Annotated in this window: 57 protein-coding genes and 1 riboswitch (2 of these 58 running past the window's edge); of the genes, 7 read left to right on the top strand and 50 right to left on the bottom strand. The window is 44.5% G+C overall.

Annotated elements, in window-relative coordinates; translation table 11 throughout:
- The 9 genes from NUV40_01770 to NUV40_01730 form a co-directional block, all read right to left on the bottom strand.
- On the bottom strand, positions 1–602 hold the beginning of the coding sequence (locus NUV40_01770; protein ID MCR4342616.1) for a hypothetical protein. The gene continues 655 nt to the left of window position 1, outside the view; only the first 602 of its 1,257 coding nucleotides appear in the window; its start codon is at positions 600–602; its stop codon lies beyond the left edge, outside the window.
- A gap of 1 nt (position 603) precedes the next feature.
- Positions 604–1,047, bottom strand: a complete 444-nt coding sequence (locus NUV40_01765) for an RpiB/LacA/LacB family sugar-phosphate isomerase (protein MCR4342615.1) — start codon at positions 1,045–1,047, stop codon at positions 604–606.
- A 9-nt stretch (positions 1,048–1,056) separates the two neighbouring features.
- Positions 1,057–2,085 carry a type I glyceraldehyde-3-phosphate dehydrogenase gene (gene gap, locus NUV40_01760; protein MCR4342614.1) on the bottom strand — a complete coding sequence of 343 codons (1,029 nt, stop codon included), beginning with the start codon at positions 2,083–2,085 and terminating at the stop codon, positions 1,057–1,059.
- 114 nt (positions 2,086–2,199) lie between these two features.
- Positions 2,200–3,702 carry an Asp-tRNA(Asn)/Glu-tRNA(Gln) amidotransferase subunit GatB gene (gatB, locus tag NUV40_01755; protein ID MCR4342613.1) on the bottom strand — a complete coding sequence of 501 codons (1,503 nt, stop codon included), beginning with the start codon at positions 3,700–3,702 and terminating at the stop codon, positions 2,200–2,202.
- Positions 3,703–3,723: 21 nt separating this feature from the next.
- Entirely contained in the window at positions 3,724–4,176 is a 453-nt protein-coding gene (locus NUV40_01750) for an NUDIX domain-containing protein (protein MCR4342612.1), read from the bottom strand.
- Positions 4,177–4,363: 187 nt separating this feature from the next.
- On the bottom strand, positions 4,364–5,875 hold the full coding sequence (pilM, locus tag NUV40_01745; protein MCR4342611.1) for a type IV pilus assembly protein PilM: 1,512 nt from the start codon (positions 5,873–5,875) through the stop codon (positions 4,364–4,366).
- A gap of 103 nt (positions 5,876–5,978) precedes the next feature.
- Complete coding sequence (locus tag NUV40_01740) at positions 5,979–6,197, bottom strand: DUF1653 domain-containing protein (protein MCR4342610.1); 219 nt, start codon at positions 6,195–6,197, stop codon at positions 5,979–5,981.
- 337 nt (positions 6,198–6,534) lie between these two features.
- Positions 6,535–7,191, bottom strand: a complete 657-nt coding sequence (locus NUV40_01735) for a transposase (protein MCR4342609.1) — start codon at positions 7,189–7,191, stop codon at positions 6,535–6,537.
- Positions 7,192–7,540: 349 nt separating this feature from the next.
- Entirely contained in the window at positions 7,541–8,560 is a 1,020-nt protein-coding gene (locus NUV40_01730; GenBank protein MCR4342608.1) for a site-specific integrase, read from the bottom strand.
- Positions 8,561–9,067: 507 nt separating this feature from the next.
- Between NUV40_01730 and NUV40_01725 the strand changes: the two genes are divergently transcribed.
- Entirely contained in the window at positions 9,068–9,376 is a 309-nt protein-coding gene (locus tag NUV40_01725; protein MCR4342607.1) for a hypothetical protein, read from the top strand.
- Here the strand turns inward: NUV40_01725 and NUV40_01720 are convergent, their stop codons facing one another.
- The 11 genes from NUV40_01720 to NUV40_01670 all read right to left on the bottom strand — a co-directional run bounded on the left by NUV40_01720 (position 9,377) and on the right by NUV40_01670 (position 21,973).
- Entirely contained in the window at positions 9,377–10,456 is a 1,080-nt protein-coding gene (locus NUV40_01720; GenBank protein ID MCR4342606.1) for an ATP-binding protein, read from the bottom strand.
- Positions 10,457–10,461: 5 nt separating this feature from the next.
- Positions 10,462–11,073, bottom strand: coding sequence for a hypothetical protein (locus NUV40_01715; protein MCR4342605.1), 612 nt, complete (start codon positions 11,071–11,073; stop codon positions 10,462–10,464).
- Positions 11,070–11,768 carry a YIP1 family protein gene (locus NUV40_01710; protein ID MCR4342604.1) on the bottom strand — a complete coding sequence of 233 codons (699 nt, stop codon included), beginning with the start codon at positions 11,766–11,768 and terminating at the stop codon, positions 11,070–11,072. Before NUV40_01710 ends, NUV40_01715 begins: the two co-directional genes overlap by 4 nt.
- 4 nt (positions 11,769–11,772) lie before the next feature.
- A complete protein-coding gene (locus NUV40_01705; protein MCR4342603.1) occupies positions 11,773–13,407 on the bottom strand; it encodes a hypothetical protein in 1,635 nt (544 codons plus the stop codon).
- A gap of 1 nt (position 13,408) precedes the next feature.
- A complete protein-coding gene (locus tag NUV40_01700) occupies positions 13,409–15,925 on the bottom strand; it encodes an Hsp70 family protein (GenBank protein MCR4342602.1) in 2,517 nt (838 codons plus the stop codon).
- Between the two features lie 4 nt (positions 15,926–15,929).
- Positions 15,930–16,460, bottom strand: coding sequence for a hypothetical protein (locus tag NUV40_01695; protein ID MCR4342601.1), 531 nt, complete (start codon positions 16,458–16,460; stop codon positions 15,930–15,932).
- 4 nt (positions 16,461–16,464) lie between these two features.
- Complete coding sequence (locus NUV40_01690) at positions 16,465–16,674, bottom strand: helix-turn-helix domain-containing protein (protein MCR4342600.1); 210 nt, start codon at positions 16,672–16,674, stop codon at positions 16,465–16,467.
- Positions 16,675–16,853: 179 nt separating this feature from the next.
- Positions 16,854–17,084, bottom strand: coding sequence for a hypothetical protein (locus NUV40_01685; protein ID MCR4342599.1), 231 nt, complete (start codon positions 17,082–17,084; stop codon positions 16,854–16,856).
- A 31-nt stretch (positions 17,085–17,115) separates the two neighbouring features.
- Positions 17,116–19,662 carry a DEAD/DEAH box helicase family protein gene (locus tag NUV40_01680; protein ID MCR4342598.1) on the bottom strand — a complete coding sequence of 849 codons (2,547 nt, stop codon included), beginning with the start codon at positions 19,660–19,662 and terminating at the stop codon, positions 17,116–17,118.
- A 5-nt stretch (positions 19,663–19,667) separates the two neighbouring features.
- Positions 19,668–21,788: a site-specific DNA-methyltransferase gene (locus NUV40_01675; GenBank protein MCR4342597.1), complete on the bottom strand. Its 2,121-nt coding sequence runs from the start codon at positions 21,786–21,788 to the stop codon at positions 19,668–19,670.
- A 2-nt stretch (positions 21,789–21,790) separates the two neighbouring features.
- Entirely contained in the window at positions 21,791–21,973 is a 183-nt protein-coding gene (locus NUV40_01670) for a helix-turn-helix domain-containing protein (GenBank protein ID MCR4342596.1), read from the bottom strand.
- A 150-nt stretch (positions 21,974–22,123) separates the two neighbouring features.
- Between NUV40_01670 and NUV40_01665 the strand changes: the two genes are divergently transcribed.
- The 5 genes from NUV40_01665 (at position 22,124) to NUV40_01645 (ending at position 26,709) form a co-directional block, all read left to right on the top strand.
- Positions 22,124–23,845, top strand: a complete 1,722-nt coding sequence (locus NUV40_01665) for a DUF262 domain-containing protein (GenBank protein MCR4342595.1) — start codon at positions 22,124–22,126, stop codon at positions 23,843–23,845.
- Positions 23,846–23,903: 58 nt separating this feature from the next.
- Positions 23,904–25,409 (top strand): restriction endonuclease, encoded by a 1,506-nt coding sequence (locus tag NUV40_01660; GenBank protein MCR4342594.1) that lies wholly within the window; start codon positions 23,904–23,906, stop codon positions 25,407–25,409.
- Between the two features lie 3 nt (positions 25,410–25,412).
- On the top strand, positions 25,413–25,628 hold the full coding sequence (locus NUV40_01655) for a hypothetical protein (protein MCR4342593.1): 216 nt from the start codon (positions 25,413–25,415) through the stop codon (positions 25,626–25,628).
- Positions 25,629–25,805: 177 nt separating this feature from the next.
- The gene (locus NUV40_01650; protein ID MCR4342592.1) at positions 25,806–26,063 is read left to right on the top strand and encodes a hypothetical protein; all 258 of its coding nucleotides are present in this window, start codon (positions 25,806–25,808) and stop codon (positions 26,061–26,063) included.
- Positions 26,064–26,115: 52 nt separating this feature from the next.
- A riboswitch (SAM riboswitch) is annotated at positions 26,116–26,229 on the top strand.
- 54 nt (positions 26,230–26,283) lie between these two features.
- Complete coding sequence (locus NUV40_01645) at positions 26,284–26,709, top strand: hypothetical protein (protein MCR4342591.1); 426 nt, start codon at positions 26,284–26,286, stop codon at positions 26,707–26,709.
- Here the strand turns inward: NUV40_01645 and NUV40_01640 are convergent.
- From NUV40_01640 to NUV40_01625, 4 genes are all read right to left on the bottom strand, one after another.
- Positions 26,706–27,035 (bottom strand): hypothetical protein, encoded by a 330-nt coding sequence (locus NUV40_01640; protein ID MCR4342590.1) that lies wholly within the window; start codon positions 27,033–27,035, stop codon positions 26,706–26,708. The genes NUV40_01645 and NUV40_01640 overlap by 4 nt on opposite strands.
- 187 nt (positions 27,036–27,222) lie before the next feature.
- Complete coding sequence (locus tag NUV40_01635) at positions 27,223–27,429, bottom strand: hypothetical protein (GenBank protein ID MCR4342589.1); 207 nt, start codon at positions 27,427–27,429, stop codon at positions 27,223–27,225.
- The gene (locus tag NUV40_01630) at positions 27,426–28,559 is read right to left on the bottom strand and encodes a peptidoglycan-binding protein (protein ID MCR4342588.1); all 1,134 of its coding nucleotides are present in this window, start codon (positions 28,557–28,559) and stop codon (positions 27,426–27,428) included. Before NUV40_01630 ends, NUV40_01635 begins: the two co-directional genes overlap by 4 nt.
- A gap of 4 nt (positions 28,560–28,563) precedes the next feature.
- Complete coding sequence (locus NUV40_01625; GenBank protein ID MCR4342587.1) at positions 28,564–28,785, bottom strand: amiloride-sensitive sodium channel family protein; 222 nt, start codon at positions 28,783–28,785, stop codon at positions 28,564–28,566.
- 53 nt (positions 28,786–28,838) lie between these two features.
- Here NUV40_01625 and NUV40_01620 point away from each other — a divergent pair, with 53 nt between their 5' ends.
- On the top strand, positions 28,839–28,991 hold the full coding sequence (locus tag NUV40_01620) for a hypothetical protein (GenBank protein MCR4342586.1): 153 nt from the start codon (positions 28,839–28,841) through the stop codon (positions 28,989–28,991).
- Here NUV40_01620 and NUV40_01615 read toward each other — a convergent pair.
- The 26 genes from NUV40_01615 to NUV40_01490 all read right to left on the bottom strand — a co-directional run.
- Entirely contained in the window at positions 28,985–34,711 is a 5,727-nt protein-coding gene (locus NUV40_01615; GenBank protein ID MCR4342585.1) for a hypothetical protein, read from the bottom strand. The genes NUV40_01620 and NUV40_01615 overlap by 7 nt on opposite strands.
- 5 nt (positions 34,712–34,716) lie before the next feature.
- Positions 34,717–35,706 (bottom strand): hypothetical protein, encoded by a 990-nt coding sequence (locus NUV40_01610; GenBank protein MCR4342584.1) that lies wholly within the window; start codon positions 35,704–35,706, stop codon positions 34,717–34,719.
- Positions 35,707–36,300: 594 nt separating this feature from the next.
- Positions 36,301–36,489: a hypothetical protein gene (locus NUV40_01605; GenBank protein ID MCR4342583.1), complete on the bottom strand. Its 189-nt coding sequence runs from the start codon at positions 36,487–36,489 to the stop codon at positions 36,301–36,303.
- A 5-nt stretch (positions 36,490–36,494) separates the two neighbouring features.
- The gene (locus NUV40_01600; protein ID MCR4342582.1) at positions 36,495–38,225 is read right to left on the bottom strand and encodes a hypothetical protein; all 1,731 of its coding nucleotides are present in this window, start codon (positions 38,223–38,225) and stop codon (positions 36,495–36,497) included.
- A gap of 4 nt (positions 38,226–38,229) precedes the next feature.
- The gene (locus NUV40_01595) at positions 38,230–38,862 is read right to left on the bottom strand and encodes a hypothetical protein (protein MCR4342581.1); all 633 of its coding nucleotides are present in this window, start codon (positions 38,860–38,862) and stop codon (positions 38,230–38,232) included.
- Between the two features lie 4 nt (positions 38,863–38,866).
- Entirely contained in the window at positions 38,867–39,184 is a 318-nt protein-coding gene (locus tag NUV40_01590; protein ID MCR4342580.1) for a phage baseplate upper protein, read from the bottom strand.
- Between the two features lie 3 nt (positions 39,185–39,187).
- Positions 39,188–45,514, bottom strand: coding sequence for a hypothetical protein (locus NUV40_01585; GenBank protein MCR4342579.1), 6,327 nt, complete (start codon positions 45,512–45,514; stop codon positions 39,188–39,190).
- 1 nt (position 45,515) lies between these two features.
- Complete coding sequence (locus NUV40_01580) at positions 45,516–45,902, bottom strand: hypothetical protein (protein MCR4342578.1); 387 nt, start codon at positions 45,900–45,902, stop codon at positions 45,516–45,518.
- 89 nt (positions 45,903–45,991) lie between these two features.
- The gene (locus tag NUV40_01575; GenBank protein MCR4342577.1) at positions 45,992–46,564 is read right to left on the bottom strand and encodes a hypothetical protein; all 573 of its coding nucleotides are present in this window, start codon (positions 46,562–46,564) and stop codon (positions 45,992–45,994) included.
- 29 nt (positions 46,565–46,593) lie between these two features.
- Positions 46,594–46,863, bottom strand: a complete 270-nt coding sequence (locus tag NUV40_01570) for a hypothetical protein (protein ID MCR4342576.1) — start codon at positions 46,861–46,863, stop codon at positions 46,594–46,596.
- Between the two features lie 5 nt (positions 46,864–46,868).
- Positions 46,869–47,231: a hypothetical protein gene (locus NUV40_01565; protein MCR4342575.1), complete on the bottom strand. Its 363-nt coding sequence runs from the start codon at positions 47,229–47,231 to the stop codon at positions 46,869–46,871.
- A gap of 19 nt (positions 47,232–47,250) precedes the next feature.
- A complete protein-coding gene (locus NUV40_01560) occupies positions 47,251–47,667 on the bottom strand; it encodes a hypothetical protein (protein ID MCR4342574.1) in 417 nt (138 codons plus the stop codon).
- 140 nt (positions 47,668–47,807) lie between these two features.
- Complete coding sequence (locus NUV40_01555; protein ID MCR4342573.1) at positions 47,808–49,028, bottom strand: DUF5309 domain-containing protein; 1,221 nt, start codon at positions 49,026–49,028, stop codon at positions 47,808–47,810.
- 55 nt (positions 49,029–49,083) lie between these two features.
- Positions 49,084–49,983 (bottom strand): hypothetical protein, encoded by a 900-nt coding sequence (locus NUV40_01550; GenBank protein MCR4342572.1) that lies wholly within the window; start codon positions 49,981–49,983, stop codon positions 49,084–49,086.
- A gap of 130 nt (positions 49,984–50,113) precedes the next feature.
- Complete coding sequence (locus NUV40_01545; GenBank protein MCR4342571.1) at positions 50,114–50,275, bottom strand: hypothetical protein; 162 nt, start codon at positions 50,273–50,275, stop codon at positions 50,114–50,116.
- A gap of 1 nt (position 50,276) precedes the next feature.
- On the bottom strand, positions 50,277–50,531 hold the full coding sequence (locus NUV40_01540) for a hypothetical protein (protein ID MCR4342570.1): 255 nt from the start codon (positions 50,529–50,531) through the stop codon (positions 50,277–50,279).
- Between the two features lie 4 nt (positions 50,532–50,535).
- Positions 50,536–50,850, bottom strand: coding sequence for a hypothetical protein (locus NUV40_01535; protein MCR4342569.1), 315 nt, complete (start codon positions 50,848–50,850; stop codon positions 50,536–50,538).
- 46 nt (positions 50,851–50,896) lie between these two features.
- Entirely contained in the window at positions 50,897–52,849 is a 1,953-nt protein-coding gene (locus NUV40_01530; GenBank protein MCR4342568.1) for a hypothetical protein, read from the bottom strand.
- Positions 52,828–53,088 (bottom strand): hypothetical protein, encoded by a 261-nt coding sequence (locus NUV40_01525; GenBank protein ID MCR4342567.1) that lies wholly within the window; start codon positions 53,086–53,088, stop codon positions 52,828–52,830. The genes NUV40_01530 and NUV40_01525 overlap by 22 nt, the downstream gene beginning before the upstream one ends.
- Entirely contained in the window at positions 53,085–54,113 is a 1,029-nt protein-coding gene (locus NUV40_01520; GenBank protein ID MCR4342566.1) for a DNA adenine methylase, read from the bottom strand. The genes NUV40_01525 and NUV40_01520 overlap by 4 nt, the downstream gene beginning before the upstream one ends.
- Positions 54,114–54,382: 269 nt before the next feature.
- Positions 54,383–54,595 carry a hypothetical protein gene (locus NUV40_01515; GenBank protein MCR4342565.1) on the bottom strand — a complete coding sequence of 71 codons (213 nt, stop codon included), beginning with the start codon at positions 54,593–54,595 and terminating at the stop codon, positions 54,383–54,385.
- Between the two features lie 57 nt (positions 54,596–54,652).
- The gene (locus NUV40_01510) at positions 54,653–54,787 is read right to left on the bottom strand and encodes a hypothetical protein (protein ID MCR4342564.1); all 135 of its coding nucleotides are present in this window, start codon (positions 54,785–54,787) and stop codon (positions 54,653–54,655) included.
- A gap of 18 nt (positions 54,788–54,805) precedes the next feature.
- Positions 54,806–55,279, bottom strand: coding sequence for a hypothetical protein (locus NUV40_01505; GenBank protein ID MCR4342563.1), 474 nt, complete (start codon positions 55,277–55,279; stop codon positions 54,806–54,808).
- Position 55,280: 1 nt separating this feature from the next.
- The gene (locus NUV40_01500; protein MCR4342562.1) at positions 55,281–56,888 is read right to left on the bottom strand and encodes a hypothetical protein; all 1,608 of its coding nucleotides are present in this window, start codon (positions 56,886–56,888) and stop codon (positions 55,281–55,283) included.
- Positions 56,854–57,315, bottom strand: a complete 462-nt coding sequence (locus tag NUV40_01495) for a hypothetical protein (protein ID MCR4342561.1) — start codon at positions 57,313–57,315, stop codon at positions 56,854–56,856. The genes NUV40_01500 and NUV40_01495 overlap by 35 nt, the downstream gene beginning before the upstream one ends.
- A 30-nt stretch (positions 57,316–57,345) precedes the next feature.
- Positions 57,346–57,671 carry the 3' end of a ParB N-terminal domain-containing protein gene (locus tag NUV40_01490; protein MCR4342560.1) on the bottom strand. Its footprint extends 445 nt past the window's final position, so only the last 326 of its 771 coding nucleotides appear in the window; its start codon lies off the right edge, out of view; the stop codon is at positions 57,346–57,348.

The raw sequence follows: 57,671 nt of genomic DNA, 5'->3' as shown, positions 1-57,671 counted from the left end.
AGGTAATTATCATTTGCCTCAATAATTTTGGCCTCCATTCTCCCTGCAATGTCAAACACTTTTTCGCCACCTGCCACTTTTTTAATAATCTCGTCGGGAAAAAGATCCGGACTTCCCTTAATTTTATCATTAAGATAACTATTAAAATCACTTGAGAGTCTGTCAAAAGTTTCCAATTCAAAATTCACCCGTTCAGCTACCGCTTCCCTATCCTCTCTATCTTGGATACTCGCCAAATCTTCCACCCTGATTCTTTTGGGAGACTCCGAACTTTCACTTTCTATAATTTCTGAGACAGCAGTGGTGTTATTCGCTCCAAGCGCCACTTTATCTATTTCATTTTCTGAGGCATTTACCGTCCCCGCTTGCAATATACAGGCAGTGATAGAAGCGTATAAAATAGAGCTCCTTAAAGATTTATCTTTGAAAAATTTTTCCGGCCAACTTCCAATAGAATCCTTAAATGATGAGAACCAATTTAAAAAACCTTTTGGATTTTCTTTAATACTTTCATCAACTGATTTTTCTGAAAATACCTCTTGAATATTTTCCTCTTTTCCCGCTTTATCTACAACGGTTTTTTCAAATTGATTTTCAAACATATTAAATTTTATCTATCTTCTCAATCCTTCTTTTGTGTCTTTCTCCATCGGAAAACGAGGTTTCAAGCCACATCCTTACCGCCTCTTTAGCTTCATTTTCAAAAATAAATCTGGCGCCAAGCGACAATATGTTAGCATCATTATGTTCACGAGATAGTTTAATAATATCAAGCGGTCCGCCATAGAAAACAGCCGCCCTCACCCCTTTAATACGGTTAGCGGCTATTGCCTCGCCTTGTCCTGAACCGCCCAAAATTATCGCCCTGTTATTCTCAGGGTCTTCGGCTACTTTTTTTGCCGCAGGAAAAATAAAATCCGGATAATCATCTCCTTCTTCATGATTATGATTCCCGATATCTTCAACTTCAAAACCAAGCTCGCTAAGAAAAGTCTGCAACTTTTCTTTTAATTCAAATCCGGCGTGGTCAGAGGCTAAATAAATCATAAATTATTATTAAACTAATTTCCCGGCTTCAATAACGTGTTTTACCAAACTGTTCGTATACCCCATTTCATTGTCATACCACGAAAGAATCTTCACCAAATCACCGTCTACCACTTTTATAAATTCAAGGTCTACAATAGAAGCATGCGGCAAACCGATAATATCTGATGAGACCAAACCTTCATCGCTGACAGCAAAGATCCCTTTCCATCTCTCATCTTGCGCCGCTTTCTTAAAGATATCTCTTATCTCTTCCGCTGAAGTTTTTCTCTTAGCAAGAAAAGTGAAGTCCGCCACTGAGCCGGACACAACAGGCACGCGCATAGCCATACCGTCAAATTTTCCATCAAGTTCTGTAATGGCTTTTGTCACAGAGATAGCGGCACCGGTAGTAGAAGGAACTATATTCACCGCCGCCGCTCTTCCTCTTCGCCAATCTTTCGCGTCCGGACTATCAACTAGCTTCTGAGTAGAAGTGTAGCCATGAACTGTATTTAAAAATGCTTTTTCCACACCTATCGTCTCGTGCATAATCTGAGCCACAGGAGAAACAGAGTTTGTGGTACAAGATGCATTTGAAGAAACAACGCATGTCTTCAATCCTTCTTCATTTATACCCATAAGGATTGTGTTGCCGTCTACTCCTTCTTCTCCTTTTGCCGGAGCAGATATTACAACCCTCTTAGCACCCGCTTCAATATGCGCTTTAGCTTTGTTGTATTCGGTAAAGAAACCGGTAGATTCCACTACTACATCAATACCAAGTTCTCCCCACGGCAAGACAGACGGATCCTTCTCGCTGAAAAAACCAATCCTTTTCCCGTCTACTATAAGAGCCGGACTTCCCTCTCCTTTTAAAGTAGAGATATCATGTTTAAATTTACCTTGCGCTGAATCATATTTTAAAAGATAAGCAAGATTATCAACATCTCCCAAGTCATTAATAGCCACCACTTCAATCTCTGGAGTAGTACTTGCTAATCTCAAAACTTGCCGACCTATACGGCCAAACCCATTAATTGCCACTTTTATTGCCATATCTTTGATTAAATAAATTAAATAATAATACTGATATTATAACATAATCTCTGATAAACCTTATCCACATAACACTAACTGTCCAACACCGAGTGTTGGACATGAGGGAGCCGTTTACTCTAAAAGTTTTTTAAAAACATCTTCGAGGACTTTCGGATTGGCACTGCCGCGAGTCTTGGCCATCCCCTGACCTATGAAGAACTTCAAGGCATTTTCCTTACCCGCTTTATAATCCGCCACGGCGTTGGGGTTCGACTCTATTATCTCTTTGGCAACTTCCTCTAAAGCGCTTTCGTCACTCGTCTGCGTCAGCCCCTTCTCCTTAATGATAGCCTCTGGGTCTTCCCCGCTTTCAAGCGTTAGCGCTAGCACATCTTTGCCGGCGCGCGAATTAATACTCCCTTCTTTAATAACTCTGATAAGTTTCGCAAAATTCTCAGGAGTGATTTTTATATCAGCAAAACTATACCCTTTGTCTTTCATCAAGCCCAGCAAATCAGTCGTAATATAATTCACAGCAAGCTTCACAGAAGAATCTTCTTTTAAAATGACTGCTGTCTTCTCAAGAAAATCAGCAATACTCTTTTCTTGTATAAAAATATTTAGAATCTTTTCGTCGGCTAAACCATAATCTTTTTTAAATCTTTCTCTTTTTTCCCATGGCAATTCCGGTAAAGGCATATCGCCAAAATCAAGCTCGCTTATTTTAAGCGGAGGCAAATCCGGCTCGGGGAAATATCTATAATCATGCGCGAGCTCTTTTTCCCTCTGCGAATAAGTAATTCCTTTCACTTCGTCAAACCCGCGCGTCTCGTGAACAATTTTCTCTCCTTTATCTAAAATCTCCGACTGCCTCTTTGCTTCATACTCTATGGCGCGCAAAACGGAGCGAAATGAATTTAAATTCTTAACTTCCACTTTGGTACCTAAAACAGATTTACTTTGCAAATCTGTTCGGTCGACCAATCTTTCAGATTGGTTTAGACCAAGCTCTCCGCCTCTGTCCACCATTAAAGGCGCTAAAGAAATATTCGCCTCCACGCGCATCAAGCCCTTCTCCATATCAGCATCTGACACATCAAGATAACGCAAGAGAAGTTGTAGCTCTTGAGCGAATTCACTGGCTTGCTTAGCCGATGTTATGCAAGGCTCTGTCACAAGCTCCATAAGAGGAATCCCGGCTCTGTTATAATCCACATGACTTGAACTCGGATCATCGTCATGCAAAAGCTTGCCCGTATCCTCCTCTAAGTGGATACGAGTAATCTCTACCCCATTTAAAGTGCCGCCTGAGACAAGCGGATATTTATACTGACTTATCTGATAACCTTTAGGAATATCCGGGTAGAAATAATTTTTCCTATCAAATTGAGAATAGTCAGCTAATTTGCCGCCCAAAGCCTTGCCGACAAATAACACCTTTTTCACCGCCTCCTTGTTAGCAACCGGCAAAGTGCCTGGATGTCCCATACAGACAGGACATACGTTAACATTTGGCCGTTTCTCTAAGGGGTCATTCAAAGAATCGCAAAACATTTTAGTCTGCGTCTTTAGCTCTGCATGTATCTCAAGTCCGACAGTGAGCGTATATTTATCCATAATTATATTTTCTTCCATTCCACCTTCTCGCCTCTAAGCTTATGTTCTGTCATTAATAGCTCTCCATATATCCCTTCTATTAAATCGTATTTTTTTTGATTCTTCCAGAGTCACCCATTTAAACTCATCACATTCTTCTTCTTGAAGTTTTACTTCGCCTCCTACGTAATCAGCTGCGCAAGAGATTATTAAAGAAGGCACATCATCTTTACCTATAAGAGCAAGGCTCGTCACATACCAGATATTATCAATCTCAAGACCTGTCTCTTCTTTAACCTCTCTCCTTAGTGTCTTTTCTAATACATTATACCAATGATGATTAGTGTCTTTAGGAAGTTTAAGATAATCGCTTTTCTCCATTCTCCCGCCCGGCACAGTCCACATTCCTGGAAATTTCTTCTTGTCGGGCGCGCGCCTGGTGATAAGATACTTCCCATCTTTTATAATGATGGCGGTGATTGCCACCTCATGAAGATATTCGTTATTTTCCATTATCACATCATTCTACCTTGATCAATAAAAAAAATCAAAAAGCTCTACGGACGTACGACGTCCGTAGGTAGAGCGACGGATGTAAGTCCTACGGACGTCGTACGTCCGTAGAGCCGACGTCCGTAGAGCTACCATCTATATATAGCTATATATAGCTATATATAGCTATATATAGCTCTTGAGCATTTTAATTGCTCTTTATTGTTGCGTAGTCAGAGATGACCCACCCTTCAGTTTTTTCATCTATTGTTATCTTATACCAATCGTCTTTCTCTTCTATCAATGAGTAGGTTTCTTTTGGATAGACTTTAGTTATTTGAGCATAACTAGTCCCAGGGCCACTTCTTACATTAAGCCAGCCTGTGGGTGTGTTTGTTATAATTACTTCTTCTTTTATAATCTCTTCCTCTATTTGTATTGACATACCATCAATCTCATCACTTATCATATCAGTGCTCGTAGCTGAAATAAGAGAATTTTCTACAAGTGGAACAACGTCTTGATTTTGCGATTTTGTACGATGAGAATAAAAAGTATACCCCAAAGACGCTAAAATTAAGATACCAACGAGCAAACTAAGTAAATATTTTAAAATCACTTCTCTTTTGATACTGCTTCCTGATACTTTAGGCAATAAATTTATCCCCCTCCAAGAATCATCAAGACCCCTTAGAGCCAATCCTATGACGTTGGAAAAAAGAACTGACTGTTTTTCTCTATTATTTAAGATCTGCCCATTTTTTAACTTTTCAATAGGATTGCCTATCTTAACTTTTACACCAAGACTCTTTTCTAAATATTCATCTAAACCGGGTAAAGAAGATGACCCTCCCGCTAAAATAATCTCCTCCACTTTTCCATTAACATTATTTTGATAATAATTAATGGCTTTTTTTATTTTATCCAAAACCTCTTCAAAAGAATTTTTCAATATAACAGAAATTTGATGCCCTTCTCCATTATCGTTAAAACCAAAAGTTCTTTTTAATTCTTCGGATTCCTCGCGACTTTTGGCTAATTTATCCATTACAGCTTGAGTTAACTGACTTCCGGCAACGGGCGCTGAAACAGAAAGATGAAGCAATCCATCACGACCAAAGATACTTATGTCGCTTGTCCTTGTGCCAATGTCCACCACCATAGAATTCGCTTTCAAAAATAAGGGTTTCAAAAGAGCGCGCCCAAGAGAAGACGCTTCAACATCTATTATTATAACTTCAAGACCGGCAAGTTCAGCCACTTCTTTGTATTCATCTACTAGATATTTAGGCACAGCGACAAATAATATATGATGAGATTTTTTGGTAGAGACCAAAACGTAATCCCAATAAACAGTATCCAATCCGGATGGGGCGATCTTATTTATCTCACTCATTATCTCTTGTTTCAAATCATCATTCTTCAGATCAATGGGTAACTCAAAATTACGGACAAAAACCTTAGATTCGGGCAAGCTTATAACAACCTTTATCTTTTTTGACGAAGATACGACGTCTCTACCGCCAGCTTTTTCTAAAACTTCCTTTAAACTTAAGACAAGCTTTTCTTTATCTATTATTTTGCCATTCTCAACTATGCCTTCAGGTAAAATAATTCTAGCGTGATTAACAATCTCTCTCTTCCCATTGAGTCTTAAGACTTCAACAGAAGAGTCGCTTATGTCCACGCCTATTGGTAATTTTTTTCTAAAATTAAACATACATATATTTTAAAAATTTTATATCCTCTTATCATATACATAAGACGATATTATTTCAATTTAATAACAAGAAAAACCCTTATTGATTAAACAATAAGGGTTTTTACTCTCCAACATATTTAAATCTCGGGAGTTTCTGACCATCAATTTCCACCTCTTCTAAAAACATTTCAAGTGGCCTTATCCAGATACCACCCTCTCCATAGAGCGCTTTATAGACAACCATCTCCTCTAGAGTTTCAGAGTGCTTTCCCACACCTAAAACTTCGTACCTTTTTCCGCTTTTACTATGTTCATATATTCCAAGTTTTATTTTATCCATAAATTACCTCCTTAATTTTCTTCAATAAGTATAATAAGTATAATACAAATATGCTCTATGTTCAATATTTTTATTTTCAACTTACGGCTATACTTACGGCTATGCTTACGGCTATGCGATAGCCGAGTTCCTAGACAATAATATATTCTTTTTCTATACTGTATTCGGCTCAATAATGTAGTACGCGTGGGGGGGGGCAAAATGCGGCCATAAGTTATTGGATGATTTTGTAAGATCACGACTTGCAGAAAAATCTGATGAAACGAACCTAATGCCCCCAGTAAGGGGATCGAGACCATTGGCCTTAATCACCTTTATTTATTTTCCATGGCACTTTTTATTTCTGGCTATCGCATAGCCAGGTTATAAAATCTTTTCTAAACTGCTCCTTATTAGTATCAAAGATTTCAAAAAACAGATCTCTGTCACCTACGAAAGGATAGTCCTTATTATTTGTCACAATTGAATAATTTGACCACTTATAGCTTTCTAAGAATTCAACTGCTTTTTCCGCGTTATCCAAACCATAATCTTTCCAATTCTTTTTTATTAGTTTAATGGGATTAGAAAAAATGTAATAAGGGATAAATAGAAGATGCTCATCATTTTCTATTTGAATAATTTTTGACCGACCTTGAAACAAAACTCCCGATCTCTTATATTTTAAATTAAAAGATTGAGTATATCCGCTGCTTATTTTTTTAGAAAACATACTGACCCCCTTATCTATTTTTTCCTGAACAAGTATATGGTAATGATTTGGCATAAGGCACCAACACAATATATCCACTAATTCATTGTCTAATTTTGTATTTAACCGTCTCTCAAGCAACGACTGTTCATATTTTCGCCTATCATGATATGAAGCTGTAACTAGATCACTACAATTAAAATCCTTTAAATTATGAATGAAACGTAAATAATCTTCATCTGTTAAAAAGATTTTTCTTTTTTCCACTCCCCTGTTTATAATATGAAAAATATCACCTTTCATCTTTTTTTTTAACTTCTGGCTATCGCATAGCCGGATTATTAATTTTTACCTCCCATGACACTTTTTATATTTCATCCACTGGGCTAATTGTCATGCGGGTCTTTGGGTAGTCCCAAAACCTTTTGTCTTACGAGTGTTTATTTTACTCCCCAGATGGCCCGTCGGTAGGTTGCCGTCGGATCATCTGGGAGTAAAAGTCGGGTTGTCAAAGGTCTGTCTTTTCTCTTTCAAGGACAACCCTATGCTAAGTTCTCAAAGTCATCAAGTTGAGTTGCCCACAGCTGTCTTTTCGTATATTCATTATAACTTATCGGGGTATTCTATCAAGCTGATAGATGCCCACAGTTGGTTAATCTGGCAACGGGACGACGGGTCTCGCAAATTTCTCTACGGAGTTTTCGACTCTCGCAACTCTTTCTGCTCTCTCTATCCTCTCTGCTCTTTCTTTTGTCGGAGTATCGTTCATGAATCCTCGATATCTCTTTTCCAATTCGTGATCAGTCATCATCGTGTAAATTGTCGAGCTCTGGACCGACGAGTGGCCAAGTATATTCATCACATCGGCGCTTGATCCGCCGCTCTTTATAATGTGGTGACCCATATGGTGTCGAAAACTATGAGCGTTCAAGTAGGGCAACTTAGCTCTGTTTGAATAACGCCTCAACATTTCACCGACTCCTCGGATAGTGAATCGTCTGCCTGTCGTATCGTGCTGGCCGGCGCATATCGAGAGAAAGAGAGCATCTGGTTCCTTGAACGCCATTGTCTTTTTTAGGTGTTCTCTTTTTTTCAACCAAGCCCATATACTGTCGTTGGTTGATTGTGTCCAGAATAATTCCCGAAACGGCCGCCTTCCTTTTGATTTCTCAGTATTGATAACCGCTCGGCGTCTCTCCATGTCCAGATCATCTACATCTAATGCAAGCACCTCTCCGTTTCTCGCGCCGGTGTCCCATAACAAATTCACGATGGCTAAGTTTCGGATATGACGAGGATCGGTGGTCTTTACGGGTATGGCGGCAATCAGTTGCCTATAATCCGCCTCTTTTGCAACCCTTGGAAGTTTATGTTCTTTGCTGGGTATCGGAATCAGGTTCTCATCGAGAACTGCATAGTTCTGAAGTCGATAAAATTCAAAGAACTTGCGCAGAGCCATGCACTTCCCGACAAAGCTATTTTGGTCCCATCCCAGTTCTTTCATGCCATTCAAATAGTCCATGACATGATGGATTGATATGTCCTCGATCTGGGGGTTTCGAAGGTAGAGGCAGAATTGTCTCAGTGTCTGATCGTAACCTTTTACGGTCTGAACTTTGACCTTAAACCTGCGCCAGTTAGAAAATTGATCGATTGCTTCTTTAAATTGCATATTTTTTTAAGTTGTAAGGTGCATAAAACAAAACCACCCAGAGTTGGAGCTCACGGGTGGCCTTGTACCTAACCTTGCGGCAGGATTTCCATGCCGCCCTTTTGCAAAAGGGCATGGCATGATTATGATACTACAAAAATCGGTTTAATGGAAGCCTTCGCCCACATTAAGCAACTTCAGTAGCTAGCCAACTCCGTGCTCCAACTCATTTCCGCTTTCGCGGAATTGATTCCCTTTCGGGAAACGGATTTGTTATATGCAGTTGTAAGTTTGCTGTGAAGGCTCGACTTTGGCCTTCAACACAACCCCTATGCTAATCGTCCAGATGAGTCAACCGAGCAATAGTGGATAACTATTCTGGGCTTCTGGGGTTAGCAATATACTACACCATTTCTTCATGGTGGTCAACGATGGGCTTTATTTTTTCTTTATCTTTATTTTAGATTCTTTTAATCTTTTTTTGGCCTTTTATTGGTGAAAAGGGACGAATCTTGTTAAGATGCTCGTATGATAACCGCCGAACAGACACACTATAAAAACTTATTCTCCAAACTATCGGCCGTAGCGCTGTTGATCGCGATGATTCCAATCTGGCCGTATTTTTTTTATCAGCTCTTGAAATTTTTGATTTTCGGCACTGCGGCTTACTCTGCGTATACCTTTCATTTAGATAAAAATAAAAAATGGATGTGGGTCATGATAGTTGTCGCAATTATCTTTAACCCAATCAATCCATTTTACTTTGGTCACTTCCTTTGGTCGGTTGTTGATTTGGTAGTGGCGGCGGTATTTTTCAAATCGCTCAAAAAGGTTTAACTACGAACGCTCAAGATTTCTGAACTGCTCGTAATATTCAACCTGCTCCTCTGTCACAGAGGGAGTGAATCTTTCTATAATTGTGCGGATTAGTTTTTCATCAATGAGAGCCATGTTCCCGGCTACAGCGGCACGAGCCGCTTCCGTAACAATCAACTCTACATCGGAACTTACAAAGTTTTCTGTTAGCTTGGCCAACTTTTCGAAGTCGATATTTTTATCATACGGCCGGCCGGACAAAGAAATTTTGAATAATTCATTGCGCGCCTCAAAATCTGGCGGCGGCACATAGATTCGCTTGTCCATTCTCCCTGATCGCAAGATTGCGGTGTCGATCATATGAGGACGATTTGTCGCTCCGACAACCAAAATCTTGTTATTGCCGGCATCATTCAACTCCATTAAGAATTGATTGATCTCCTCTTTCTTAATGTCCGCGCTGGAGCTCAATTCTTCTCTCTTGGGAAGCAATCCCTCGATCTCATCTATAAAAATAATTGAGGGTGCTTTTAACTTCGCCATTTCGAAAACCTTGGCAATATTCGAAACGGCGCCATGCACATAAGGCGTAGCCACATCAGAGGGTTTTAGCTCAATAAAATTGTAACTCATTTCTTCCGCGAGTTTTCTAACAATAAAAGTTTTGCCACAGCCGGGCGGTCCGAAGAGCAAAATTCCGTTCGGAATCGATAATTTAAACTTCTTGAATTTTTCAGGGTGCAAAAGTGGGCTGATTACATCATTGATTAGAAGGGCTTTCAATTCCTTCATGCCGGCAACACAATCAAAACCTCGCATAACCGTCAGATCCTCAATAATCTGAGTGACCTTTTCGTGAGAATGTTCTTTGGTAATAATACCGACATATTCGTTGCCGCCATGCTGTACTTTTATAAGTTCGTATTTTTTACCTCTGTCTACAATCTCATTCGGCTTAATGTTCAAAAGTAAGTAAAAGTAGCTGTCATCTGACAACTGATATACTTCGGTAAAGAATACCTTCTCTACACGATTTTTAATCGTGAGTCCTTCTTTAATCTTGAAGCTGTTGTATAAAATTGGTTTGGTTGGTGCTGACATATTTTTTATCTTGGTGTGCAATTTTGAGTGAGATAATTATTGTGGACCGCTACTTGAGCATTAAACCTATCGATGCGAGAGTCAAGTGCAGTGGCATCTCGTTTGTAAGAAGTGAGTTTGTAATTATATGTATTTACTTTTTCGTTGTAGTCATCGATTTCCCATTGTGACGAATAATCGTTGACATCACTGTACTCGATTTCTCTTTGCAATCGCTCCAATTCGCTGGCTCGAGTATCCATAGAAAATTGTGCGCTATTTAAGGTTTGCTCGCTTTCGCTCGGAGACAGCGCAACAGCTTTATCATAATGGTATCGCGAGCATCTATATTCTCCGTATTCAACACTATCGTCATCGGCAGATATGTTTCTGACTTGATTAGTGCTCGGCGGCGTATAAGTTGATGTTGGCGTAGTGCTATCTTCCGAAGAAGCGATCCAAATTATCACTATGATTACGCCGGCAATTATCGATATTGTTTTCCAATTCCAGTTAATTGAGCTGGCGGTCTCTGATTGTGGTTTTGCGCGATCCTTTCGAATCGCTTGTTTCGGTTTAGGCGATTCCTCGTCCAGAAACCTCAGATCAAAATCTAACTTTTTATCTTTATCGCTCATAGTTTATTAAAAATTGCGGCCGAAAATATCAAAACATAGAAAATTGCCGGCAATACGACAAACCAAATCATGGCTCTGGTTTTCTCTGTTTGCTGAATAAACATGACTCCTTTGTAGCTTAATCGAATGGAGTATGCTATCGCGGTGACTATTACAAAGAAGAACAGTATATCCAAAGAATTGCCCTCGCCGGATTTAAAGTAATCATTCCCATAAACAATTGTATTCAGAAGTAAGGAGCCAATGCTGGCGATCGCAACTGGTATCCCAGAAAACATATTGATGTTTCTGGATGCATCATAATTGTCGCCGCCTTTCGACCACTTGACCCGCAAGTGATAAATTGCGCCACCGATCCAATATTGCAAATACCCCGCTACGAGTCCACCGATTAAAACGATAGCCCAAACTTCGAGCCAAGTACTGCCCCCGTAGTCGCTCATTCGATCAATAGCAGTTGCCACTCCAACAGCCCAGATAATAAAGAACAGATAGGGCGGATTTTTTACCCGAAGATATTTATTGCAAAATGCCGGGAAGTCCTTAAAAATCGCTTTTATGTATTCGATAAGGGGTAACTTCTCGCCGGTCGTCTCGGCCGGTTTGTGAACCTCTGCCGGCTTTGCATCGGCAGGTTTTTCCTGTTCTTTCTCTAAAAAATCAAGATCAAATTTTAATCGTTCTTTGTCAGACATAAATTTATGTATTTCGATTTTTGTAAACCCAGCCGGCTATGAAGAAAATCAGGCCGATCCCATAAAACCAGACAGTTATCCATCCGAGGGTATATAAAATATTGGCCACATTGTTCTTTTGCCGCGCCCCTTTCATGAATCCAGTTAAGCCGCCATAGATGTGAGCGTCGATCAGCACGATAAAGGCTCCCTGCTCAAGCTGGCCCTCAAATTTTTCTTTCGCAAGATTGATGTAAGAATTTCTGTATTCGTCAAATTGACTCAAGTTATTGAGATTCACTTTTGCCATGTTGGATTTAATCTCCTCAACCATCTCGTCAATAACTTTATTATTAAAGTTGAAGAGATTAATGTTGTCATGAATCAGCTTGCCCGCTTCATCAAATAACGGCTTTGCTTTATCTTCTTGCTGTTTATCAAAATAATCCCGGGCTTGTTTGTATTTATTTAGTGCAAGCATGCTTATGCAGAGCTTTTTCTGTCCATCGTAAAATTCCTGCAATTCGGCATTGCCACTGAACTTTTTCCTATCTGATTCAATCTGTCTCAACGCCTCTTCATATTTTTCTTCGGCTACCAGATTGGCAACAGGAGCAATAAGGCCAGCATTTTTCTTTGTTTCTTCGAGTACCCGGATATCATGTTTTACCTTTGACTCAAGGCCGGCGGTGCCGGAAATCTTTAATGCAACATTCATTAATGCAATTGCCTTGTCTGTCTCGCTGAGATTATTATGCAAATCCAGCACAACGACTCGAATGGCGTTTGCGGCTCTATCCCTGATCGCTTTGGATTGGCTATCTTCGTACAGGCCTATCTCAATAAGCTTGTTGAACTCACCTTGAAGTTTCCCGATCAGCGTCTTGATCGTCTGCGCTTCCTTTTTATCAATCATCCCGTCCTCGCTAACCTTCAACGATTCCAATTGATCCACCACCTCTGCGATGCTCTGATAGATTGGATTCAGGACAGTTTTTTCTGTTGCCGCCCCTTTGGCTTCAAGAATCTTGGAGCTTTCCGCGACATACGAATTATCATTGTGGAAATGCCCGAGTTCAGTATAAATATCCGCCACATAAGAGATGGCGTTTGATTTAAACTCATCTATGATCTCCTGGCTTGTGCCAAGTTCGTCATGAAGCTTATATACTTTGGCGAATGCGTTCCAAAACTTATCGGAGTCAAGAAGTTCTTTCCAAATCTTCATCGATTGCGTGAGATTTGTTTTGCTGTTCTTTTTGAAAAGTAGCAGGCAGTGCAAAATAGCAAGGTTCTTTTTGTATAGAAACGACTTCGCAGTATCTTTCTCCGAGTTGTGCTCCCAAACTCGGCTCGCTTCGGCATAATTCTTGCTCTTGAGAAGGCCGGCCGCTTGCTCGTCAACGCTATCCGCAATTTGAAACCAGAAGAAATATTCTTTGATTCTCTTTTTGGGCGCGGATAATTTTTGGACCGCTTCCTTTACCGACTCCTCCGTTCGGAAATCCTCAAAAATATCCAAGTCCAGATCATACACTGGTAAATCGTCAATCTTGAGGCGATTGATAATTTCCTTTGATCGCTTCAAAACATCCCTCTGGCTTACAGAAGTATCAAGTCCCAGAATGTGGTATGAATTGTTTTTGAGTGTTTTGGGCATATTAGTGAGTGATGCCGGAAAGATTGCCGCGGATCGCTTCCTGTTCTTCTGGCGGGAGCAGAAGCATCAAACTATGGACGCACCTCTTGAGTTCATCGACATCGCCCAGTTCTATCGCGCGTTTCCCTTTAGAAATGTAATAGCTCGCCTCCTTCTCGCTTAGGAAAGCATGGTTTTCCGTCGTGAGTTTCTCAAAGTGGTATACCCACATGGCCGGGTTAGCCAATGCCACCCGTATGCCCAGCTCTTTGATCTGTTCGTTAACTCGCATGAGTAAGTATTTATCTTTACTTTCGATAGCTCTTTCGCCTTCTTCTTTCAGCGTTTTTAGCTGGTCATTATTCATGCCCTTCTCTTTCTCATCGCCGAGTGTTTCAACGACCTTCTGGACATCAGCAATGCCCTCATTGAATTCTTTAGTAAGTTGCGGCAATTCTTTCGCTTTTTCGATCTGATCGAGCTTAACTTTCAAAGCTTTCAGGTGTGTGTGCGCTTTCCGCTTTTCGTCCTGATCGATGTGGGCGTTGCCTATGCTCGTATTCACTGATTGAACAGTGTTTTCCAGTTTTGCTTTTTCTTCCGCCGTACAGTTCGCCTCAATGGTTTTTATGCGTTCCCGTTGGGCATTGAGATCGGACTCCATCTGCTTGACATCAATATCTTCGGCGTGGATTGTGGCTCGCGCGTTAAGAGATAAGTCGATAGTTGGAATAAAAGCTTCAACCGTTACTTCTCTCGATTCATTGACCTCTATCTTGATCTCCACTTCGGTGCCGTCTGGCAGGTCATACGGCAAATTTTCTCCCGTGATCTTAAGGTCGCAAATAATGTGATTGCGGTCTGGTGTTTCGGATTCTCCCTCGTATACCTTAATTGGCAAAGCATTTTCGGTATCTCCCTTTTTCAATCTCTTTACCGTCTTATATGTTTTGGTGGTCCGTAGGGGCAGAACGCTGTTTTTTTCGAAGAACGGCTCAAACATTTCAGTAAGAGCAAAGCCACTGCTCATATCTCTTTTTGCTACGGCAACACCGATAGAGTGCGGTATTGGTGCGCCGGTTACGGAAAGTCCATGAGTGATGGAGAAAGAATCGGGATCAACTTGCACAGAGTTTCCATCCTTATCAAATAAGTAAACCCAGAAGAGGCTGGTCTTGTGCGGTTCGAGTGCAATCGTGTCGAAGAATTTGCCGCCCTTCAACTTAATTTTCGATCCGCTATAGAATCCACTCTCGCTTTGGATTTGAATATAATATTCATCATCTGAATTTTTCAGTTGCTCGACTACACCGCTCACAGTTACTTCTTCTTCCGATGTGAGCGATTCGTAGTTCAGCGTCAGCGTTTTCACGCCAGCGGCCACTTTCTTTTCCTTGAGGAATTCTTTGGGGATTCGCTGACTGACGGCAAATATGCATGCGCCGCGGGCAACCACCGTCAAGGGGTCTACGGATGCATCGACTGTAATTTTAAATTCTCGATTCAAGCGGTCTTTAATGTAAGGGATTTGGGTCGGACCGCCTACTAATATGATCTTGTGAATAGTCGATTGTTTGACCCCGGACTCTTGGATTGTCTCTTTAGCGAGCTCAACTGTTCGGTCAACCATCGGCTTTATGAGTTGCTCAAATCCTTTACGGGTCATTTCAGCGGTTACATAAATTTCGTTACTATCGTCATCATCTCCGATTCCCTCTATTTCAAGGTTTGTTTTTTCGTATTGAGACAAATACATTTTCGCGTTCTCGGCAATATACTTCAGCTTTGCGAACACGCTTCTGTATTTTGAATTGCCACGATTGAAATCTTTTATTTCGTGTTTTTCTAAAATTGCGGGGACGATAACTTTGTCCACGATCAGCCAGTCAAAATCCTTTCCCCCTAAAAAGTTATCGCCATTATGGCCAAGCACTGACAATGCTCCGTCCTTTGACGAGATAAGCGCGACATCGAAAGTACCGCCGCCAAGATCATAAATGATCCAGTTCTCATTTTTCGCATTCATGAACCCGTAGGCCATTGCGGCCGCTATCGGTTCTTGAAGCAATACCGCATACTCAAATCCCGCCAGATTGCCGGCTCTCTTGGTCGCCTCTGCCTGCAGAGTAGAAAAATACGCCGGGATGGTGATCACGGCGGTCCGTGTCTCAAAATCGGGGTACTTTCTCAATACATCTTCCTTGAGGCTCTTTAATATTTCCGCCGAGATTTCCTCAGGGGTCATTTCTTGATTGATCCTCGGGAAGCGTACAGTTTCCGAAGTTCCCATTAAACGCTTTACCTCTGCTTTGTTATTTGAAAATTCATCCTCCGAAGCATCCTTGTACAACCTCTCGTATGCTCTTTTTCCAACCACCTTGTTTTTCGCTTTATCAATTCCAAAAACGGACGGGGTATATTCGTCTCCGAAGACATTTTTCACCAGCTCAACATTGCCGTTATTATTAATGGCGATCTCGGAGTTTGTCGTCCCCAAATCGATGCCGATTTGAATGTTTTGCGCGTTGTGTTTTGACATAGGTTTAATTGCTCAAGAGTATGATTTTGGCTTTTTTCACGACCTGACCTTTGCACATGATCGTTGGCTCAACCGTCTCTTTGACTATCGGCTCGGTAATTGTCGGGTCCTTTTCTACTGACAAAATATCCAAATTCAGGCCTTCGTTGAATTTTTGATTGGTATAATCTCGGATTTCTAAATCGTATTTTTCCAAGTATCGCTTCAGCTTTTGGACCGAACTCTCAAGCCCTTTCTTCTGGATATCGGTAAGTCCTGAAGTAACTTTTGCCAATCGTTGCTCTATTCTCCAAACCTCTACGGCGAGTTCAACTAATGATTCCACGCTTAAAGACATCTCAATAACTTTTGGTTGGATGGAGAATCGTATTTCCTCTCGGAAGCTATCACGCAGGTGAGTTAGTGCTTTCAAAAATCCAGTAGTGAGTTTGCTGATCGACAGGATCACCCCTATTAATAAAATAGCCACGACCGAAAGGAGCGCGACTTCTATCGCTTGAGGGCTGATCGTGGTGAAAATATTAAAAAATTGCATATGGTTATCGGGTCAAATCATCGATACTTACCTCAAGAGCTTTTGCTATTTTCTTGAGGGTCTCAAGTGTCGGATTCGGATTCTCATCCTGCTCGATCCCAATGATCGTATTGTTTGAGACATCCGCCAACTTCGCTAATCGATCCTGCGAAAGACCACGCTTCTCTCTCAGCGACTTGAGGTTTCGACCCAATGGATTTTGTTGTTTTGGCATAAAAATGTGTTGTTTACGATTGTACTACAAAATGACCTCAATTCGGTAATACTACCCCAATGGTACTACCTCACTAAATAAAAGTCAATAGGTTGCCCACATTGTCAAATTCCGTCTATCAAGTTGATAAAAAAACAAAAAAATGCTAAGGTAGCTTTACTATGTCGAGAAACATCTCATTACAAGAGGCGGGAAGTCGTTGGGTCAAAAACTCCCTTCGTTCTTACCTTGAAGGCGAGAAAAATCTCAAATGGATCGCCGGAATACTCAAGGGTGCGAGCAAGAACGAAGCTCAATCTCTTTTTAATTCTTTGGGTCGCTCTGGAACGCCAGAAAGAAAGGCAGAATTTCAGGAATGGCTCAATCGGACCGACACTCCCCACCAGACGAAATAATGCCCTCCCGGGCATTATTTTTTAAGAGCAGATTTTCTTGAGATCGTTATTCACTATGATTTTTTTCAAGCAAATCTTCAAGTGCCGATCTAAATTCTCCCTTGAATAATCTGCCATCGAACAAGTATTCTGTAAATTCGACATAGCTTGATGGGCTTAAGAAATGGAAAAAGTATTTTTGTTTGATTTTTGCGGCCGCCAACTCACTATTTAAGTCCTCAAAATGTTTTTTCGCCCAACGATATTTTGCCTTGTTTTCATCCGAATCATCACCGTCAGATTTTATTTCAACAACAACGATTTTTTCACCAATCCTAATAAAGAAATCGGGGTTAAAACTCCCCTGAGTTGGGTGCTCACCTTTTCTCCACGAATACTCAACGCTGTAAAATCCCATATCACGGGATTTTATCCAAGCATCTAACTTCTCGCACAAGTGAGGACTGACTAAAGTTTCAACAAATCTTCTTTCGGGTTCAAGTTTTGTCAAAACGACATTGACTGGCGTTTTGAAGCAATAAGGATTAACTTCTTTGCTTGCGCTTCTCGGCAGATTTTCATCGCTGATTATGTCTTGCAAGGTATCGATCATTCCATTTTTACACTCGTCTTTGAAATTTTCGGTATAGAAAACCGTCGAGCCGTGTTTGATCGCTCCAACGGCAACATTTTCTTTTTCAAGTTGTTTCGTGCCGATTAACTTCGGCTTGTTTGCTGTTCGTTCCAAAACAATTGTCGATCCCCTTGCTCTGAAAAGGGTTTGAAACGCTTTGAAGATTCTGTTTGCATTATCTTCTGTCAACACCCCGCTTTTTATCCCGACTTTCCGCATTGAGGTTATGACGATCTCTTTTATTTCATTCTCTGGCGGCAAGTGTTCTTTTTCGTATTCACCCTTTGGAAATCTAAGTTTTGCCTCAAAATCTCTCGTCTCGAAAGTTTCAACGATCTTGGCCACCACATCGTCAACACCAAAAACTTCTTTTTGAATCGCCGTTGTTTTTGACTTGATAACGCCACTCAAATCCTCATATTCAGTTTCTCTTTCTATCTGTTCGACTTGAGCAACTAAATTTATATACCCCTTCGAGTAATCAAAAACTTCCGTATCTTTCTCCGCCTTAACGGCCTTTTCCTGCTTTTCATAGTCAATCGTGTATAAATCAAAGTGATATTTCGCCCGATCTCCAGAAGTTAAAACCTCACTCGTTAGACGGACTTCCATTTCTAAAATTTCATCAACCAAGCCGCGAATGTTCCGACTCCAAGCGTCATGATTGAAAACCCTAACCTTCGGCTGGGGTGATTTATATTCTTCTGGTATACGCAGACCTCGGCCTAAAACCTGAGCAATTAAAAGTTTTGAATTAAAAGCGCGATCCTCCCATGGTACGATTTGAAAAATATTTTTTACATCCCAGCCCTCGGTAAGCATAGAAACGGAAACAATCCACTCAACTGAATTATCCTTATCGTCAACATTTTTCAATTCCAAAACATTTTTCTTGTGATCTTTATGCGAAGTAACAATCAAAACCTTTTTTTCAACCGCCTTGCGCGATATTTTTTCCCGCTTTTCCAAAAAGTCAATCAAATCTTCCCGAAGTGTTTTTGCTTTGGAAATATCTTTTGTAACTAAAATCGTAAGTGGCTTGATAAGCCGGTACTTTTTTACAAATTCATCATGATTGTCATAAATCTTTTGGAATTTCTCGTTTTTGTCTATATTCTCGTCTTTCGCAACATAATCAACCGACTTGATTACTTTATCATCGACAGCTTCGCGGATTGAGTAGCGATAAATAACATCATTAAAATACTCATCTTCAATATAAGCCGTGCCGGTAAAACCGAGAATATATTTGAAATTAAAATCGGGACTCAGCAAAAACGCTTTCCATTTTTTTATATCCTGCTCGCTTGATGAATTGTAGGCATGATGAACTTCATCGTTCAAAACCAAAACGCGCTCCCCGTTTTTCTTCAAACTGTCATTTATTGATGAGCCGGTCCGCTCATAAACGGCATGGATATTTTCAACGCAAATGTCGCCATTTTTAATTGTGCTGTTTGCATCAATAATTCTCGGATTTTTGAAAACGGTATTATCTGGTAATGTCGCCTTTATCTTGTCATCCCCGGAAAGCTTCTCAAACTTTTCTTTTAAGCCCGACTCAATAGTGAGCGATGGGCAAAGCACCAGAACCTTATCAACCAAGCCAAGTCCTAACGCGATTTGCGCAATACCATAAATAACATAGCTTTTGCCTGTCCCTGTCGCCAAATCAATCACAGCCGAAAGCTTATGGGGTAATGGCAAATTTCTTTGATAGTCACGGACATCTTTATATCTTTTCTGTAGTTCATCGTTCTTTCTAAAGTTTTCCTCAATTAAACTTTCGATTGAGTTATATTCTCCAGACGCAAGAAAAATAACCGAATCCCTGATCGCTTCTTTTTGAAACTCTCTATCGCCGCAAAGTACATCAATAAAATCAACCCATTTTTTCAAATTGAGCTTGGCGGGATTATAATTTTGCTTCACTTGCAAAACCAAGTCCTGTGTTTTGTATATTTTAATGCCTTCTGTCATAGCGTTTATTTAACCTTAAAAACTTCCCGAAATTCATTACCGTAAATATCAACATAAATTGCCATAATTTCTTTACCGCAATCTTTTCTCGGAAATTCTTTGATAATTTCTTTTTGTTTCTTTAATTCCATTTTAATTTCTTCCTCGCTTTCTTCCTGATCGCTTGACTTATGATTAAGCAAATCATGTGCGAAAAAGTAGTTTGTCATCATAAACTTTTCGCCGTCATAATTTAAATCCAAAAGCAACATTGCCAAGCTTTCAAAGTTTTTGAGTTTTTCGCCGGTTTCGTCCTGTGAATATGCGGACTCAAATCTTTTGATTTTCAAAACGATTTTATCTTTCAACTTTTTAACCTCTGATTTTACTTCTGGCTGACGAATAAAGTGAAAACCAATTGCCTCGTCCAAATCATTGATTTGGCTTTTGCTTTGTGGCTGTCGAAACTTCTTAAACTGAACCTTGTGCAATTCTTTAATGATCTGGTACGGTACTTTGAGAAAATAATACCGAACATTGCCAATCTGGTGATAATCGCTGATAAAATTTACATTGTTCGCGGGAGCGATTATGTAAAATCTTTCATCAATTTTCCCGCCAATGCTCTTATGTAATTCCTGCAAATACTTTTCATCAACGCTGGCATTTTTCAGTTCCCAATATGGAAAGATTTTCGCGTAAAATTCTCGCTTCTTCCCATCGATTTCGACACCACCTATTTTTGTAACCTTCGTTTCCTCAATTTCAAATAAATCTTTCACGAAGCGAGTATATTCATCTTTTTGTAGAGCAAAAATCTTTCCAAGATCATAAAGCCCCGAAGTAACGATGGCGAAAGATTTTGCCGGCTTACCATATTTTTTCTTTAAGTCGATCAAATCTCGGCCCCGATCTATCTCTAATAATCGCTTTTGAATTGTGTAGATTGATAACTTCCCGATATCACAGGCAACCCAACGCCTACCTAATTTTTCGGCGACTATTGCCGTTGTTCCACTCCCGGAAAAGAAATCCATTACCAAATCGCCCGTGTTTGTTGTTGAACTTACGATCCTCTCTAAAAGAGTTTCAACTTTTTGTGTTGGATATCCAGTATCTTCTGATGGCACCGTTCCAAGTCCTGGTATATCCGTCCAAATATTATCGATTGACCTTATAATTTTATACTTTCCGCCGCCCAAACCTTCAGCATAATACTTTATGCCGATTTTCCCTTTTGTCGTTTTTACTTCCTTTTTTTTGTTATCAAAAATCACTTTACCGCCATAGCTCACATAAATGCGACCTTGCTTGTAAAAGTCAAGCAGGCTTTCAAATGAATATGATCCCGGGTCCGATGTTCTAAAGTAATTTCCTTTTTCGTCTTGTTTATAACTGCCTTCTTGTTTAATTTCTTCTTCCGTCAAAATAATTTCCCTTTTGGGTGCTTCCCACAAGGGCTTTGCATCAGTGCGCTTTTTGTAAACTAAAATCTGTTGGCAACTTTTTGGTAAAAATTCAGCATTAACTTTTGCGCCCCTTGCCACCTGACTACGCCAATAAATTGTATTAAGATAACAACTTGGAAAAATTTCATCCATTAAAACTTTTATGTATTCTGCTTTGCGATGATCCAAATGAACCCAAATTGTACCGTCATCTGCCAACACTTCCTTTGCTACTATTAAGCGGCGGCGCAAAAATTCAACAAATTCAGCACCTTTTGCTTTGTCAGAATATGCTTTCGCTCCACCATTTCCTCTGAAATCATCTTCCGTTGCAAATGGCGGATCAATATAAATCAGTTTTACTTTCCCCTTAATTTTATTTTTGACGAGCAGGTCCTTATTCTCATTAAAGGTTTTAAGGATTTGAAGATTATCGCCAAAAACCAAAAGGTTGTGCCAATCTTTGGAGTAAAGTGGATATTTCTTGCCATTAAAAACTTTTTCGATTTGGAGCGGCACTGGCTTGGCTTCCTCGGTGTCTGCCAGCACATCCTCTTTTCGCATTTTCCCGGCATAAACAAGCTCGTATTCTTTTTGCTTGGTTGGAAAAAGCGCGTACTTATATTCTGTTGGGATTTCCTTGCCGCTTTTTAAACACTCGATCAGAAATTCTATATCGTATTTATTTAAATTTTTCATATTTACTTCTTTTTAGAGTTGGTGTGCGCATTAAAAAAACGATCAAGGTCGCCGTCTTTTATTCTCCATTGACCCATTTTTGAGGCGACCAGTTTTTTCGCCTTAATATAGCGCATCACCGAGCGTTCGCTGACACGCAGTTTTTTGGCAACTTCTTTAATTGTTAGAAATTTCTCCACAGGCATATGCTTATAGGTTCATTATACTCTACCTGTCATATTTTGTCATTTTACTCTATTTCTTAAATTCTGCTAAGCGATGCTAAGTGGATAACTAAAAAGAGATTGTCATATTTTGTCATCCTTGATACAATCAATTTATCAACTTGTTAACCTATGCCAAAAACAGATATATCAGTTCGTGAATTAGTCGATAAGGTTCAGCGCGGCGAGCTCACTCTCCCCGAGATGCAACGCCGGTATGTCTGGCCAGCAACCCGAGTGCGCGATCTTCTCGACTCCCTCTATCGCGGGTATCCCTCGGGGACTATTTTGGTTTGGGAAACTGACGAAGAAATTGAGACACGAGAACTTGCCGTGCAAGCCACAAGAACTCCTACGATTTCCCAAAAAATATTACTACTCGATGGTCAGCAAAGAATCACCTCCTTATCTGCGGTCTTGGGTGGCGAGCCAGTTCATGTCAGAAACCGCAAGCGGCCAATCGACATTCTTTTTAATTTAGAGCACCCCGAGGGTCCGCCGGTAGAAATCACAGAAGTAGACGAAAATAATGGCGACTTCACCGCTGATTTGGAAGATGTTGAGGACGAAGAAACCGCAGAGCGCGATATTCAAGAAGAGATGAGAAAGAGAACTTTTGTAGTGGCAAGCCGTGCATTGCAAAACGATCCACTCTGGGTCCCAGTATCGGATATTTTCAAAAAAGATTTCAGCGAAATACTCGAAAAAGTCGGCATCACATCCTTACAAGATCCGCGCTATAAAAAGTATTCGGCCAGATTGCAAAAGGTCAAAACGATCTCCGACTATCAGTATGTCATGCAGGTGCTTGAAAAAAGCATGTCGTATGAAGAAGTCACGGAGATTTTCGTGCGTGTCAATTCTCTTGGTATCAAATTGCGTGGTTCTGATCTGGCCTTAGCCCAGATCACATCTCGGTGGAAGGGGTTCATGGGTCTTATTGAAGATTTTGCGGCCGAGTTTAAGGATGACGAGGATTACATTGTAGAAACTGGTCTGCCCGTTCGCATGCTCGTGGTGTTCGCCACACATCAAAGCAGATTCAAGACAGTTGGTAAAATCAGCAAAGAGAAACTGGGCGACTCTTGGAAGCTTGCCACAAACGGCTTGCGCTTTGCTATCAACTTCTTAAGAAGCAATGCCGGCATAGACAATCTTAGTTATCTTTCATCTCCTTTCTTACTGATCCCGATTGCCGTCTATGCGACACTGCGCGACGAGAAGCTAACCCCGGAAGAACAGAAAAAACTTCTGCGCTGGTTTTATCTCGCTCACATGCGCGGACACTACAGCATGGGATCGTCTGAATCTATTTTGGAAGCCGACCTGTCTCTCTTATTCAAAAATAAGAATCTCGATGATCTTATTAATCAGCTACATCTGCATGTCAAAAAATTCGTTGTTGATCTGGACGATCTTGTTAATAGAGGCATCCGAAGTCCATTTTTCTCAATGCTTTATTTCGTATTAAAGCATAATGGCGCCAAGGATTGGTTTTCTGGTTTGAAACTTTCCGAGAAGCACACGGGCCGGGCGCATACTATCCAGTATCATCACATCTTTCCAAAATCTCTTTTGCGTGAACCAAAATTCGGTTATGACAAGAAAGAAATTAACGAGATCGCAAATTTTGCTTTCATTGGCGGCAAGACGAACAGACAAATTCTCAACAAAGAACCCTCTGTTTATCTTGAAAAGGAAATCATTGCTAAAAAAGGCGAAGAAGCAATAAAGCTTCAGCTGATCACTTTGGACAGAAAACTTTGGGAGATAGCAAACTTCAGAGAATTTTTGGGATGGCGCAGAAAAGCAATCGCTGATGAGATTAATAATTTCATGCAGAAATTGGAATAATCTATGGGGCGAAATAGCCCCTAGATTTTTCTTATAGAGGTGTTAGATATTTTTTATTATGGCTAAATCCAAAGTCACACGAACATACGGACCTATTCACTTTGAGGATTTAGACCCTCATCGTTTTGAAGATTTGATTCGGGAACTGATTTACGACTATAAGGATTGGCAGACGATTGAGGCAACTGGAAGGAGCGGTAATGATAGCGGATTTGATATTCGCGCTTACGAAAAAACCTATAAAGCTTCACCGATAGAAAGCGAGGACGAGAACTCGGAAGAGGTGCATCCTATGGCAGGTAATTTATGGATGATTCAAGGTAAGAGAGAAAAAGAAATCGGTCCCAAGCAAGTAAAAGAAATCATTTCCGATGCCGATCCTAAAAATCCGCCATACGGATATATACTTGCCGCTTCGGCAAACTTTTCAAAAGAATCATATGATATTTTCCGCGAAGAGCTCCGAAAGAAAGGGGTTATGGAATTCTATCTCTGGGGTAAAGCAGAGCTGGAAGACATGCTTCATCTCCCCAAAAACGACCGCATCCTCTTCACTTTTTTTGGCATTTCCTTAGTTAGTAGAAGACGATCCCGAGCTACTGAAATACGGCAAATCGTCAGCAATAAAAATAAGCTCTATAGGATTTTTGGCGATGAAGGCAAACTTCACAGATCGGTTCTTTTGCGAGATTCAAAGGATGCAAAATATCCATATCAAAATGAGTATAAAGATTTTAAAGAACGCCCGCGCTGGCGCGAATACAAAACAGTTGCATACTATCCGCTGGGATTAATTGTGAATATGCATAGATTTTTTGCATATGTTGACCCTGAAAAAAAAGAGTACGATTTTACGGATGCAATCAATCTAATTTATCGGGAAAGCGATTCTCAAGAGGAGAAAGAGAAGCAACAAAAAATACGAGAAAAAATCGAGGACTTCTGGGATCACTTGCCGCATCGCAACCAAGTAACATTTATCAGAAATGGCTTGATCCGCTATGACGAGATGCTCGTCATAGACGACAAGGGTGATGAGTGGCACAAATTTCCGCACATATTTGTCGATTTTGATTCTCGCCTTGGTCCTTTCACGGGTTCTTATGAGTATTTAGAAAAAGGAGAAAACTCCCAATTATCGCTTGAGGGGTACAAGCGAGTGAAGAAATTTCCTGCATCATTTCCGTCTCCTGCGATAGGTAAAATTCACGATAAAAAAGGGGTAACACTAAGCGATCAGGATTTCAATATGTTGAAACATGGCAATGAAAGTTTTTTTGCCCTCTATGAACTTGATGGCCGGTATAATTTTCTCAAACAGAGAGATTTCGTAAAAATTGAAAATCAAGATCAAAACGACAGCTCAAAATACTACCTTCAAATTACACATGTAGAAAGCGCAAAGGTGAACGACTATCTTAAACTGAACCCGCAATCGGAGTGGATGATCGAACGACAAATCGGTGCGAAGCCAGACGCAGAAAAAATCCTTAACGCCTATGAGTTCAAAAAAACCTATGATTTCGTTGTAGAAAGAAGAAAATCAGAAAAAGGTGTAAAATAAATTATGTTGCATATCTTATGCAAACGATGTAAGGGCTTGATTCCCCGCAAACGCGGAAAGAGAGCTTATACTTATTCCGCATTTGAGACACGAACCAATGCGGAAGGAAAAAGGCAGATCAGGTGTTTTTGCGGCAGATGGACACATGATCCGAGAGGGGCAAGATTTATCGGCACAAAAGAACAGATAGAATCAATAAAACAACATGGTAAAATTTAAATGACAATTTAATAAGTTGGCCTAAACTCTACAGAGTCCTCTGTCGGGCATGGCCAGAAACCGCGAGAAGCATAAAGACCCCATCATCAGGGTCGCTTCTCGCGTCATGTGGGGAAACCCGCATGTGGGCCGCAAGGTCCTAGCCTGGTGGTGGGCTTTTTGTGTTTCAAAACGAGAGTGGATAACCAGATTTGTGCGAAGCTCGTCACCGAAGGTAACATTGCCCTCGATACGAATATGCATAAAAAACAATTAGAACGACATATCGAAAACGACGACTATTTCGGTACGCTGGCAACCGTGCTTAATATGGCGCGGCAAACTCTTGAGAAAGACATGCGCGGGCCGAAGAAAAACTGGCACATCAAACTCCTGCAAAGCTTGGAAGAAGATTTGATATATCTGCAAAGGGAATACAAAATCACCAAAAAATAACCTTTTGACTTTTGATGTCGTTGTAGTAATATGTAAGTACAACTGAATAGTGAGTTTATCAAGAGTGGCGGTTAGAGCACTGGCTCAACGATCCGCCCAGCAACCTTTCGAGGATGACACTTCGAAGAAGGTGCTAAATCCAGCCCCATATGGGGAGAGATAAAAGGTCGATTTTTTGTTTCCTTAATCGCTCTTCTCCCCCGAGAAGAGCTTTTTGTTTATGGATTTAGATAAAGAAAAAATAGACGAAGCCCTCAAGCACGGCACCTTCTTCGGATTCGTGCCGCATCGTTTGGAAATCAAAGAGTTGCCGGAGTTGAACGACTTTCCGTTCAATGTGCTTTTCTCCAGCTTCGGCGTAAAAGACGGCACAAGGGTGATGGGCAGTGCAGTATACAACCCGGATTTCTCCACTTTCAAAAAAGATGCAGAAAAGTATTCCATGCAATACCACAATGGATACGGCGGGGATAGCTGGCTTCGCGTAGATTATGACTTCAAAAAGAAGAGTTGGATCGGCGAGAAATTCGTGAGTGGAGAGTCGGCCGGCATGGCGTTCGGATCGGAATGGCACATGTTTTTCGTTCACTTCACGATGCTCGGCCTTAAAAATGGCGAGCAGTGTCAGTTTGAACCTGCGCCTTAGAACTTCTCCATAACTGAGAGCACTTCTTCTGGATAGTTCGGATTAACGCTTCCGTTGTAACTCTGCAATTTTTGGAGCGTAGTTTTGCCGCCGTAGTAGCCGGCTGTTTTCGGATTGAACCCACAAAGATTCGCGCCCACGATTTCGATTGCTTTCTCCACGCTCTCAAAATCGGCACGGCAAGAAGCCCAGCCGAACGGATTATTTCCGCACGCTTGTTTTCCGCCTGAAGATTCCCGGACCGCAATGGCCGGCAGAAGCCGCCAATCCATATCGCAATGATCAGCGACTTCCACAAACTTGGCGCCGTAGCCGGCAAGCGGCATGCTTCGCTCGGTAAAGTATCGGTCTATTCGTGCCGGTCGCTCATCGGGTATGACGGGTCGGCTCGCGCTCGAATCGCTCGCCCCCGGGGCAATTACGGGGGTAGATTTTGTCGCAAATACGGCCAAAGCAATCAAAAGCGGCAGAATCAGCCACCCGGCGCGTTTTGGCAGGATTCTCAAAATGTTCCTACCCTTGTTGTCCTTGCTCGATCAGCCGTCTCTCTTTCAGATATCTGGTAACCGCATACCACACCGAGTTGATGATTGGAATCAAAATCACCCAGCGCGGATCGTTTTGCAACCATGCCAGCAAAATCGGAAGAGTCGCGGATACTCCCGAATAAGCAAAAACAATCAATAAATGTTTGATGGCCTCTCTTGTTGGTGTGCTCATAGTGAATATATTTCGTTTAATGCCCTTATGGTTTTTGGTCCGACTCTCCGACCTCTCAGAGAATCGAGTTCCGATAAAGGCGCAACTTTATGGGCTACCTGGAACGCATACACAGCTTTCGCTGTAATTGATCCATAGTAGCCAGTGCTCGCAACATTCGATGGGAAGTGTCCCTCGTATTTCAGAATGTTCTGCAGTGCGACCACATCAGTTTTCTGGTTTTCGTGCAACACAACATTCGCCGGCTGATTTTTCGCGCTGTCCCACGGAATAAATTCAAGTGGCTTGGTGAATGTATATTTCGGCTTCGTTGGTCCCGGAGATGGCTGTGGTTGAGGTTGTGTCTGATCTTCAAATGCGAAGCTAATCGGATATGCCGCAAACCAATTGCGAACCCGTAAGAAGTCCTCGGTGATTACGCGTTGCCCATTGAGTCCGAAAAATTGCCCCCAGCTGTCCTCAATAATCAATGCTTTCTTGCCTTGATAGAGTGCAAAATCAACAGCAGTAACTGAATGTCGGCTGGTATCGCTGGCATAAAGATTCAGATCGGAATATTTAATGGTTGGCACATCAGTCCACTCGTCGCCTTTGAAATAAAACCAAACCATCACGGCCTTGCTCGTGGTTTGAATCACCGAAGCAATGGTGTCGATATCTTTTATCGGCAAACTCACATAGTTTCCAATTTTGAATACCGACCCGACATCCTGCTTGTATTGCGGAATCTCCGTGCCGTCCATTTGCGAATCGGTCATGTTCTGCGATGGCACAAGCTCTTCAAGCGTCGCGCCTTTGCGGGCGATGTTGAATGCATCCACGCCGGCCATGCCGCCCGAAGGTTTATTTGATCGGCGTTGATAGATGTGCGTTGCCGAGAAATGCACATACAACTGATTTTTAAGCCAATAGAGAATGCCCAAAAGTTTTACCAGCGTCTGGGCAACGCATGATCCTGATCCGTCTTGATTGAAGATCGGGAATTTGCGCCATGCGCTTTGCGGTTTCTCAACCCAGTTGACGGGGTTGGTAGCGGCGACTATTTCGCCGAATTGATAGTCGTTTTCTTTCTCCGCATCTCCGCGCGTATCAATGAGCGCGCCGGAGAGGAATTGTTCATTGTCGTTCATAAATTTATTTGTTAATGGTGATTATTAAGTTAAGCAACGCCGCGATAAGACCCCCTATCGAAGCGGTTGCGACAATCCAAAAGAATCGGGTAAGCCAAGAGACATCTGTCTTAATCCGACCCATCTCCTCGTTGGTTTTTGAGATGTGATCAAAAACAGTGTCCATTTTTTTCTCAAGATCCCCGACTCTTCGATCTTGCTCTTGATTTTGGTAATTATCGGTCATAGTGGATAACTCTGGCTTGCCCGACCTCTGGCAAGCGGTAACATGCCCCCGACATGAAAAAGTCGGATTTCGGCGACATCATTGAAGTTGTCATCATTTTGGCAATTCTTATTGCTGGTTTTTTCTATACTATTCATGGTCTTTTTGATAAAGATTCTATTTCTGGTTCTCATAATCGTTACTATGAAGCGCGTGAGGATTATTGACGGAACTTTTCATTGCTCGTCTCCACGAGTTCGACCGTCTGCCTCGCTATCTCCGTCATGATCTTATCGAGAGCGTCAATCGCTCTCTTTTTTTGCTCTGGATTCAAATCTCTTGAGTCAAGCACCGCGTCTCGCTTTTTTCTCAAATCAGAAAAAGTTCGGGCAACTTTATTAAGGCCTTTGGTGTAAAACCCGGCCGGACGGCTTCGCAAGTAATTTATCGCTTCCTGCTCTTTGCCTTCTTCCGCAAGACCCTTTACTGCCGCTTTTGTTGTATTTGCTTCGTCATATAATTTGTAGAATTTATTGACACTCTCACTCCCCGATCCGATCGGCTCTCTTGCCACAAACGCCCTGATGAACGGACGATCTGACAAAGTTTTTGCTGGCTCTGACGGCGGAGAGACCACGCCCAGCGTTTTGAGCAGTTTATCGCTCGCATCCAGAGCGTATTTTCCAAGCCCGCCTGTGTAACTTACAAAAAGATTCTCTATCTTTGCCGGCGATTGCTTGATGAGCTTTCCGACTTCTTTTGCGGTTTCGCTTGTATACCTATCGGCCTGCAGTTCTTTCGGCAATGCCTGTTTTCCTTCGGATACAATCGGCCTCTGCCGGAAGAAGCTGTAGTTGGCGACATTCTCAATGATTGGTTGAAGGCCGGTCGGGATGTATCCCGGGGCCGATGCTTCCATTAAAGTTTTAGCCGCCGAGGTCAGGGCTTCTGGATCGTTTTTGTCTATCCAAGTCAAAATGTGCTCGGGGACCGTACCGAAAATAACGCCGATTTCAAAAGGTTTCGGGATTCTGATAATCGGTCCGTCATCTCCTACGGGTATGATCCAGAAGAGGTCTTTTTGCCATTGGGGAAGTTCTTGATAGCGCGGATCATTTCTGTTGTTGAGATACAAAAGCACCGAAGGAAGAGTAACCCCGCTTGCCGCTTTAAATGTGGTCTGCATCGGCCGCTCTCTAAATGACCGAACCATTTTGTTTAATCCCTGTACTTGGGCGTTCCAAAAAGCGACGAGCATGTTGACCGCTCTGGTTTGTGATCCTCTTCTGGCAAAGTCGAGGGTGATATCTCTTGATTCAAAAGCGGCTTCGAGATCGCTCACTCCTTTTTTTACCGCCCTTCCGAACGCGCCGACACGAGTTCCTTTTTCTCCGAACTCGGAGAGCATTCTTAATGCCTCAATGGGATTTTTCACCATGCCTTTGATATCTTTTGCACCGAGAACTTTGGCAAGCGTCGCCTGAGAAGTCACTCGGTCAAGCGAGACAAGCATTGAGTGCGCACCGCCGCCGGCAAGCCACCTGCCGTGAAGATCCGTCTTGCCGACAGTGTTGAATATCCCCTTTGCCAAATCGACTCCCGGCACATAGCCATACTTCGAAAACACAAATGCCGTTAACTGGTCTCTAAGAGGATTTCTCCCCATAAATTCTGGGGTGAGCGTCGCGCCGGCTCGGAGTGTTCTTGCCGGAAATGCAAGCACTTTCATGATTGCGCCCACATCCGATTCCATCATTCCCGAAACCGCTTTGAACACATCCTCTGGCACTTGATAGAATTTCCTTTTTCCGTTTTCAAACACCATCATCGTGTTTTTGTCAGGCGTGAAAAATGACGGACGGAATATCAGTTCCTCTCCTTGTTTGGCGACAGGAACAAGTTTCGGTTTAATCGGCTTTATCATCTCGGCTAGCTCGGGGCTGGTATTTCTAAGATTTACGATTGATCGTCCTACCCGGGCCCGTTCGACAAAGTCAGTGACCTTGTAGGCGTTGGTGATCATGCTCTCAAACGGGTCAATAATGTCTTTCGTTGATCCTTTCAGCTTTTTCACTGGCACTGATCGTGGTGAGAAAATATTCGTTTTCTTCGGCACAAAGCCGTGAGTTTCCAATTCCTCAATCACTCGTTGAAATGGAACATAGAACTTATTTGATTTCGCTATCGTGTCGTATTGCTCTTTTGATATCGCGCCCACTTCAAGCAAGGGGTCGAGCAATGCTTTGCGAGACCATTCGCGCACTCCTTGCGCTGTCTTAGTCAGTTGCTCAAATCCTTTCTCGCCGTATTTTCCTTTCAAGGCGTTCATAACTTCTTTGGATTTTTGAGGAGTGGTCCCGATTACTTTCTTGCCGCTCTCCAAAGTTCGCTTTGAAAGCTCAATGTCTCGTTCAGCGATCATCAAAGTCCGCAGATCATCAATGTTGTCTTTCGCCGGTTTCAAAATCTTTGAGAGTCCCGGGCCGGTAACTTCCAAATTTCCCTCAGCGGTCAGCCGGGTCGTATTCCAGAAAAGCTTGGATTCGGCGATTCCTTGAATACCTAAATATCGGCGAGCCAAAAGCTCGGGGTTTTCTCCCGGACGCAATTCACTCGCTTTTCTGGCAAGTTTTGTGATCGGGTGAAATCTATCAATTATCGCTGTGTATGTTTCGTCAAGAGTTTTCTTTATAGGGGTTGCGGCTTTCTTCGCCGGAGTCGTATTGATGCGTTTCTGATACTCGCTGATAATTTCCTGAATTTTCGATGGTTGGGCCGCTTTTGCTGGCTGGCTCAAATCAATCGCTTTCGCGCCTTTTATTTCTGGGATATCGGTTTTGGCCGCGGCTTTTAATTCTCCAATTGCTGATGCTGGTTTGCTTGCGGAATCCCGAAAAGCTTTCTGATAACCTTTCCTGAATGTTTCCAACGATCCATCTGCGTCTTTGTAGATGTTCGTGATCTTTACATCGCCCGGGTTAAGAGCCACAACGAGATCGGCTTTCCCCTCGGCTTTCAGTATCACTGAATCGTACCCGGCCTTTCTTAGCGCGGCATCCACTTTTAATCTTGCCGGTCTGTTTTTCAAATATGTGGTTATGCTGTCATTGATTGCTGGCTCTTTAAGAGTTTTATGTATAAACGCACCCCATTCGTTTGATCCAAAGGGCATAAATTTCTGCGGGGAGTTGATCACAAACGGCTTTTTAGGAATGAACTCGGTCTCAAGAACGGCCAAGTCAGCACCCATACCTTTTGGATCGGCACGCTTGCCGTAAAATAGAGAGCTCGTAATCGCATCTTCTTTGGCGGGTTGCAAATAAACTCCTTCTCCGTATTTCCGACCGCCTGATTCAGCAAATGTCTCTGCTTCAGGAACTTTGAACCCGGATTTTCTTATCGCTTCCGCGCTTGTTCTTATAGTGCCGTGATACGAGGTTACGGGTGTATTCGGCTTTATGTCTCCTTGTTTTGATAGGGTGAGACCCCTCTCATATCCCTCTTCCAATATTCTTCGCCCAGCTTCGGCATTCGGGTATCTTTTCTTTACGAAATCGGGGATGTTTTCGAATGTCTTATCGAGCTCTTTTCGTATTGCGGGTTTAGAAACAACTACTTTCAATGCCTCGCTCGGCTTGCCGTCGAATGCTTTGGCATTGTAAATGACATATTCCTCGCCGGTGGCTACAGGGTCAAAATATTTGATACCGTCGTATCCCTGTTTTTGGACCCATTTACCGAGCGGGTATTTTTCTTTGGGAAATTCTTTTCTTGCCGCCCTGTGAGCATCATCAACGGATTTAAACGAATCAGTCAGGTCGAGTATTTTCGGATTGCCCTCGAGACGGACCGCTTGTCCGCCTCGCATATCGAGACCATAGAAGTTTTTTAGAGCTTGAGCGTCTTGGCCTACATAAAGTCCCGGCCCTAGTTGTTTATCAAATCTCTTTGCTGTGCCAGAGAGTAGACCCTCCGCTGTCAATTTTTTGTCAGGAGTAAAGTGATAGAATACGCCCTCTTTCATCCTTTTGGGCCGCACATAAAATTGCTCTTGGTGAGCAAGAATCGTCTCCTTGTCTCCTATGGCAGTTCGAAGCTCTTTGGCATAATCTGGGCTTTCCGCCAACTTAAACGGATCGATGCGTCTTGATTTCACAGCGACTTTCAATGCGTCCGTTGGCCTTGCACTTTTTATGTTGTCTATGGCTTTTTCTATTCCCTCGGCTACCCCAAGCTGGCGTGCGACAAATTCTTTTTCCAAATCATTGTTACTGAATTGTTTTGCTTTAGCGCGATGCAATCCAGCTTCTTCTATCAAATCTTCCAGCGTAGTTTTCGGCGCGAAGTGTTTGGCCGCTTTCTTCGCTCGTATTTCCTCTGGTATCTCTTTGTACGGAACGCCTTTTGTCGGACGGACTCCTTTCTTAAATTGGCTGGCGTGCGTGAGTTCCTCAACCAAAGTGCGATCGATCATGTCTTTCGTGAGTCCATCGCTCAAAACTATCGCGGGGTTTCCTTTCGGATCAACAGACAGCGACCCATGAGCTTTGCCCATGTGCATTTGTTTTTTGATATAAAGCGGCGTATCCAAGATATCCTTGTATTGCTCTCGGACTTTAGAATCGGCAATATAATCTCCGACTTTGCCGAGATTATAGACCTCGTCTTTGCCAGTTTTCTCCAATACTCGATATGCTTCGTCTATGCCGGCTTCCAGCTTCTTGGTGTGTATCGTCTTGCCGGCCGCCTCCTTGAGAGCAGTGGTCGGACTTGCCGGAGTCATGGCCTTAGCAGTTTTGAAAAAGTCCTGCTGGAACTTGAAGAGGTTATTTTCCAGCATATCGCCGTATAAATTCGCCCACTTCTTTCCGTTGACGATTTCGGATTTTTGCCGAACGGACATATTGGCAAGCTGATCTTTTTCGTACTTTGATTTCAGGACATCATCCAAGTTCCTTTCGAATGCGACCACATCGGTGGTGAATGTCGCCTTTGATCCTTTGCTAAGCGGTTGAACATATTTCTTTCTCCAAAAATCGGCTATCGGATTTCTAAATTCTGGAGCATAGGTATCGCCGGAAATTTCCCTGATAAACGAATTTACATCTTTGTGCTTTCCCACTTGTGGCACGAAAGATTCAAGCTCTTTAGGGATCGCGGAAATTGCCGGTTTCGTTGATGCCACAGATTTTAGTTCGTCAACTATTTTTGCGCTGGTTTTTGCGGCTGGATTTTTAGTAATCTCAAAGAAGTCGTCAAGGGATTTGAAGCCGGCTTTCAGTATCTGATTGGCTTCTTTTTTCGTGATCGTTTTGGCGAATTCTTTGACGGTCTTGGTAGTCAACGCTTTTTTGGCAACCGCTTTCAGTCCGCTTTTTCCCGGGAGCGGCGGGAGAATATCCAGAGCGGTAAGTCCGAGCACGGCAAACGGCGCGATCTTCTTTGCGGTCGGTTCTTGTATCCCGAATTCTTTCGCTCGCTCGGGGAATCGCTCGACTCGTTCAGTGAGTGACTCCAGCGGCTCTTGGCCGAAGAGAAACTTTTCCGCTTTGGTTTCGGGAATCATCGTTCTTCTTCCTTGCGCTTCAAGCGTCACTGATGCCGCCGCCCTGGGCCCGGCTCTTAATACCGCTTTTCCAAAGTCGGCAATCTTCTTCGTGGTTTCTCGCGCTTTCTCAAGACGAGCGGCTCTTTCCTCTGGTGTCTCTCTCGGCAACTCTTTTCTCTCAAATGCTTCTTTGGGCGGAACAAGAGATGAAGCAAAACTTTTCAGACCCTCAAATGACGGGGGTTTGTATTCGAACGCTGGCGATTTCGTCTCTATTCTCTGCACTGGAGACGGCTTTTCTTTCTCCTGCAACGATGATCGCTCTTTGGGCGTCAAAAAATTCTTCAGCGCGTCAACTGGTTTTTTGATCTTTTTTAAGATGTCGCTAAAAAATGCCATAGCTGTTATGGGCTTTCGGCCAACGCTTTTTTAATGATGGCCTCGAAGAGATCGCCCCCTTCGGTTCCTGTTTCTCCGCCGCTAATCGCCGCCTCAACGATTCTGGCGAACGGATCATCAGATTCTTTTGTCTCTGCCGCTTGCGCTACCTTGCTTCTCATGGCGCTCCATCTTTTCTGAAGTTCCGCGAATGTCAGCGATGATTGCGCTTTGTTTTCTTCTTGGGCCTTAAACCACGCCGGCGGAGTTTCCGAAGCGGCGACATCGTTTGCCTGATCTTTAGTAAGTCCTGCAAGGCCTGCGCGAATGTTGAACTGCGTCGGCGCAAGCGTACTGACGGAAGATGATGTCGGCGGTTTTACGCCGGCCACTTTTTTCCCACCGATATCGAATGTCGTGCCAGCCGGAGTTTTCACTGCTAAGTCCGCCATCTTGAATGCGAAATCAATGGCATCTTCGGCCGCTTTTCTTTCGGCCTTGTCTTTGGATTGAGCCATTTCGACAATCTGCGCGATGTCTTTTTGAGATGCGTTCAAGAGATCGCCGGCAATATCCGCATAAATTTCGTATCGCTTCCTGCCAAATTCAAGTTCGGTTTCCGCTATCCCAAGCGCGCGGGACAAGTCCTCAAACTTCGCGCCGGCAAATTCGCGGGCAAGACCTTCTTTTGAAGAGATGCCTTGGCCAAGCCGTTGTCTCTCCGTAGAGAGCCGGTTGTATTCTTCAAGCAATGGTCTGGTTTCAGAAGCCGCTAATCTTTGCACCTGACTTTCCGTCACAATGCCGCCGCTCTTTTTGATGCGATCCCGAATATCCCTCTCGGATTCAAAGATTGAACCCTCTAATGAGGCCAGCCGTTCATCCAAGCTTTGGGCTCTTTTGGTATCTTCTGGCAGACCCTGCTCGGTTCTCGCGCCGCTCAGAAGATCGGCTTTGCTCGGCAAAGCTTTTTGTGATTCCAAAACTTTTCTTTCTCGCTCTTCTAAATCCTGCATGCGTTTGTTTATGTCCACCTGATACTGCTGGAATAGTCCAGTGCTGGTTGGCACCTCTTGTCCAGAAATGGTCGTTTTGGGTGGCAAGCTCGGCACAGGTGGTGAAATGGGTGGCTGGGTCGGCCCCGCTTCAACACGGGTCGCAAGGCTCGCCACGGGGGGTTTCTGGGCTGGCAGAGAGGCGGTTTGAGGCTGAATTGGGGTTATTTTGGGCTGGGACCCGGCTTTCAACCTCTCCAACAGGTCAACATTCTGCTGGTAGTCGCCCTTATATGCCGAAGCCGCTCCCAAGCCAAGTTCCTCGAAAGTTTTCGATCTATCGGAAATGCCGGGGAGTTTTTGGCCTTTTGTTTTGTAATATTCGAATAGTGTGTTTGCCATATGTTTAAGTGAGAGCTACATATCGCCAGTTGCCATTGAAGAAAATGTAAAACCTCCGATTTACACCGTCGTCATAGAGCGCGAATCCGATCGGAAACTTTGGCGGGTCGCTCGGGACCGTATTCAAAATCGGGATATCTCTCAACAGAGTGAGAATGAGTCCCAATTGCGGATCAAGCGGATTTCTGTTTTCGTTTGGATCGTTTGGCATGGTTATGGTAGTTTTGCGTACTCGTCCAAGATTGTATTGACTCTGGCGAGCTCGCTATTAATTCTCGTGACCTCTTTTTCTAATTGCGTTTTTAATTTCTTCAACTCATTGATATTGAATACCGAAGTTGCCGACTTGCTTTCGATAAGCTTAAAATTTTCCGCGTCAATTTTTTCCAATGTGTAAGCCATGGTGGTTATTTAATGATTCGGTCTGGGACATAGACGGTGGAGATATCGGCAATGCCCATATTCCACTCGCCGGTGAACCCGGACGGAGACCATATTTCGATTTTTAATTGAATTTTTTTTGACCTCGTATTAAATCGCATCAGTTTATTGACGATCTCTGGTTCGGTGCTTCCTTTGATCTCGCCGACTTTTTTGAATTTTGAAAGCAGTAAGAAAGAAGTCGTATCGTAGCTTGCGCCGCCCTGCAGAAATTCATCTACTGTTATCGTGGTGCCGCTGATGGATTTGATGTGCCTGATCTGTCCCGCGCCGTTGCCGGAGAGCACCGACACTTCGTCTCCAACTTCCCAGTAGCTCGGCACAAATCCAAGCGTAAATGTAGTGCTCGTGCCGCCGCTCGCAAAACGGACATCTCTTTGGTATTGCTCGGTGATGTTGTATTTCACGATCACGCGGGCAAGAGAACTATCCACGAAGGGTCTCCAAAAATTGATTATGGTTTGGATGAATCGCTTTCTTCGATATGGTTCATCATCGAGAAGCGAAGTGACGAGAAACGCGCCGTAGTTGTAGGGTCTTGCGCTTCCGCTATCCATTGAGTTGTCGATGACATACTGGCCGGTGCCGCCGCCTTTATTCCACGCGACTCGGAAGATATTTCCGCCTTGGTCAATAATGATGCTTCCGATGCCAATAACTCCTGATCCGCTGTTATTGGTGATTCCGAAATGCGACATCGTGTGTTTGAAATACAGAGCTCGCGTTGCGGGATTGAACACCCAAATTCCGCCCGGGTAGAATCGCTTCTCCATACTGAATCCGCTCGCCGCCTTGCCGATCAAAATAACTCCCTGGAACACTTTCACCGCGTCGGGATTGATGTTGAGGATACTGGCATAATTTGCGTCGAGCTCGATATCTGGGAAGCGATTTAGGCGAACAAGGCCTACTCCGTTGAAAAGATTGATCCAGCCATCGCCCGTGATCACATAGAGGGCGTTTTTGTCCACCGCGCCGGCAAGCGCGCGCACATTCGGCAGTTGAAGAACTCGGTTATAAGTCCCCGAGATTCCGTCCCAGAAAAAGAGTGCTGTGCCGAACGCGTTGTGGTGGGCCGATATCACCAAGTAATCGGTGAGTGGCATGAGCCATTTGATTCTGTATCCTAGCGGAAGAGTGATTCGCGTCGCATTCCACGAGCTTGCGGCGGTATCCCAAGTGGCGAGGTATCGCTCATTGCCAAAACAGACGAACTTGAGAAATTTTGTTATCGGGCAAAGTTCGGCGTTGTTTGATACCGCGAAGCTTTGCCACGAGTCAGTCCAAGTATCGGTTTCGCGCTGATAGCGTCCCGCCCAGCCGTTCGAGGCAAAATACAAAAATCCTTTCTCGGTGAAATTTTCTATCTGGCTGTCGCCGAAAAGTCCAAGCCCGCCCCATGCGTTCACATTATCGTGAACTTCCGTCCAGCTGGGATAGATGAATTTGAAAACCTTGCCGTCCAGCATATTGATCGCCCAGTTCGTGCTGTCAAAAATCGTTCCCCAGAAAATGTCGCCCAGCGTAGCGACGGACGCGCTATCCGCTTCCTTGATCATTTTTGCGGCAACGCGAATATAGGGCGGCGATGATTCAAAATCCAAACCCTGCGACCACCAGAACATACCCGGCGCATTCACATTGCCGACTCCCTTGTCGAATCTTGAAAGTTTCCAAATTTTCTTTAGTAATGCCATATCGTTACACTAAAAAGTTTTTGGGGATGGATGCCGACTCTCTTGCTGAGGCCATTCGCCCCTGCTCTTGATCCCTCCATTTATTCGTCATGATCCTCTCAAACTCGTTTAGATTCTGGTTCTCCAATTCCGTGTCGCCCTGCTGGTTGTAATAGCGGGATTTTCCGAATGCCACATGGGCCTGATGATACGGCCGCTCAATTTCTGGTTCATCACTGTCCGAGACAAACGCGTCAGACATGCGAGCAAAAGTGAACACCATCGTGTCACCGTCCACCGAGGGCGTTTTCTTCATATAGAAAAACTTGCCCAGAATCCAAGCGATGTGGTCGTTAAATTCTTCCCGATCCAAGAAATCAACCAGCCGGTAGGGCTCGGTGTCGTCTCCGACTGTCAGCTCGATAAACGCTCGGTACTCATCTGGGATAGAATATTTATTCTGATCCGCCACCGTCGTGTAGTTTTTTTGGTCTTTCAAATAGTCCCAGTAGTCAAAGCTCTGGCTCTGATCGGCCGGCGGACGCCAAATTTGAACGCGATCATCTGCGGCTTGAATCCACTCATTAAGCAGGGCGTCGGTGACACTCTGATCGTCAACCTGATTTTTTATTGCGGTTTTAATTTCTCCTCGGTTCATAAATTTATATGTCGTCTCGAATAATGATCGTCACCTGCTTATACCCCGTCTGGATTTTCGTATCGGGAAATGTGACCTCTACTTCCCCAAGGTATGTCCCGACCGTGTTGGTGTCACCCGCCGCCCAGACATAGCGGCATTTTCCTTTGGCGGCGTCGGTAATCGTGCATGCGCTTCCATTGATCTTCACGGACCCGGTGGTTGAATCCTTCATATAAAATTTCACCGTCGCGCCGGTAAGATCGACAGGTGCGCCGTCTTGGGTTATTTCAAACTCAAGGTATGGTTTCGTATCGTTTTGTACTATTTTAATGCTGGCCATAAATTACAAATTGATATCTTGTTTCGCGCCCTTAAGATCGACCCCTGTTTTCGCGCTCTTTAGTTCGGTATTCTGTTTTGAACTCGAAAGCAAAACACCGATCTTTGCGGTCAGAAATTGAATCGCAACCTTGAGCACAGGCGGGAAGGTTGGTTTATTCAAAAGCTCTGCCACGATACGGACGGTCTCGGTGACCGCCTTGCCAATTGCCCGAATGATCGAATCTGCCACCTGCACGATTTCGTTAAGATTCGCGTATCGTGTAAGAAGCTTTGCGAGTGATTCAGCGATACTCACTGCTTCCGCAAAAACTCGAACTGCTTTTTTCAAAGCCGAATCGGCAATCGTTATGGTTTGTGCAAACACTCTGGACACGATTCGAGCCATCGAATCTGCTATCGTCACTATTTCTTTGAGAAGCTTCATTGGTTGGCGCATCGCTGAATCCGCGACAGCAACCATCTCCGCATATATTTTCAAAATCTGTTTGCCGAGCGAATCAGCGATTGAAACCGCCTCGCCAAAAATCTTGGCTGTTTGACGGACAATCGCGTCCGCAATGCTTATCATCTCGGCAAGCATTTTCGTAAAAGGCATGATAACGCTGTCAGCGATGACAATTATTTCGGAAAGAAGCACCTGCAGTTTGACGGCGATCACGCCATCGGCTATTTGTACTGCTTCGGAAAATACTTTGCCGGCCTGCCGAATAAAGTTGTCAGCAAGCAATATGGCTTCCGTAAAAATCCTTGATCCTTGCTTCAAGACAGAATCAGCGATGGCGACAACTTCGTTTAATGTTCGGGTGATTTGTTTTGATAAAGAATCCGCGATGGTGACGATTTCGTTTAGAGCTTTGCCGCCAGCTCTTGTGAGTGCGTCGGCAATTGAGATGGTTTCTTGAAGTATTCTTTGAGCTGTCTTTGAAACCGAATCGGCTATCGATATCGCTTCGGCAAATAGACGAGAAATCTGCCGGCTTAAACTATCAATGACCGATATAATTTCCCCGAATATCTTTTGGGCCTGATTGTTTACGCTGTCAGCGATAATCACTGCTTCCTGCAATATTCTCTGAATGGAGATCGTGCGGGTGAAAGTATCGATTACGACTATGGGATCGCTCAAAACCTTGCCGGCTTGCCGGATCAGATTGTCTGCGATTGCCACGATCTCGCTCAAAATTCGCCCCGTCTGTTTTTCTATGGCATCAGTAATCGCTACCGCTTCAGCAAAAATCTTGGCGGTTATCTTGGTAGTGACTGAGTCGGCTAAGGCAACCGCATCGCTCAAAATTCTTCCAGTTTGTCTTACAAGATTATCCGAGACAACCACAACCTCGTTTATCGTTCGGCTCGTCTCTCGAATAATTGAATCAGCCACAATAATTGTTTCGGTTATGAATTTTCCTGCCGAGCGTATCGCCGAATCAACGATCAATATGACTTCTGCCAAACTTCTGCCGGTTTGTTTCGCTACTGAATCAACAACAGCAATAATTTCATCCAAATCTCTGACAAAAGTTTTTATAGCTTGGGCAGTATCCGCAATAACCACTGATTCAGAGAACCTTCGAATCATTTGTTTTGCCAGTGTGTCAGCCACGGCCACGGCTTCAAAAAAAGCTCTTTGGGCGGATTTTAGGATAGAGTCGGCGATGGCCACCGCATCGGCAAGAACCTTTTGCGGGGCCCGCAGAAGAAAGTCGACTATGGCCACAACTTCTGCCAAACTTCTGCTCATTTGCTTAAAAATCGTATCGGCCACTGCGACAACTTCTGCAAAAATTCTGCTTGCAGTCAGTTGATTTGCGAGGGTGTCAACAATAAACACAGCTTCTTGCGCTAATTTCTGGGCCTGCCTCAAAAGTGAATCTGCGATGGCTACAGCTTCTGCCAACGATCTCTGAATCGATTTCACTAACGAGTCGGCAACTATTACTGCGTCAATGAGTGTCTTTTGCGCTTGCCGGAATACGGAATCGCTGATGGCGACAATTTCCTCAAAGATTCTTTGCGCCGTCCAAGTTTTCAAAAAACTGTCGACAAGTGTCACCGCTTCCTCGAGCGTTTTGATCCCTTGTCTGAAGGATGTGTCTACAAGCAACACTGATTCGAGAATGATCCGCCTGCTTTCTTTTAAGACAGAGTCGGCAACAATAACCGCGTCCTGCAGATTTTTTTCCACTAATCTCGCCGCGCTGTCTGTAACCAGCACGATTTCCGTTGTCATCGATTTCGTGACACTTTTTATAGCCGAATCTACCAGCAAAATTGCCTCGACAAGTTCTTTTTTAACGACAGCCACCGCCAAGAAAATATCGGCGATAATCACCGCCTCGCTCAAAAGTTTTAAGGTAGAACGAACAATACTGTCGGCCACTGCCACAACTTCATTAAAAATCCTACTTATCTGTTTCTCGATTGCGTCCGCTATCGTGACTATTTCTGACAAAACTTTGGATATTGTTTTTCCAATGATTGCATCCGCAATTATCACCACTTCGCTGAACGCTTTTTGAGTTTGACGGGATAAGACATCGGCAATGGCAACGATTTCCTCAAATACCCTCTGGATTGTCCAAGTTCTCAAAAAGTTGTCAGCCAGCGTTACTACTTCTCCGAATGTTTTGATGTCTTGCCGGATGGAAGTATCCGCCACCAATACGGATTCCAAGATACTCCGCTGGCTTTCTTTAGCGATAGAATCTGCGGCAATAATTGTGTCTTGTAGATTTTTTCCGCTTAACCGTGCCGCGTTGTCGGCAACAAACACGATTTCTGGCGCCAGAAACTTTCCGATATCTTTTATCGCTGAATCAACCAGTAAAACCGCTTCCGAGAGTTCTTTTTTTATGGTCAACACCACCGACAGAACATCGGCGATAATAACTGTCTCAATAAAGTTTTTAATCGGCTGGAGTATTTTTGTATCAATAATCGTTAGAGCTTCATTGAAAGTTCTCGAAATGGTTCGCTGAATGCTATCGACAATAATCACCACTTCTTCAAAAATCTTTGCGGTGATTTTTGCGGTCACTGAATCGGTAAGAATCACCATTTCGTTGAATGATCGGGCAACTTGTTTCGCCAGAGAGTCGGTAATTGTGATTATTTCGGAGTAAGTCCTAAAGAGCGTTGATTGAGTGAGTACGGTATCGGTAATAGTGATAACTTCTGCCAGATTCTTTTGCCCTTGCTTTATGAGCGAATCGGCAATTGAAACTATTTCCGAGAATATTTTTTGCGCCTGATTTGATATTGAATCAACTATGGCGATGACTTCCGTAAATATCCGCGATGTGCTTCTCGTCAAAGAATCAACGATTAATAACACTTCGCTTGCGGCTTTCTGGGCCTGCTTCGGAACTTGATCGGCCACAGCAACTATTTCGTTAAGAGTTTGAGTAAAAGCTTGACCAGTTCCTGTGAGAAAATCCGCCACGCTCTCCAAGTTTCCGAACGCCGACACTTTGTCGGCATCGCCGCCGGATACTCCCGTAACCCAAGATTGCCAGTGATACGAGGTGGACGAAGCCAAGCCGGTCACATCATCGCCGCCCCGAATGTAAATTTTGGGGTCTTTCTTTGTCCAAACATTTCCCGCGATATCATATTCCCAAGTTTGATTTAAGGTATTGAATGATATTTCAGTGCTGTCGCGGCCGCCGTAAATCAGCATTTTGTCTCCCGTAGGAGAATAAGTCCCTGAATGAGACCGCCTTCCTGCTGGCGGGCTTGTATCGGCAACGGCAGACCACGCTGGAGTTGCGCCAAAAGTTAGCTTCCAGAGTTCATCAAAATTAGTCGTGCCGTTGTATCCGCCGAAAAAGTAGAAAGCGTCATCTGTTGAACGATAGATGGCGGTCATGCCGCGGCGGGCAGATGGAGCGCCAGTTCCCGTAACGCTTCCCCATGCTTCTGATCCTGCGGTAAGCGTCAGTTTGAAAGTGTCGCCGGCAAAGGAGTTCACCCCAGTGCCGCCATGAGAAATCAGCATCACATTCTCGCCGGTGTCTATGGCGTAAGCCGTCTGTCTGCGGGCAGATGGCGCAGTCCCGGTGGGCGTGATCGCAGACCAAGCGCCGTCAGCTCCCCCGGAGAACGAGAGTGCTTTCACGTCGTTCAAGAAATTCGAGCCGTCATCTCCGCCAAAAACAATCATTCGGTCATTAGTCGCATCGTATACTGCGGCGTGCAACCATCGTGCGGCGGGTTTCGTGCCCGAGGGATTGAGTTTAGTGAGAGTATAAACTCCAGTCGCGCCAACGGCGCTGGCTTTTAATTCCCAGACATCGTTGAAGTAAATATTGTTTAGAGTATTGTTGCCGCCCAAACCGCCGAAAATAATGTAGCGATCTCGGTTAGTATCATAAATAATCGTTGCCCCTTCTCGTTCTGATATGCCGAACATCGTATTGAAAATCGGCTGATACCATTCGCCATTGGCGTGGTCGTAAATCCAAAATTCATTCGTGTGTTCTCCTTCGGCAAGCGTATCTTCAACCAGACGGCCGAATCCGCCGAAAATAAGAGTTTCGTTTCTGTCGGGATTATAGGCGTAACCTATCGCATCGCGGCCCCATAGCCAGTTGTTGTGAAGCGCCCCCCAAAATGGGGCAGAACCAGATGTAGCGAGGTCAATGAAATATACATGCTTGTGTTGCGCCAATGCCGAATCCTCGCCGCCGAATATGACCATTATCTTGTTGACCGTATCAAAACATGCGGCCGAAGAACGCGAGCCGGGGACTTTATCTCCCGCCGCTTGGCTTCTGTCAGTCCATGTTTCGCTTCCCGATGTGGTGTTGAGCTCCCAAATCTCCGAAAGATAATTTGAGGATGCAGTGCCGTTTCTCCCTCCCCAGACAATCATTCTTGGATTATTTTCGTCATAGACGGCCACATGCATCTGCCGCACTCCCGGAGGAGTGCCGTCAGATACTTCGGCAAACGAAGCGCCGGCGATATCCCATCTCCAGAGATCGTTCAGTCGATTCGTGCCATCGTATCCGCCGAAAATAAGCAGACGATTATTTGTAATATCAAAAACTATCGAGTGGTCTGCTCGGCTGGGAGGATTGCCGGCCGCATCTTCGGCTTTCAGTTGAGTCCACGCTCCATTTGTCGTGGAGAGGTCAAGCTCAAAAAGGTCGTTGCGATAATCGCCCGCGCCAACCAAACCGCCCTGAACATACGCTTTTCTCGTAGACGCTTTGAAAGCACCAGCCGCTTGACTTCGCGCGGCAGGAGCAGTGCCGGTAGGAGAAAGCGTCGTCCACGCTTCGCTGTATCTGGTCGTAACATCAAGCGCATAGGTGTCATTTTTATCCGCGCCGTCATATCCACCGTGAATGATCATTCGGTTGCCGGTGGCATCAAAGAAAGCGAGATGAGTTGTGCGGGCAGATGGCGGAGTTCCCGAAGGATTTAATTTTCTCCATTGGGGAGGAGAAGAACCAAATCGGTCATCGGCAGACAACTCCCACACATCGTTGTAGCGAGGACTTGTGCCATTCCATCCGCCAAAAAGCAGATATCGTTTATGGATGCTGTCGTAGACGATTGAATGTGATCGCCTGATTTTAGGCGAAGAGGGATCATAGAGAATCTCGCGGGCAGTTCGGTTTGCCACATTATCAAAAGCAGTGCCAACGGCTTCGACTTCTATCTTGTGGGTTAATTTATCTGCGTTGTCGCGCGAAGCAATGAGCGAATCGAGATAAATATTATTTGAAACGCCATCGCCGCCCGTACTGCCGCCCTCGGCGATAATGGTTTTGTGGTCGGGCTTGTATTGACGAAGATTCTTGACGAAGGTAGCTCGGCAAGTTCCTGCGTTCTCGGTGATAGAAGTTGTGACTTCAGCTTGGATTGTGCCAGTTTCAATCACAACATTAATTGCGCCTCCGTGAGCATTGGCGCTTCTAAAAATATAATTGATGCGGAGGCGGTCGGTACAATTGCCAGCCGTCCAATTCATGCTTGGAATTGTCAATCCATATGTGCCGACAAGGTCTAATTGCACCTCGGCGCTTTCTCCCGAAGTTTCTTGAACTGCACCAGCACTATTAAGACGCGAGGCGCTGGCTTTCACAAACATATTGGCGTTTGCAGTCGTTACGCGAACCTCGGCAACAAGTGTAGCGGTTTCCCAGTCAGCGTTATTGGGTTTATATGGCTTGGTAAATCCGTAGCTCGTTTCAGTTGCGCCGTTAGCAACTGTTACGGTAATCGAACCTGCTGTTTCAGCATCGGCAGAAATCTCTCGGTTGAAATCAGCGCCGCCAGACAAGTCCGAAGTTTTTGCTTTTAGTATGTAAGTAGCCATATCAAATGTCGGTTTTTATGCCTTGAATGTGTGTCACTGGCTTCGACCACAGCCAACCCTCGCCATAATCGCCGAGAGACTCAACTTCAATTTTGGAAATGTTTTCATCAGTGGTGTACTTCCCATATTTCACTTCGCCCTTAATTTTCGTAATATCGTCAAAACTCTCAGAAAGATTCTCCTCGCCATCCATTGCGTAAAAATCCTGACCGCGCATATATCTTCTTGCGGGACGCCCCAGTCCGTCGTTTTCGTCAAAGTAAAATACGACCACTTGGATATCCTGGTCTGGGGCTTCTTTCCACGCGCCAAAAATATCCTTTGCCGTTGCTTGCGCGGAATCAAAGGTTTTGTCGCTATACCAAATTTTGAACGCTTTTATCGGCATTCAGGGACAATAAACCAACGATGAGAAAGCCCAATTTTCAAACTTTTTCATCGGGCTTTGATTTCTGAAGTTGACCTCAAACTTCACTATTAATCGACATCGAACTTCCAAGTGACCTGCAAGCTGTCGCCGTTGGCGACATTGATCGCGCTGAAGGTCTGGCGAGCAAGCAGGACGCCTGCCGCGGCCGCGTTGAGCGCGCCGGATTCGGTCACCGCAAAAGAAGCGGTGAAGTTGAATGTCAGCACGAGCTGGGCCGTATCGTTCGTCACATCTGTCGTGACTCGGGATGCAGTTGCCGCCGCTCGAGCGCCGCCGCCGGTGGTGATTTCTGTGCCAAGCGTGGTATCGCCAGCCGCCGGTGCAACAACTCCAGTGCCGATAGCAATGAAGGTGAATGCCGCTTCGCCGCCAGCTCCGTTGATTCGGGAAGCAACGCCGGCCATGCCTGCATTCACAACGAGGTTGTGAATGTTAAGAGTCAGGCCCCAGAAACCGAAGAGCAACGGGATGCGAGGCAAACTGATGCCGAGTTCTTCTCTGAAGAATCGGGCAAGCGCGTTCTCGTTCCAAAGCTGTTTTACTTTGCCGTTTTTGTCCCGCAGAACATATTCAATATTCTGTTTGAGACGGAATGTTCCCTTTTTTTCAAGATTAGTCATGGTATTGATTTAATTAATTTATTTGACCTCTATTCCAAGTCAAAGGATTCTTTTAATCCCTCGACTTTCGTGTCGACCTCTTTTTCTCGCCGATCTCTTTCTGCATTTTCAGCGCGGAGTTCATAATCGGCGATTACTCCTTCCGCGTCTTTTCTCACTGCTGATTCCAACTCATCCTGCTCGAGCGATGCGTTGTAGAGGTATTTTCTGGAATCAACGACTTCCTCGTCCTCGAGGAACTGCACCTCTACTTCAATGCCGTCGTTTGTTTTTTCGATTTTTACGATTTTGTAATCCATAGGATTTATTGCGTCTTGAGACGCGCGATAATTTCTACCTTGGTTAGGCCTTCATCGACCTCTATGTTTTTTGACTTCGCAAGCTCGATAAGCTCCTGCTTAGTCAGCGATCCAAGATCGCTTTCTTGGTTTGCCTGCGGTTCTTGCGGCTTTGCCGGCTCATCGGAAACTTTCCAGAAATCAACTCCGAAGTTGGGGAGTTTTTGCAATTTCTCGATAGTTTCATTGTCGTCCGTTTGAAAACGCCCGTTCTCAAATTGGACATACTTTCCCTGCGTATCGCCGAGCCGGACGCCCTGCTCGTAAATCGGCCGCGATGGCGTCAAGACGATTCGCAAAGTTTTGATGCGTGAATTAAATAATGTCATGGGAATTTTTGTGGTTAATTTATTCTTTCGCCGTCGCCTCGACCGAAAAGGTAAAGCTCGGCGATGTGCCCGCGATGGTGTAAACCGCTTTCACATAGCGGTGATATTGGGTGAACACCTTGACCTCTCGACTTACGCCTGTTTTTTGGGCAAACGCGGTGCCCAAGTCAGACCACATTGATCCGTCGGGAGAATGCTGAAGTTTTACATCGAGCGTCGGCGATGTTCCGCTGGCCGCGGATACATCCAGAGTCACAATAAGTTCTCTGGTATTTCCGAGATCAATGGAAGATCCTTCGCCCGACACTGTCCGCGCGCCCGATGCGAGCAATTCCGAAGTAAGAATCGGATTTACTCTCCGCTGTTTAATCGCTTGATTGACCTCATCAAGGATGAGATTCAAAAGCTCTTTTTCGCTGTATTTCGGTGTTGGCATGGCTTTGACTTTTAAGTGATCGTTCGTTGCGACCTCTCAACGCGTCACCCTAACCACTGACGCCGAAACAAATCAGCATCAGATGGTCAGGGCAACGCCTGATATCCCGTTGAGTAAGAAAGCCGGGATCACGCTTCCGTTTAGACGACTCCTTTGAGAAGCGCGTTTTTCTCGAAGTTCGTTCTCTGAAGACCGACTTCGGATTTGTACTGATCCACCTGCTCGTCAGCGTCGTTTTCCTGAATGCTCGTTTCCAATGCCGTGTCGCGGTTGGCAAGCGGGCAATGCTTAACCGTTCCGAGGTCAAGCACCACGCCCATGCCGGAGTACTGATTATCAAACATTGGATGCCGAACGATATTCAACGCGCCGAACGAGGAGATCCACTTGCGCACTTCCACGCCGTAGGTTTTCTCGCCGGGAACTGTCCTCAAGTTATTCGCAGAGAAACTCTCCAAATAACCCAGAACAATGTTGCCGCAGAAGAAGTACTTCTCGGACGAGCCGAACTTGAAGGCGTAATCGCGCAGGAAGTTTCGGAACTCCGATTCGGTCAAGCCCGAGGACGCTTCGTCCTGGACATTGCCCGCGGAGTTGATCGCTTCCAAGATTCCGCCGGTCAAGCGAAGCGGCTTGTTGTCTGGACCGACAACCTCTTTCTTCTCGCCAAACCAGTAAGCCCGCTCAATTTTCTTGGCGTGCTCAATTCCGTATTTGGCTCTCAAGTACTTAAGGTCTTTGGCGACTTCGGCCGGATAGAGTTTCGAAGCGTCGGCGGTAAGAGTCACGCCAAATTTCGTTTTGAAGATTTGGGTATAGTTCGTGACCTTCACGAGCTTAGTCGTGTTGGAATCGCCGGACTTCGAACCTTCTTCGAACGCCGGACCGATAACGAGAAGCCAATCGTTGTCGAGAATTGCCGCGGCCGCAGTCGCGCCCGCCCCACGAGTTACCGTCAAGGTGTTCGTGGAGTAGTTCACCGAAGTGACTCGCATGATTTCGCCCGTTCGGACTACTTTCACGAGGTCGTACTTGGTGAAGATTGCGGCTCCCGGATTATCAACAACAAGAGCGGTGGCGCCGGAAGTATAGCCGGCGGCGTTGTTAATCTGCGCCCAGACGCCGGAGTACTGATCTTCGTATTCGGTAAACTCTGGATTATGAATGCCTCTCTTTTGAAGCGCGGTTCCTCTGAACTTCCCGCCTCCGTCGCCGATCTTTCCCACTTGCGTAAGAAAAGCGGTCAATGGAGATTCGTTCGGTTCAAGAATGTAGATTCTGTCATCTACATCGGGGATGCGCCGAGATTGCTCAATAATGAGAGTGTCTCTCGTTCCCTGTATGTGTGTTGGTTCTGCCATATGCGTTTAGCTGTTTGCGGATTCTCCCGGTAAGAAGACCTCAATCTCCGCCGAGTTATGTCCGCACTATGTTTGGATTTACTGAATCACCCACAAGATCATCGAATGGATTCGCATCTTGGGGGACTTTGCCTTTGGCTTGCGGTGATCCGCCGCCAACGGCTGACGCCTCTTCTCGCTCGAGAGCGGCCGCCTCTTCGCGCTTCGCGGTTTCTTTGGCTGTCTCATCCTTTGCCTTTTTCACTTGGCTTTCTTTGGTCACATAGTTGTATGCGATATCCAAAGTTTTAGCGGTGAAAGGCAAACCCTCTTCTTCAAGCAAGTCCAGAACCTTATGTCCGATTTCGGGCTTTTTAAATTCTGGATGCTTTTCGATCCATGCGTCCCGCTCGCGCTTGATTTTGACCCGGTTCTCACGCTCCTCGAGCTTTCGCTCGATTTTCGCGTCGAGATCCTTATCTTGAGCGCCCTCTTCTGGCTCTTCGTCCTCTTCCTCGCCTTTGGCTTCGCCGGCAATGACCGACTTCAGCTGTTCGGCAAGTTCGGGATTTTTGAGCAGAGCTTTATCGAGCGTCGCCAGAAAATCTTCATTTTCTTTGGCGTGGGTTTTGAGTTCGTTCAACTCCTTGCCCTGCTCGATAATTTTTCCCTGGGCTTCGCCATAAGATTTCTTGGCGTCGGACTCACTCTTAAACTTGTCCCAGAAGAGTTTTTCGCCTTCGGGTTCCCCGCCTTTTTTGGGCGTTTCGCCTTCAGGACTTTCTCCCTCTTCGCCGGGAGTTTCGCCAGATTTCTCCTCGGGTTTTTCACCCGCGGCGTCTGGTTTTTTATCGGATTGTTCTCCCTCTTTGGGAGTGTCCGAAGATTCTTTTGCGGATTGGTCCTTCCCGACAAGATCGTCAAAGGTTTCTTTGTCGTCTTTCGGGATGGCGTCCGCTTTGGTTTCTTTCGTCATAGGATTTGATTAATTTACACGGATTGCTTCTTCCTTCCTTTTGACCTCAGAAGGGAGGCGTCCGCAGAACCTCGCTAAGAGGCTCAACTCGATTCTCATAAAGCGCCGAGTTGAACCTCTCGCGGAAAACCTATTTTTTCTTCGACCTTTTAGTTGTGCCCATGATTGATGCTTTGCAAATACGGATGGCGAGTTCTTTTTCCATTCCTTTCGCCATATTCTCCTCAACGCAACGCTCGACCTTGGCATCGTTGGCGGAAGTATTCAATTTTTTGGGAAGTCCGTATGGCATATTATTGATTTTTAGGTTCTCTCATTGCCTCTTCGTATAAGGCCTTGATTCTTATAAGAACGACCGCTAGTCCCTCGGCGCGGCCTTGATAAAATCGCAAATCGTCCGCGCTCAAATTCTTATTGAGCATGCAGGTTTTAGTGCCGTCCAATTCCTCGTCCACCAATGCCTGCAAGGCGCGAAAATATTTCGTCTCATACAGATTCACCAAATCCTGCTCGCTTTCTTTATTGAGTGTGTAATTGTGTTCGTTCATAGATTTAGCCAATGCGATTCGGATTTTTGTAATTGCCGAACTCGATCTCTTTTTTCTTCTTCTCACCATCGGAGTTTTCTTTTTTGGACTCGTGGTTCAGAGCTTTCACCGCCATTACCTTAAATGTCGCAGTGAGCGGCCTTTCTTTTTCGCCCTCGTATCCGTAGCGGTCTTTTTCCGCCGCAACCTGCTCAACTTCAAGTTCGAGATAATATTTGCCACCAATTTTCCAATCCTTGATTTCTGGAACATCATCGGCGGTAAAAGTCACGCGAGGCAATTCGCGCTTCGGCTCGGACGGTTTTTCAACCGCCGGCATTTTCGTTCCTTTTACTTTTTTTAATTCGTCAGTGTGAGCCATAAATTTATTGTCTTAATGCCGCCGCCAATTCTCCTCCTGCTCGCCGTCCAGCTAAGGACGGGGCTCGGGGCGCCGGGACCTCTGCCGGCGGTGACCCTGCGGGCGGAGCCGCGGGCGGTATTGCTTGGTTATCAACGACCTCTTGCGGAATCTGTCTTGGCACGACATAGTTTTCCGCTTCCCAGCCGTAGTCATCAATGACTTTCATTAAAATCTTGAATTTCTTGATGCTGTAAATTTGGCCGGACTCCTCGTCAATCATGTCGCCGGCATCTTTGACTAATTCCCAAAGTTCCAAATCCTTCGCTTTTTTGAGTTCGGTTGAAGTGGCAAGCGTAGACGAGGCCTCGATGGAGAGTTCGTATTCATCATTGAAAAGCAGATGCTCTCCGTTCTCTCCGATCCAGCTCTCCTCGAGCGGAGTGAAGTCCGTGTCGGCAAAGTCATCGATAATGGCAAGGGCTTTTTTCGGCACAACGCTTCGCCTAGTCCAGAACTGCTTAATCATCGAAATCCAATGGTCAAAGTGGCCGGTGTAGGCATTTCGCATCATGATGAGAAATAGCTTCACTCCTTCAAGAGTTGCTTCGCGCATGAACGATGCGACGGTGGCGGTTTCTTTGCGGTCAGTTCCTTTGAGCGTCGAGTAGTCATCTATGCCGATAATCACCCGCATCATCTCCTTGATCTTGTCTGGCTCAAGATAGGCGGACGGATTCACATCTCCAAATTTCAGCTCTCGTATGGAGTTCGGATCGTTTGTCCATAAAATACCGAGTGGCCGGATATTTATGCCTTTTCTGCGTCCTGTTAGGGACACTGGCGCGGCGGCTATCATGCTGTGCATTTTCAAAGTGACCGAATCCACGCGCTGGTTTACGACCGAGTTCAGTAAGTCCTGAAGTTTTTCCACGAGCTTCACAATGCCAAATCCGTAAAACTGGAACGGCCTCGGGAAGAAGACGATTCTCTTGTATGGTTTTTCGTTATGGTCATAGGGATTGTCGATGTCCTTGATCTCTTTTGGCACCCCTGACATTGGCAGAAACACGACCAAGTGGTCGTCAACCCATCGCTCAACCACCTCGAATAGCTTTTCTTTCATCTGCGGCTGATCGGACGGTATGCCGGTGTCGCCGCCTCCGAACGGAGTTGACGCTTTAGTGTCTCTAATGTTTTGCCGCGCTTCGGTCAGCACTTCTTTTCTCACCCATGCGTAGTCGGTAATGTCTCCGCCCTGCAAAACCACATTGCCGGATTTGTCACTGAATTGATTCCAAAAAGTTTTTGGAACATTTGGATATTGCTCTTTCATTTCATCGAGCGTCAGCACATAGCGTTGAAAAAGTGGAAGTTTGTCCGAGAGCTTCTTCATCCTCGGATGCGGATAGCAATTATACATATCCACTGGTTCAAAATCGGGACGGAAAGTGATGCTGGCAACCTCGGATTTCGTGGTGAGTTTTTTGTAGAAAGATTTGAGCTTGCCGACCATTTCTCCAAAGAGCCCCGTCGGCGGTTCCTCTTCGATCATGACGACTTCTTTTTTGCGTCTTTTTCTCACCTCTTTTTTCAAAATGTCTTTGCCTAAGCTCGTGCCGCAGATAAATGTCTGCAGGAAGTGGTCGATCAAGTCATCTGACATGCCGACCTCCCACAACCAGTCAATGACTTGTTTTAAGGGTTCGGAGTTTTTGCCCTCGAGCTTGAAATCGGGAGCCATGCCGATGGTCTTTTGCAGGAAGATTTTGATGTAGGCGAATACTTGGCCCCAGTAGGCGTTCGATTGCCAAACATCTCCCTCGGTTGTCCGTTCAAGCTCTTTGGCTCTGTCGCCGGTGTACTGGGCAAATTGCTTGTAGGCGCGATCAAATTCGGGCTTGTAGTAATACAAGAAGTGTTTTTTCGCGTCATCGTATTCCTCGTAGTATTTTTTTAGTTGGTCGATTGAGGCCATAATTTTTGTGAAATAAATCGCATATAGCGTTCCCGGTTGTATCCGCCAAACTCATCGAGGAGTTTTGACGGGATCGAGCCGTTTGGTTTTTTAATCACGCCAACGCTTGAGTTGACCCATACTCGGTTTCTGCCCGGGGTTATTGCGAGCACCTCGTAAATGGCAATGCCGGACGATTCTTTGAAGAGCCCGCGAATCCAATTGATAAATTCTTTAACTTTTCTCAATAAAAATTTCATAGGGTGTAGACGATGTACTCTATGTTGTCGCTTTGGGGTCGGCCGCCGGCATTGGACACACTCCATTTGTGATCAAGCATTTCGACCTCTGCTTTTCTGAATTTTCGCACCACCTTCAAAAGCTCATCTGGTTTTATGCCAGTATCGGGATTGGTTTGGCCAAGCGAAATGATCCATTGTGGAATATGCCGTGAACACTCAAACATTTTTTCGAGAAATATTTTAGCATCGGCCTTTGAAAACACGCTCACTTCTTTCGTGATTTTCTTTTCGGCCAAGATGCAATCAAGGACATAGTATTCATTTTCGTATGCGCTTGATTCTGGATAGGGCGGGTCAAAATAGACCACATCGCCGCTTGCTCTTTTCAAAAAATCAAACACATCTCCTTTGTGAACTTCGTTTTCTTGATGGTTATCAAAAATGCCGCGATTGATTACATTCTTGAGATGCAAGAGTCCAATCAGCGGGTGCTCGATCATGCGGATGTTTTTTGGCGCGTGGGATTTCGAACGAAGCGGCCAATCATAGCTTTCGTTTGAGAGGTCGATGGTGTCTCTCGTATGTGTGAATTTTCCGAACTGCCGGGTGCTTCCAATAAATTTAATGAGAAGATGGTACATCAGATATTGCTTGGTGCTTCCTGGAATAAAGTTGTCCCGAACCATCACGAAGGCGTTGTCCAAAAATTCGGCGATTTGTTTGACGAATACTTTTGGGACATAGTTTTGCTCAATAAAACTTTTGTGTTTGGTTTCTATAAAAAGGCGGGCTAGGTCCTCATCGGTGATTTGATGCCGCGAGTTTTCAATAAGAGCTTTGCCGACAATAACGGATCGCTCGGCAATGTCGTTGCAAACGACTTTGTATCCTTTGGCTTTCGCCCATAAACTCACCGAGCCGCCGCCGAGAAATGCATCTATAAACACGCCATCTTTTTTCTTAATGTGCTTGAAGATGTCCTGCACCAGTTTTCTTTTTCCGCCGAAGTAATTCGGCAATGATTCAAATTTTGTCCACGACATAATTGTTTTGGGTTGTTAAGCCCTTATTTCTGGCCCTCTCAACGCTCCTTTTTACACCCTTTCAGGTGGAGGTCGATGGATGCGCTTCGACCTTTAAGAGAGCCAGAGATAAGGGCCTACAAATAAAAAACGGGCCCGCAAATGGTGCCAGAGTTGTGCTTTCGCTTGGCAACATTTGCGAGCCCGCAGACTCGGAATATACGATTCACGCTTGCCCCGCAGAGCAAGGACTATTCAGTTGTATTTTTATTATAGCATATCTTTGTGCATCAACAAGGTTTTCCACATGGGTCTTTCGGGCCTCTTTTTATGGCCACCTTAATGATCGGCTTGACTATAATGGAGATTTCTCTTTTCACCTCAACCATAATTGGCTTGCCGCAGTGATGGCAGTTCGTCTCAAAATCCGCCTCGCCTTTGAACGATGCATCTTTGAATAAAACCTTAGTGCAATATGGGCAGTGGCTGATAGTTTCTCGCATAATTTTAATTCCTCATTGAGACGGATAGCCGAGGCTTTCCGCCTCGTGAAAAATCAATTACTCCCGGCTTCCTTCTTGGCTGGCCTCGGATGAATCGGTGTCGGCATCTTCTTTGGCCTTGTCACCTGTGTCCTCTGCCTGTCCTTCCTCGCCAGAAGCTTGATCCTCGTTCAATTTTTTTTCTTCGTCCATATGATTATTCTTTAGTTATTAATTTTGGCGATCCGTCGACCTCTGCGAATCGCTTTTTCTATATCCTTCCAGTTCTCTCATTATTTTTACAAAATGATCTCGGCGTATGAATATAAAATGTTCTTCCAAATTGCGCGTCACATCAATAATCGGTATTTTTGAAAGTCCCAAGTCAAGGGACTCTTCTCTCGCTTTCTTGTACCACTCCAAAAGTTTCCACTGCTCACAGTTTTTCATTTCAATATAAAAATCATTGAGGATGGTTTCTCCTCTGGCCATAATGTCGCCGGGCATAAACGATCCAAACCCGCCGGATCGCGGTGTCCTTCGGACCGTAATCCCAAACTCCTTTTCATAAAACTTTGCGCCGCCCTCTCGCTCGTTTCTCGCGCCTTTGCGTTTTGATTTCTTGCCGATCTTTGACCAGCAAAACTTGCAAATTCCCTGATGGAGTTTATTCGGATATTTTTCTTGGCATTTTTTACACTGCATATTAGTCATATATAAATTCCGATGGAAGGTCTTTTAATCCTTGCCATGCGAGCATGGCCGAAATAAGGCGATCATCTTTCTGGCCGGTTTCAGCTCCCATGCCATGATGGCCGGCTTCGTTGGTGTGAACGAAAGTAAGCATTTGACCTACAGTCGCGGCAGACGACATCCCAATTTCCTCTTCTCGCAGACCCTCTTTGAATTCGTCCACCATCAACGGTTTCGTTATCTTCGTAGTTTTCCAGCCCAACCTGCGAGTCCACTGCTTACTGGTATGGTCATAGTATCTTTGACGGAAGATATTCGGATATTCCAGCTTTTGCAGTTCATTCAGCACCGCAATTCCGTGTCCGTTTATTTCTGGCACTATAATCGCGTTCTGGAAATATTCGGCTGTTTTCACCATTTTTTTGGCAAATAAGTCAGGCGGTATTCGGTTGTTGGCGTAGTGCGCCACTTCCCGGCCGGTCATCTTGTCTATTACCGTAAATGCGGAGTCGTCCCGACCCGCGCCCTCGGACGGATCGCCACCCAAGCTGTAATAGTGATTATTTTTCACATGCCCGTAAATCAAGACATCGCCGTCCAGCTTATCAATCGGTTCTCTGATAAATTTCCGCTGGGCCTCAATGTGCTGTTTGGGAATTACCGTGCTTGCCGAGGCGACGAACGCTTCCTCGATAGTGATCGGGTATTCTTGTTTGAACTTATCGGTATCACCACCACATTTGTTTTTGATCGCCCAACGCCGCCAGTTTAATTGTTTGAGCTTCAGATTGAAGCTTTTCTGGATTTCTTTTTCGTAAACATCCAGTGTCTCAGTAAACTTTGTTTTTTCTTCTTCGCTGGAGAATGGTATCGAATACTTCGGCATCAAATGCCACGGCAAGAAAATGAGCTCAAAATCATTCTTGCCGGATCGGGCATCCTGCACCATGTTGTAGAAATATTCTCCGTCGCCACCGAACCCATTTGCAGTTGATTCGAGAATGACCATTGTATTCGGGAGATCGGGTATTGCCTGCATCACTGAGAGCATCAGTTCTTTTCCGTCTTTCCAAAATGCGACTTCGGAGCCGTGGAAATTATGGATGGTCAAGCCGCGTCCAATTTTTACCTTGCCGGCCGTAGCAATAACTATTCTGGATCGCAAACCCGGTTTCTCGACTCGCGCTTTTTCATCTGGATTATCAAATACCAATTGCTTTTTGTTGTCATACCGCTTTAGTGGCCGGATTAATTTAGGCATCATGTCGTAGAAGAGTTTCGACATTTCGAATATTGCTTCAGTGGATTCTGGTTCATGCGCGACAATCAACGAATTTACATTCGGCTTCAGAGAGGTGTCTTGAAAAATCATTCCTTCCGTAAAAGTTGACACGCCTTCTTGCCGGGCCTTCAAGATAATAATGCGGACTGGTTTTTTCTGCTGTCGGATCGCATCAATCTTCTGATACAGCATGTTTTGAACATTATTGAACTCGAAAAGAATTCGCCGTTGATCTTCCGTTTTGATTTGAAGAGCGCTCTCGATAAAACTTCGGGGAATCTCAACCCATTCGGCATATAAATCACTACCTGTTTTTTCTTTCGTAGTATTCTTTGGCATAATCTTCAAGAGTTTTTACTATCTCCAGCTGGGTTTTCTGCGTTGGCTTGCCCTCGGTGCGGTCAAATAATTCTTTAATGGCGCCGAGCTTCACTGCATCATTGTCGCTTCCTAAAAGGGCAACGAGCATTTCATTGGCTATTCGAAAGTTTTCGGCTCGAACTCTTAGGCCGGCTTTCTTGATAATGTCGAATGCTTCTTTGTTCAATTCGTCCTGCTCTTTTTCATATTCCCGATACACCTCGTATAATTCTCCTTCGGTTCTGAACCAATTTTTTAGCGTATCTTCATTGAAGGACACTTTTTTCGGTTTTTTGCCGAATTCATCCTGGAGTTTTTCAGCTATCTCGACATAAGAATATCGGCCACTGTAGCGGAGTTCCATAGCTCTTTTGTGATACTTTTCGAGTTTTAATGGGATAGGCATAAAAGTGTCCTTAAGTGTCCTTAAGTGTCCTTAGTTGCCGGCCATAAAGTCCGCGCATATCAATTCCAGTGCCCTTGATTTCGACACCTTTTCGGCCTTTATCAGCTTTTCTATGGCTCGGTTTATTACTTTGGCCTGCGGGCCGGTGACGCTAAAGGTAATCAGCGCAATCGTGACCTTTTTCGGATTGATTTTTTCTTTCACCGACTCAACTTCCGCACCCTTGGTTTCGGCGAACTTTGTGACCTCTTTCACGAATGTTTTGAGTTGATCTTTTGGTTTCTCGTCAACGATAAAAGACAGCTCGACAAAGTTTTCTTTGGTCATTTCCTCTTTGAGCTTCTGCAACTTCTTTG

Source organism: Patescibacteria group bacterium (assembly GCA_024654625.1).
Lineage (GTDB): Bacteria > Patescibacteriota > Minisyncoccia.
This window is presented reverse-complemented; position numbering and strand designations above follow the sequence as displayed.

Excerpts from the sequence above, each read along its gene's own strand:
- NUV40_01765 (MCR4342615.1), bottom strand. The coding sequence starts at position 1,047 with ATGATTTATTTAGCCTCTGACCACGCCGGATTTGAATTAAAAGAAAAG.
- gap (MCR4342614.1), bottom strand. The coding sequence starts at position 2,085 with ATGGCAATAAAAGTGGCAATTAATGGGTTTGGCCGTATAGGTCGGCAA.
- gatB (MCR4342613.1), bottom strand. The coding sequence starts at position 3,702 with ATGGAAGAAAATATAATTATGGATAAATATACGCTCACTGTCGGACTT.
- NUV40_01750 (MCR4342612.1), bottom strand. The coding sequence starts at position 4,176 with ATGGAAAATAACGAATATCTTCATGAGGTGGCAATCACCGCCATCATT.
- pilM (MCR4342611.1), bottom strand. The coding sequence starts at position 5,875 with ATGTTTAATTTTAGAAAAAAATTACCAATAGGCGTGGACATAAGCGAC.
- NUV40_01740 (MCR4342610.1), bottom strand. The coding sequence starts at position 6,197 with ATGGATAAAATAAAACTTGGAATATATGAACATAGTAAAAGCGGAAAA.
- NUV40_01735 (MCR4342609.1), bottom strand. The coding sequence starts at position 7,191 with ATGAAAGGTGATATTTTTCATATTATAAACAGGGGAGTGGAAAAAAGA.
- NUV40_01730 (MCR4342608.1), bottom strand. The coding sequence starts at position 8,560 with ATGCAATTTAAAGAAGCAATCGATCAATTTTCTAACTGGCGCAGGTTT.
- NUV40_01725 (MCR4342607.1), top strand. The coding sequence starts at position 9,068 with ATGATAACCGCCGAACAGACACACTATAAAAACTTATTCTCCAAACTA.
- NUV40_01720 (MCR4342606.1), bottom strand. The coding sequence starts at position 10,456 with ATGTCAGCACCAACCAAACCAATTTTATACAACAGCTTCAAGATTAAA.
- NUV40_01715 (MCR4342605.1), bottom strand. The coding sequence starts at position 11,073 with ATGAGCGATAAAGATAAAAAGTTAGATTTTGATCTGAGGTTTCTGGAC.
- NUV40_01710 (MCR4342604.1), bottom strand. The coding sequence starts at position 11,768 with ATGTCTGACAAAGAACGATTAAAATTTGATCTTGATTTTTTAGAGAAA.
- NUV40_01705 (MCR4342603.1), bottom strand. The coding sequence starts at position 13,407 with ATGCCCAAAACACTCAAAAACAATTCATACCACATTCTGGGACTTGAT.
- NUV40_01700 (MCR4342602.1), bottom strand. The coding sequence starts at position 15,925 with ATGTCAAAACACAACGCGCAAAACATTCAAATCGGCATCGATTTGGGG.
- NUV40_01695 (MCR4342601.1), bottom strand. The coding sequence starts at position 16,460 with ATGCAATTTTTTAATATTTTCACCACGATCAGCCCTCAAGCGATAGAA.
- NUV40_01690 (MCR4342600.1), bottom strand. The coding sequence starts at position 16,674 with ATGCCAAAACAACAAAATCCATTGGGTCGAAACCTCAAGTCGCTGAGA.
- NUV40_01685 (MCR4342599.1), bottom strand. The coding sequence starts at position 17,084 with ATGCCCGGGAGGGCATTATTTCGTCTGGTGGGGAGTGTCGGTCCGATT.
- NUV40_01680 (MCR4342598.1), bottom strand. The coding sequence starts at position 19,662 with ATGACAGAAGGCATTAAAATATACAAAACACAGGACTTGGTTTTGCAA.
- NUV40_01675 (MCR4342597.1), bottom strand. The coding sequence starts at position 21,788 with ATGAAAAATTTAAATAAATACGATATAGAATTTCTGATCGAGTGTTTA.
- NUV40_01670 (MCR4342596.1), bottom strand. The coding sequence starts at position 21,973 with ATGCCTGTGGAGAAATTTCTAACAATTAAAGAAGTTGCCAAAAAACTG.
- NUV40_01665 (MCR4342595.1), top strand. The coding sequence starts at position 22,124 with ATGCCAAAAACAGATATATCAGTTCGTGAATTAGTCGATAAGGTTCAG.
- NUV40_01660 (MCR4342594.1), top strand. The coding sequence starts at position 23,904 with ATGGCTAAATCCAAAGTCACACGAACATACGGACCTATTCACTTTGAG.
- NUV40_01655 (MCR4342593.1), top strand. The coding sequence starts at position 25,413 with ATGTTGCATATCTTATGCAAACGATGTAAGGGCTTGATTCCCCGCAAA.
- NUV40_01645 (MCR4342591.1), top strand. The coding sequence starts at position 26,284 with ATGGATTTAGATAAAGAAAAAATAGACGAAGCCCTCAAGCACGGCACC.
- NUV40_01640 (MCR4342590.1), bottom strand. The coding sequence starts at position 27,035 with ATGCCGCTTGCCGGCTACGGCGCCAAGTTTGTGGAAGTCGCTGATCAT.
- NUV40_01635 (MCR4342589.1), bottom strand. The coding sequence starts at position 27,429 with ATGAGCACACCAACAAGAGAGGCCATCAAACATTTATTGATTGTTTTT.
- NUV40_01630 (MCR4342588.1), bottom strand. The coding sequence starts at position 28,559 with ATGAACGACAATGAACAATTCCTCTCCGGCGCGCTCATTGATACGCGC.
- NUV40_01625 (MCR4342587.1), bottom strand. The coding sequence starts at position 28,785 with ATGACCGATAATTACCAAAATCAAGAGCAAGATCGAAGAGTCGGGGAT.
- NUV40_01620 (MCR4342586.1), top strand. The coding sequence starts at position 28,839 with ATGAAAAAGTCGGATTTCGGCGACATCATTGAAGTTGTCATCATTTTG.
- NUV40_01615 (MCR4342585.1), bottom strand. The coding sequence starts at position 34,711 with ATGGCATTTTTTAGCGACATCTTAAAAAAGATCAAAAAACCAGTTGAC.
- NUV40_01610 (MCR4342584.1), bottom strand. The coding sequence starts at position 35,706 with ATGCAGGATTTAGAAGAGCGAGAAAGAAAAGTTTTGGAATCACAAAAA.
- NUV40_01605 (MCR4342583.1), bottom strand. The coding sequence starts at position 36,489 with ATGGCTTACACATTGGAAAAAATTGACGCGGAAAATTTTAAGCTTATC.
- NUV40_01600 (MCR4342582.1), bottom strand. The coding sequence starts at position 38,225 with ATGGCATTACTAAAGAAAATTTGGAAACTTTCAAGATTCGACAAGGGA.
- NUV40_01595 (MCR4342581.1), bottom strand. The coding sequence starts at position 38,862 with ATGAACCGAGGAGAAATTAAAACCGCAATAAAAAATCAGGTTGACGAT.
- NUV40_01590 (MCR4342580.1), bottom strand. The coding sequence starts at position 39,184 with ATGGCCAGCATTAAAATAGTACAAAACGATACGAAACCATACCTTGAG.
- NUV40_01585 (MCR4342579.1), bottom strand. The coding sequence starts at position 45,514 with ATGGCTACTTACATACTAAAAGCAAAAACTTCGGACTTGTCTGGCGGC.
- NUV40_01580 (MCR4342578.1), bottom strand. The coding sequence starts at position 45,902 with ATGCCGATAAAAGCGTTCAAAATTTGGTATAGCGACAAAACCTTTGAT.
- NUV40_01575 (MCR4342577.1), bottom strand. The coding sequence starts at position 46,564 with ATGACTAATCTTGAAAAAAAGGGAACATTCCGTCTCAAACAGAATATT.
- NUV40_01570 (MCR4342576.1), bottom strand. The coding sequence starts at position 46,863 with ATGGATTACAAAATCGTAAAAATCGAAAAAACAAACGACGGCATTGAA.
- NUV40_01565 (MCR4342575.1), bottom strand. The coding sequence starts at position 47,231 with ATGACATTATTTAATTCACGCATCAAAACTTTGCGAATCGTCTTGACG.
- NUV40_01560 (MCR4342574.1), bottom strand. The coding sequence starts at position 47,667 with ATGCCAACACCGAAATACAGCGAAAAAGAGCTTTTGAATCTCATCCTT.
- NUV40_01555 (MCR4342573.1), bottom strand. The coding sequence starts at position 49,028 with ATGGCAGAACCAACACACATACAGGGAACGAGAGACACTCTCATTATT.
- NUV40_01550 (MCR4342572.1), bottom strand. The coding sequence starts at position 49,983 with ATGACGAAAGAAACCAAAGCGGACGCCATCCCGAAAGACGACAAAGAA.
- NUV40_01545 (MCR4342571.1), bottom strand. The coding sequence starts at position 50,275 with ATGCCATACGGACTTCCCAAAAAATTGAATACTTCCGCCAACGATGCC.
- NUV40_01540 (MCR4342570.1), bottom strand. The coding sequence starts at position 50,531 with ATGAACGAACACAATTACACACTCAATAAAGAAAGCGAGCAGGATTTG.
- NUV40_01535 (MCR4342569.1), bottom strand. The coding sequence starts at position 50,850 with ATGCCGGCGGTTGAAAAACCGTCCGAGCCGAAGCGCGAATTGCCTCGC.
- NUV40_01530 (MCR4342568.1), bottom strand. The coding sequence starts at position 52,849 with ATGGCCTCAATCGACCAACTAAAAAAATACTACGAGGAATACGATGAC.
- NUV40_01525 (MCR4342567.1), bottom strand. The coding sequence starts at position 53,088 with ATGAAATTTTTATTGAGAAAAGTTAAAGAATTTATCAATTGGATTCGC.
- NUV40_01520 (MCR4342566.1), bottom strand. The coding sequence starts at position 54,113 with ATGTCGTGGACAAAATTTGAATCATTGCCGAATTACTTCGGCGGAAAA.
- NUV40_01515 (MCR4342565.1), bottom strand. The coding sequence starts at position 54,595 with ATGCGAGAAACTATCAGCCACTGCCCATATTGCACTAAGGTTTTATTC.
- NUV40_01510 (MCR4342564.1), bottom strand. The coding sequence starts at position 54,787 with ATGGACGAAGAAAAAAAATTGAACGAGGATCAAGCTTCTGGCGAGGAA.
- NUV40_01505 (MCR4342563.1), bottom strand. The coding sequence starts at position 55,279 with ATGCAGTGTAAAAAATGCCAAGAAAAATATCCGAATAAACTCCATCAG.
- NUV40_01500 (MCR4342562.1), bottom strand. The coding sequence starts at position 56,888 with ATGCCAAAGAATACTACGAAAGAAAAAACAGGTAGTGATTTATATGCC.
- NUV40_01495 (MCR4342561.1), bottom strand. The coding sequence starts at position 57,315 with ATGCCTATCCCATTAAAACTCGAAAAGTATCACAAAAGAGCTATGGAA.